At 71.2% G+C, this 48,901-nt stretch carries 52 protein-coding genes and 1 riboswitch (1 of these 53 only partly in view); of the genes, 36 read left to right on the top strand and 16 right to left on the bottom strand.

Annotation, left to right across the window (positions count from 1 at the left end):
- Positions 1–130 precede the first annotated feature (130 nt).
- The 10 genes from clsA (at position 131) to AC5WS8_RS27585 (ending at position 10,218) form a co-directional block, all read left to right on the top strand.
- Positions 131–748, top strand: a complete 618-nt coding sequence (gene clsA / locus AC5WS8_RS27630) for a cardiolipin synthase ClsA (RefSeq protein WP_496106192.1) — start codon at positions 131–133, stop codon at positions 746–748.
- 105 nt (positions 749–853) lie between these two features.
- Complete coding sequence (locus tag AC5WS8_RS27625) at positions 854–3,349, top strand: sugar phosphate nucleotidyltransferase (RefSeq protein WP_496106191.1); 2,496 nt, start codon at positions 854–856, stop codon at positions 3,347–3,349.
- 164 nt (positions 3,350–3,513) lie between these two features.
- Positions 3,514–4,350: a DUF881 domain-containing protein gene (locus AC5WS8_RS27620; protein WP_496106199.1), complete on the top strand. Its 837-nt coding sequence runs from the start codon at positions 3,514–3,516 to the stop codon at positions 4,348–4,350.
- Positions 4,347–4,679, top strand: a complete 333-nt coding sequence (locus AC5WS8_RS27615; protein WP_019708255.1) for a small basic family protein — start codon at positions 4,347–4,349, stop codon at positions 4,677–4,679. Before AC5WS8_RS27620 ends, AC5WS8_RS27615 begins: the two co-directional genes overlap by 4 nt.
- Before the next feature lie 5 nt (positions 4,680–4,684).
- The gene (locus AC5WS8_RS27610) at positions 4,685–5,536 is read left to right on the top strand and encodes a DUF881 domain-containing protein (RefSeq protein WP_496106190.1); all 852 of its coding nucleotides are present in this window, start codon (positions 4,685–4,687) and stop codon (positions 5,534–5,536) included.
- Positions 5,537–5,597: 61 nt separating this feature from the next.
- A complete protein-coding gene (locus tag AC5WS8_RS27605) occupies positions 5,598–6,470 on the top strand; it encodes a zinc-ribbon and FHA domain-containing protein (RefSeq protein ID WP_496106189.1) in 873 nt (290 codons plus the stop codon).
- Positions 6,471–6,487: 17 nt separating this feature from the next.
- Positions 6,488–7,243, top strand: a complete 756-nt coding sequence (gene ftsR / locus AC5WS8_RS27600; RefSeq protein WP_496106188.1) for a transcriptional regulator FtsR — start codon at positions 6,488–6,490, stop codon at positions 7,241–7,243.
- 83 nt (positions 7,244–7,326) lie between these two features.
- Positions 7,327–7,800: a bifunctional nuclease family protein gene (locus AC5WS8_RS27595; protein ID WP_004002801.1), complete on the top strand. Its 474-nt coding sequence runs from the start codon at positions 7,327–7,329 to the stop codon at positions 7,798–7,800.
- A gap of 315 nt (positions 7,801–8,115) precedes the next feature.
- Positions 8,116–8,751 (top strand): MerR family transcriptional regulator, encoded by a 636-nt coding sequence (locus tag AC5WS8_RS27590; protein ID WP_496106187.1) that lies wholly within the window; start codon positions 8,116–8,118, stop codon positions 8,749–8,751.
- Positions 8,752–8,823: 72 nt separating this feature from the next.
- Positions 8,824–10,218, top strand: a complete 1,395-nt coding sequence (locus AC5WS8_RS27585; protein ID WP_496106186.1) for a DNA polymerase IV — start codon at positions 8,824–8,826, stop codon at positions 10,216–10,218.
- 29 nt (positions 10,219–10,247) lie between these two features.
- On the opposite strand, the gene AC5WS8_RS27580 is transcribed toward AC5WS8_RS27585, so the two are convergent.
- Positions 10,248–10,616, bottom strand: a complete 369-nt coding sequence (locus tag AC5WS8_RS27580) for a PRC-barrel domain-containing protein (protein WP_496106185.1) — start codon at positions 10,614–10,616, stop codon at positions 10,248–10,250.
- A gap of 128 nt (positions 10,617–10,744) precedes the next feature.
- Positions 10,745–10,840, top strand: a riboswitch (glycine riboswitch).
- Positions 10,841–11,017: 177 nt separating this feature from the next.
- Between AC5WS8_RS27580 and gcvP the strand changes: the two genes are divergently transcribed.
- Positions 11,018–13,903, top strand: coding sequence for an aminomethyl-transferring glycine dehydrogenase (gcvP, locus tag AC5WS8_RS27575; RefSeq protein ID WP_496106184.1), 2,886 nt, complete (start codon positions 11,018–11,020; stop codon positions 13,901–13,903).
- 90 nt (positions 13,904–13,993) lie between these two features.
- Here the strand turns inward: gcvP and AC5WS8_RS27570 are convergent, their stop codons facing one another.
- Together AC5WS8_RS27570 and AC5WS8_RS27565 are read right to left on the bottom strand one after the other, a co-directional pair.
- Positions 13,994–14,200, bottom strand: a complete 207-nt coding sequence (locus tag AC5WS8_RS27570) for a DUF5999 family protein (protein WP_496106183.1) — start codon at positions 14,198–14,200, stop codon at positions 13,994–13,996.
- A gap of 400 nt (positions 14,201–14,600) precedes the next feature.
- The gene (locus tag AC5WS8_RS27565) at positions 14,601–15,188 is read right to left on the bottom strand and encodes a hypothetical protein (RefSeq protein WP_496106182.1); all 588 of its coding nucleotides are present in this window, start codon (positions 15,186–15,188) and stop codon (positions 14,601–14,603) included.
- A gap of 532 nt (positions 15,189–15,720) precedes the next feature.
- Between AC5WS8_RS27565 and AC5WS8_RS27560 the strand changes: the two genes are divergently transcribed.
- Together AC5WS8_RS27560 and AC5WS8_RS27555 are read left to right on the top strand one after the other, a co-directional pair.
- Positions 15,721–17,238 carry a glutamate-cysteine ligase family protein gene (locus AC5WS8_RS27560; protein ID WP_496106181.1) on the top strand — a complete coding sequence of 506 codons (1,518 nt, stop codon included), beginning with the start codon at positions 15,721–15,723 and terminating at the stop codon, positions 17,236–17,238.
- 141 nt (positions 17,239–17,379) lie between these two features.
- Positions 17,380–18,180 carry a CPBP family intramembrane glutamic endopeptidase gene (locus AC5WS8_RS27555; RefSeq protein ID WP_496106180.1) on the top strand — a complete coding sequence of 267 codons (801 nt, stop codon included), beginning with the start codon at positions 17,380–17,382 and terminating at the stop codon, positions 18,178–18,180.
- 49 nt (positions 18,181–18,229) lie between these two features.
- Here the strand turns inward: AC5WS8_RS27555 and AC5WS8_RS27550 are convergent, their stop codons facing one another.
- A complete protein-coding gene (locus tag AC5WS8_RS27550) occupies positions 18,230–19,039 on the bottom strand; it encodes a PhzF family phenazine biosynthesis protein (protein WP_496106179.1) in 810 nt (269 codons plus the stop codon).
- A 267-nt stretch (positions 19,040–19,306) separates the two neighbouring features.
- Here AC5WS8_RS27550 and AC5WS8_RS27545 point away from each other — a divergent pair, with 267 nt between their 5' ends.
- Both AC5WS8_RS27545 and AC5WS8_RS27540 read left to right on the top strand, forming a co-directional pair.
- The gene (locus AC5WS8_RS27545) at positions 19,307–19,849 is read left to right on the top strand and encodes a hypothetical protein (protein ID WP_496106178.1); all 543 of its coding nucleotides are present in this window, start codon (positions 19,307–19,309) and stop codon (positions 19,847–19,849) included.
- A gap of 344 nt (positions 19,850–20,193) precedes the next feature.
- A complete protein-coding gene (locus AC5WS8_RS27540) occupies positions 20,194–20,844 on the top strand; it encodes a PadR family transcriptional regulator (RefSeq protein ID WP_496106177.1) in 651 nt (216 codons plus the stop codon).
- 69 nt (positions 20,845–20,913) lie between these two features.
- Here AC5WS8_RS27540 and AC5WS8_RS27535 read toward each other — a convergent pair whose 3' ends face one another.
- The gene (locus AC5WS8_RS27535; RefSeq protein WP_496106176.1) at positions 20,914–21,342 is read right to left on the bottom strand and encodes a type II toxin-antitoxin system Rv0910 family toxin; all 429 of its coding nucleotides are present in this window, start codon (positions 21,340–21,342) and stop codon (positions 20,914–20,916) included.
- 88 nt (positions 21,343–21,430) lie between these two features.
- Between AC5WS8_RS27535 and AC5WS8_RS27530 the strand changes: the two genes are divergently transcribed.
- The 4 genes from AC5WS8_RS27530 to AC5WS8_RS27515 all read left to right on the top strand — a co-directional run bounded on the left by AC5WS8_RS27530 (position 21,431) and on the right by AC5WS8_RS27515 (position 24,352).
- Positions 21,431–21,610, top strand: coding sequence for a hypothetical protein (locus AC5WS8_RS27530; RefSeq protein ID WP_496106175.1), 180 nt, complete (start codon positions 21,431–21,433; stop codon positions 21,608–21,610).
- A gap of 4 nt (positions 21,611–21,614) precedes the next feature.
- Entirely contained in the window at positions 21,615–22,178 is a 564-nt protein-coding gene (locus AC5WS8_RS27525; protein WP_496106174.1) for a peptidase, read from the top strand.
- 25 nt (positions 22,179–22,203) lie between these two features.
- Entirely contained in the window at positions 22,204–23,217 is a 1,014-nt protein-coding gene (locus tag AC5WS8_RS27520) for an EamA family transporter (protein ID WP_496106173.1), read from the top strand.
- A gap of 181 nt (positions 23,218–23,398) precedes the next feature.
- The gene (locus AC5WS8_RS27515; protein ID WP_496106172.1) at positions 23,399–24,352 is read left to right on the top strand and encodes a DMT family transporter; all 954 of its coding nucleotides are present in this window, start codon (positions 23,399–23,401) and stop codon (positions 24,350–24,352) included.
- A gap of 67 nt (positions 24,353–24,419) precedes the next feature.
- On the opposite strand, the gene AC5WS8_RS27510 is transcribed toward AC5WS8_RS27515, so the two are convergent.
- Positions 24,420–25,103: a pyridoxamine 5'-phosphate oxidase family protein gene (locus AC5WS8_RS27510; RefSeq protein ID WP_496106171.1), complete on the bottom strand. Its 684-nt coding sequence runs from the start codon at positions 25,101–25,103 to the stop codon at positions 24,420–24,422.
- 36 nt (positions 25,104–25,139) lie between these two features.
- Between AC5WS8_RS27510 and AC5WS8_RS27505 the strand changes: the two genes are divergently transcribed.
- Positions 25,140–26,471, top strand: a complete 1,332-nt coding sequence (locus AC5WS8_RS27505) for an aminotransferase class I/II-fold pyridoxal phosphate-dependent enzyme (RefSeq protein WP_496106170.1) — start codon at positions 25,140–25,142, stop codon at positions 26,469–26,471.
- 494 nt (positions 26,472–26,965) lie between these two features.
- Here AC5WS8_RS27505 and AC5WS8_RS27500 read toward each other — a convergent pair whose 3' ends face one another.
- Positions 26,966–27,940, bottom strand: coding sequence for a DMT family transporter (locus tag AC5WS8_RS27500; protein WP_496106169.1), 975 nt, complete (start codon positions 27,938–27,940; stop codon positions 26,966–26,968).
- Between the two features lie 74 nt (positions 27,941–28,014).
- Here AC5WS8_RS27500 and AC5WS8_RS27495 point away from each other — a divergent pair, with 74 nt between their 5' ends.
- Positions 28,015–28,923 (top strand): LysR family transcriptional regulator, encoded by a 909-nt coding sequence (locus AC5WS8_RS27495; RefSeq protein ID WP_496106168.1) that lies wholly within the window; start codon positions 28,015–28,017, stop codon positions 28,921–28,923.
- 17 nt (positions 28,924–28,940) lie between these two features.
- On the opposite strand, the gene AC5WS8_RS27490 is transcribed toward AC5WS8_RS27495, so the two are convergent.
- Positions 28,941–29,408, bottom strand: coding sequence for a pyridoxamine 5'-phosphate oxidase family protein (locus AC5WS8_RS27490; RefSeq protein ID WP_496106167.1), 468 nt, complete (start codon positions 29,406–29,408; stop codon positions 28,941–28,943).
- A gap of 137 nt (positions 29,409–29,545) precedes the next feature.
- On the opposite strand from AC5WS8_RS27490, the gene AC5WS8_RS27485 reads away from it, so the two are divergent.
- Positions 29,546–30,199: a cysteine hydrolase family protein gene (locus tag AC5WS8_RS27485; protein WP_496106166.1), complete on the top strand. Its 654-nt coding sequence runs from the start codon at positions 29,546–29,548 to the stop codon at positions 30,197–30,199.
- A 6-nt stretch (positions 30,200–30,205) separates the two neighbouring features.
- On the opposite strand, the gene AC5WS8_RS27480 is transcribed toward AC5WS8_RS27485, so the two are convergent.
- Positions 30,206–30,706, bottom strand: a complete 501-nt coding sequence (locus tag AC5WS8_RS27480; RefSeq protein ID WP_496106165.1) for a Rieske (2Fe-2S) protein — start codon at positions 30,704–30,706, stop codon at positions 30,206–30,208.
- Positions 30,707–31,091: 385 nt separating this feature from the next.
- Here AC5WS8_RS27480 and AC5WS8_RS27475 point away from each other — a divergent pair, with 385 nt between their 5' ends.
- From AC5WS8_RS27475 to AC5WS8_RS27430, 10 genes are all read left to right on the top strand, one after another.
- Positions 31,092–31,325, top strand: a complete 234-nt coding sequence (locus AC5WS8_RS27475; protein ID WP_496106164.1) for a CBS domain-containing protein — start codon at positions 31,092–31,094, stop codon at positions 31,323–31,325.
- Positions 31,326–31,408: 83 nt separating this feature from the next.
- Entirely contained in the window at positions 31,409–31,879 is a 471-nt protein-coding gene (locus AC5WS8_RS27470; protein WP_496106163.1) for a MarR family winged helix-turn-helix transcriptional regulator, read from the top strand.
- A complete protein-coding gene (locus AC5WS8_RS27465; protein ID WP_496106162.1) occupies positions 31,879–33,717 on the top strand; it encodes an MFS transporter in 1,839 nt (612 codons plus the stop codon). Before AC5WS8_RS27470 ends, AC5WS8_RS27465 begins: the two co-directional genes overlap by 1 nt.
- Before the next feature lie 338 nt (positions 33,718–34,055).
- Complete coding sequence (locus AC5WS8_RS27460) at positions 34,056–34,829, top strand: HipA family kinase (protein ID WP_496106161.1); 774 nt, start codon at positions 34,056–34,058, stop codon at positions 34,827–34,829.
- A complete protein-coding gene (locus AC5WS8_RS27455; RefSeq protein WP_496106160.1) occupies positions 34,826–35,209 on the top strand; it encodes a DUF3037 domain-containing protein in 384 nt (127 codons plus the stop codon). Before AC5WS8_RS27460 ends, AC5WS8_RS27455 begins: the two co-directional genes overlap by 4 nt.
- Before the next feature lie 172 nt (positions 35,210–35,381).
- Positions 35,382–36,143 (top strand): 3-oxoacyl-ACP reductase FabG, encoded by a 762-nt coding sequence (gene fabG / locus AC5WS8_RS27450; RefSeq protein ID WP_496106159.1) that lies wholly within the window; start codon positions 35,382–35,384, stop codon positions 36,141–36,143.
- Positions 36,144–36,160: 17 nt separating this feature from the next.
- A complete protein-coding gene (locus AC5WS8_RS27445; protein WP_496106158.1) occupies positions 36,161–36,919 on the top strand; it encodes an SDR family oxidoreductase in 759 nt (252 codons plus the stop codon).
- Between the two features lie 207 nt (positions 36,920–37,126).
- Positions 37,127–38,704, top strand: a complete 1,578-nt coding sequence (locus AC5WS8_RS27440; protein WP_496106157.1) for an ABC transporter substrate-binding protein — start codon at positions 37,127–37,129, stop codon at positions 38,702–38,704.
- A 93-nt stretch (positions 38,705–38,797) separates the two neighbouring features.
- Entirely contained in the window at positions 38,798–39,481 is a 684-nt protein-coding gene (gene ung, locus AC5WS8_RS27435; protein WP_496106156.1) for a uracil-DNA glycosylase, read from the top strand.
- Between the two features lie 286 nt (positions 39,482–39,767).
- Positions 39,768–40,328 (top strand): hypothetical protein, encoded by a 561-nt coding sequence (locus tag AC5WS8_RS27430; RefSeq protein ID WP_496106155.1) that lies wholly within the window; start codon positions 39,768–39,770, stop codon positions 40,326–40,328.
- 3 nt (positions 40,329–40,331) lie between these two features.
- Here AC5WS8_RS27430 and AC5WS8_RS27425 read toward each other — a convergent pair whose 3' ends face one another.
- The 3 genes from AC5WS8_RS27425 to AC5WS8_RS27415 form a co-directional block, all read right to left on the bottom strand.
- Positions 40,332–40,781, bottom strand: a complete 450-nt coding sequence (locus AC5WS8_RS27425; RefSeq protein ID WP_496106154.1) for a hypothetical protein — start codon at positions 40,779–40,781, stop codon at positions 40,332–40,334.
- Positions 40,782–40,894: 113 nt separating this feature from the next.
- A complete protein-coding gene (locus tag AC5WS8_RS27420; RefSeq protein WP_496106153.1) occupies positions 40,895–41,407 on the bottom strand; it encodes a DinB family protein in 513 nt (170 codons plus the stop codon).
- Positions 41,408–41,470: 63 nt separating this feature from the next.
- Positions 41,471–42,061 (bottom strand): TetR/AcrR family transcriptional regulator, encoded by a 591-nt coding sequence (locus AC5WS8_RS27415; RefSeq protein ID WP_496106152.1) that lies wholly within the window; start codon positions 42,059–42,061, stop codon positions 41,471–41,473.
- A 103-nt stretch (positions 42,062–42,164) separates the two neighbouring features.
- Between AC5WS8_RS27415 and AC5WS8_RS27410 the strand changes: the two genes are divergently transcribed.
- Positions 42,165–43,349, top strand: coding sequence for an FAD-dependent monooxygenase (locus AC5WS8_RS27410; protein WP_496106151.1), 1,185 nt, complete (start codon positions 42,165–42,167; stop codon positions 43,347–43,349).
- 9 nt (positions 43,350–43,358) lie between these two features.
- Positions 43,359–44,270 carry a Gfo/Idh/MocA family protein gene (locus AC5WS8_RS27405; protein ID WP_496106150.1) on the top strand — a complete coding sequence of 304 codons (912 nt, stop codon included), beginning with the start codon at positions 43,359–43,361 and terminating at the stop codon, positions 44,268–44,270.
- Here AC5WS8_RS27405 and lnt read toward each other — a convergent pair.
- The 3 genes from lnt to AC5WS8_RS27390 form a co-directional block, all read right to left on the bottom strand.
- Positions 44,188–45,786: an apolipoprotein N-acyltransferase gene (gene lnt, locus AC5WS8_RS27400; protein WP_496106149.1), complete on the bottom strand. Its 1,599-nt coding sequence runs from the start codon at positions 45,784–45,786 to the stop codon at positions 44,188–44,190. The genes AC5WS8_RS27405 and lnt overlap by 83 nt on opposite strands.
- A gap of 75 nt (positions 45,787–45,861) precedes the next feature.
- A complete protein-coding gene (locus AC5WS8_RS27395) occupies positions 45,862–46,338 on the bottom strand; it encodes a nuclear transport factor 2 family protein (RefSeq protein WP_496106148.1) in 477 nt (158 codons plus the stop codon).
- A 94-nt stretch (positions 46,339–46,432) separates the two neighbouring features.
- Positions 46,433–47,119: a hypothetical protein gene (locus AC5WS8_RS27390; protein WP_496106147.1), complete on the bottom strand. Its 687-nt coding sequence runs from the start codon at positions 47,117–47,119 to the stop codon at positions 46,433–46,435.
- A 282-nt stretch (positions 47,120–47,401) separates the two neighbouring features.
- Between AC5WS8_RS27390 and AC5WS8_RS27385 the strand changes: the two genes are divergently transcribed.
- Positions 47,402–48,142: an SDR family oxidoreductase gene (locus AC5WS8_RS27385; RefSeq protein ID WP_496106146.1), complete on the top strand. Its 741-nt coding sequence runs from the start codon at positions 47,402–47,404 to the stop codon at positions 48,140–48,142.
- Positions 48,143–48,176: 34 nt separating this feature from the next.
- On the opposite strand, the gene AC5WS8_RS27380 is transcribed toward AC5WS8_RS27385, so the two are convergent.
- Entirely contained in the window at positions 48,177–48,356 is a 180-nt protein-coding gene (locus AC5WS8_RS27380; RefSeq protein ID WP_496106145.1) for a hypothetical protein, read from the bottom strand.
- 544 nt (positions 48,357–48,900) lie between these two features.
- Here AC5WS8_RS27380 and AC5WS8_RS27375 point away from each other — a divergent pair.
- On the top strand, position 48,901 holds a 1-nt sliver of the coding sequence (locus AC5WS8_RS27375) for a Gfo/Idh/MocA family protein (RefSeq protein ID WP_496106144.1). Its footprint extends 1,268 nt past the window's final position; just 1 of its 1,269 coding nucleotides falls inside the window; the start codon is cut by the window's right edge — 1 of its three bases falls inside, at position 48,901; its stop codon lies off the right edge, out of view.

Genomic DNA, 48,901 nt, shown 5'->3' with positions numbered 1-48,901 from the left:
TGCACGGGGGTTTTCTGCGTTCCAAGCTCGCTGAGCCGCGGCTGCAAGCGAACCCCCTCCGCACGCCGACCGGAACTCGCCCGGTAAGGTCAGGGAGCATCGTTGGTTCGTTCCCGCAGGAGGCCCCCGGGTGGAGGTCCAGGAGACCCGTGTCCAGACGGACCGCGTCCTCACCATCCCGAACATCCTCAGCATGGCGAGGCTCGTCGGCGTGCCCGTCTTCCTGTGGCTGATCCTCAGGCCCGAGTTCGGCGGGCCGAAGAGCGACGGCTGGGCCCTGCTGGTGCTGGTGCTGAGCGGCGTCAGTGACTACCTCGACGGCAAGCTCGCCCGGCGCTGGAACCAGATCAGCAGTCTTGGCCGGCTGCTCGACCCCGCCGCCGACCGGCTCTACATCGCCTCTACCCTGCTCGGTCTCACCTGGCGTGGGATTCTGCCTCTTTGGCTGACAGCTGCGCTCGTGGCGCGAGAGCTGATGCTGCTGGTGATGGTGGGCATCCTCAGACGTCACGGCTATCCGCCGCCTCAGGTGAACTTCCTCGGGAAGGCCGCCACCTTCAACCTGATGTACGCCTTCCCGCTGCTGCTCCTCAGTGACGGAACTGGATGGATCGCGTCACTCGCTGCTATTTTCGGATGGGCGTTCGCCGGATGGGGTACAACGCTCTATTGGTGGGCAGGAGTTCTCTACGTGGTCCAGGTCCGCCGACTCGTCAGGGCGGACGCCATGGCCGATTCAGCCCGCTGATTGGCGGCCGCACGCGGCTCGATGGCCCGCCCAGGGAATCTGCGGGACAATCAAGACGGGTGAAGTCGGCTGGACCGTCGTCTCTTGGAGGAGGACGCTTCCGACATGAAGGCCGTCGTGATGGCCGGAGGCGAAGGCACGCGCCTTCGCCCCATGACCTCGAGCATGCCCAAGCCGCTCCTGCCGGTGGCCAACCGGCCGATCATGGAGCACGTGCTGCGGCTGCTCAAAAGGCATGGGCTCAACGAGACCGTCGTAACCGTGCAGTTCCTGGCATCTCTCGTCAAGAACTACTTCGGTGACGGCGAAGAGCTCGGCATGGAGCTCACCTATGCCAACGAGGAGAAGCCACTCGGTACCGCCGGGAGCGTCAAGAACGCCGAGGAAGCACTCAAGGACGACGCCTTCCTCGTGATCTCCGGTGATGCCCTGACCGACTTCGACCTCACCGATCTGATCGATTTCCACAAGGAAAAAGGTGCCCTGGTCACCGTCTGTTTGACGCGTGTACCCAACCCGCTGGAATTCGGCATCACCATCGTCGACGACGAGGGAAAGGTCGAGCGCTTCCTGGAGAAGCCGACCTGGGGCCAGGTCTTCTCCGACACCGTGAACACGGGCATCTACGTCATGGAGCCCGAGGTCTTCGACTACGTCGAACCCGACGTTCCGGTCGACTGGTCCGGCGATGTCTTCCCGCAGCTCATGAAGGAGGGCAAGCCGATCTACGGCTATGTCGCCGAGGGCTACTGGGAGGACGTCGGCACCCACGAGAGCTATGTGAAGGCGCAGGCCGACGTCCTGGAGGGCAAGGTCGACGTCGAGATCGACGGCTTCGAGATCTCCCCGGGCGTCTGGGTCGCGGAGGGCGCGGAGGTACACCCAGACGCCGTGCTGCGGGGGCCGCTCTACATCGGCGACTACGCAAAGGTCGAGGCCGGTGCCGAAATACGGGAACACACCGTCGTCGGCTCGAACGTGGTGGTGAAGAGCGGGGCGTTTCTGCACAAGGCCGTCGTCCACGACAACGTCTACGTCGGTCAGCACAGCAATCTGCGGGGCTGTGTGGTCGGAAAGAACACCGACATCATGCGCGCGGCCCGGATCGAGGACGGCGCGGTGATCGGCGACGAGTGCCTCATCGGCGAGGAGTCGATCGTCCAGGGCAACGTACGGGTGTACCCGTTCAAGACCATCGAGGCCGGTGCCTTCGTCAATACCTCGGTCATCTGGGAGTCCCGCGGACAGGCCCATCTCTTCGGTGCCCGCGGTGTGTCCGGCATCCTGAACGTGGAGATCACGCCGGAGCTTGCCGTACGGCTCGCCGGCGCGTACGCCACCACCCTCAAGAAGGGTTCGACGGTCACCACCGCGCGTGACCACTCGCGGGGTGCGCGTGCGCTCAAGCGTGCGGTCATCTCGGCGCTCCAGGCCAGCGCCATCGACGTACGCGATCTGGAGAACGTCCCGCTGCCGGTCGCCCGGCAGCAGACCGCGCGAGGCAGTGCCGGCGGCATCATGATCCGGACGTCTCCCGGCGTGCCGGACTCCGTCGACATCATGTTCTTCGACGGGCAGGGCGCCGACCTGTCCCAGGCCGGCCAGCGCAAGCTGGACCGGGTGTTCGCGCGGCAGGAGTACCGGCGGGCCTTCCCGGGTGAGATCGGAGACCTGTACTTCCCGTCCAGCGTCTTCGATTCGTACACCGGTTCGCTGCTGCGGAGCGTCGACACCACGGGAATCGCCGAGTCGGGCCTCAAGGTCGTCGTGGACGCCTCGAACGGCAGTGCCGGACTGGTGCTCCCGAGCCTCCTCGGCAAGCTCGGTGTGGACTCGCTGACGATCAACCCGGGGCTGGACGAGTCCCGGCCCACCGAGTCCGCCGAGGCGCGGCGGGCCGGACTGGTGCGGCTCGGCGAGATCGTCGCGTCCTCGGGTGCCGCGTTCGGCGTCAGGTTCGACCCCGTCGGTGAGCGGCTGTCGCTCGTCGACGAGAAGGGCCGCATCGTGGAGGACGACCGGGCGCTGCTGGTGATGCTCGACCTCGTGGCCGCGGAGCGGCGCAGCGGCCGGGTGGCGCTGCCGGTGACGACGACGAGGATCGCCGAGCAGGTGGCGGCGTACCACGGGACGCAGGTCGAGTGGACGACCACCTCGCCCGACGACCTCACCCGCGTGGGCCGCGATGAGTCGACGATCTTCGGCGGCGACGGCCGTGGCGGGTTCATCGTGCCGGAGTTCAGCAGCGTCTTCGACGGCACCGCCGCGTTCGTACGACTGATCGGACTGGTGGCGCGGACACAGCTCACCCTCAGCCAGATCGACGCGCGGATTCCGCGGGCGCACGTCCTCAAGCGTGATCTCGCGACTCCGTGGGCCGTCAAGGGGCTCGTGATGCGCCGGGTCGTGGAGGCTGCCGGGGACCGGTTCGTGGACACGACCGACGGCGTACGGGTCGTGGAGACCGACGGGCGCTGGGTGCTGGTGCTGCCTGACCCGGCCGAGGCCGTCACCCACCTGTGGGCCGAAGGCCCCGACGACGCCTCCGCGCAGGCCCTGCTGGACGAGTGGTCGGCCGTCGTGGACAGCGCCGGACGGTAACACGCAGCACGCGCGCGTGCCGGACAGGTCCCCCGAGGGGGTCTGTCCGGCACACGGGTGGGGCCATTCGGAGGTAGCGCGCGCAACGTGCGACGATGTGCGGCATGCCGCAGCCGCCCCCCGTTCGGAGCACAACGGCGCGCCCCTCGCGCCCGGACGCCTCCATGTCGTTGCTCACCAACGTCATGGACCACAGCCTCGACGAGGGATACGCGGAGGCCGCCGCGCGGAAGAGGTCCGAGGGCACTGCCGGCCTGCCCCGGACGGTGCGGGCCAAGCTCGGCCTCGCGGCCGGCCTGGTGCTCGCCGCCCTGGTGGTGACCGTGGGCGCCGCGCAGGCGCGGATCGCCGCGCCGACGGTCGCCAAGGAGCGGCAGGAACTCATCGGCCGGATCCAGCGAGAGACCGCCGCCGCGGACAAGCTCGAGGGCACGGTCGACAAGCTGCGCGACGACGTGAACGCACGGCAGCGCGCGGCCCTGCGGCAGGACGGGAGCGGCGACCCGGTCGATCTGCTCGGACTCCTGTCGGGCGCGGTCGCGGTGCACGGCCCCGGGGTGAAGCTGGTCGTCGACGACGCCAAGGAAGCCACCACGGGGGGTGACGGCAACCCGCGCGAGACCTCGGGGTTCTCGGACATGGGGCGCGTCCGGGACCGGGACATGCAGCGCGTCGTCAACGGACTGTGGGAGTCGGGCGCCGAGGCGATCGCGATCAACGGGCAGCGGCTGACCGCCCTGTCAGCGATCAGGGCCGCGGGTGACGCGATACTGGTGGACAACAGGCCGCTGGTGCCGCCCTACACCGTGCTCGCGGTGGGGGACGGGGAGAGACTCGGCACGCGGTTCCAGAACAGCCCCGACGGCCTCTACCTGCACGCACTGCAGGAGAACTACGGAATCCGTGCCGGCCTGTCCACCGAGGGTGACCTCCGGCTGCCTGCCGCACCCAGTGTGATCGTACGAACAGCACAAGCAACCACAGAGAAGGGCACATCGTGATCGCGGTACTGGGCCTCGTCGTCGGAGTGGTGGTCGGCCTGTTGGTCCGGCCCGAGGTCCCGGCGGTCGTCGAACCCTACCTTCCGATCGCCGTCGTGGCAGCGCTCGACGCCGTGTTCGGTGGTCTGCGGGCCATGCTCGACGGCATCTTCGACGACAAGGTCTTCGTGGTGTCGTTCCTGTCCAACGTGGTGGTGGCGGCGCTGATCGTGTTCCTGGGCGACAAGCTGGGCGTCGGCGCGCAACTGTCCACCGGTGTGGTGGTCGTCCTCGGTATCCGCATCTTCTCCAACGCCGCGGCGATCCGGCGGCACGTGTTCCGGGCGTGAGGCCGATGAGCGACGAGAAAGAGACGACCGAGGCGCCGCAGGCCCCCGAGCACCGGCTGCGCAGGGAACTGCCCGAGGAGGTTCCGGCCGCGGCCCCCGAGACGCCGGCGGCGGACGAGGAGCAGGCCACGGGACTGACCGGCCGTCAGCGCCTGGTGCAGGGACTGTGGCCGCCGCGCGTCACGCGGGCCCAACTCATCGTGGCCGTGCTCCTGTTCGGCCTGGGCTTCGGCCTGGCCGTCCAGGTCGCCTCCAACAGCGACGGCAGCGGCGCCCTGCGCGGCGCGCGCCAAGAGGATCTTGTGCGCATCCTCGATGAACTCGACGACCGTACGCAGCGTCTTCAGGACGAGAAGCAGGGGCTCGAGGATCAGCGGGCCGAGTTGGAGAACAGCTCGGACCGGGCCGAGGAGGCCCGCAGGCAGACCGCCGAGAAGGAGAAGCAACTCGGCATCCTTGCGGGCACGGTGGCCGCCGAGGGACCCGGGATCACGATGACGGTCCAGGACGCGAAGGGGGCGGTCCAGGCGGACATGCTGCTCGACGCGATCCAGGAGTTGCGGGCGGCCGGCGCGGAGGCGATAGAGGTCAACGGCGTACGGGTCGTCGCCGGCACCTACCTGTCGGACTCCGGGAAAGACGTCAGCGTCGACGGGAACAAGATCACCCCACCTTATCGTTTCAAGGTCATCGGCAAACCGCAGGACCTGGAGCCGGCGCTCAACATCCCCGGAGGCGTGGTGCAGACCCTGGAGAAGGAGCAGGCCACGGTCACCGTGGAGCGTTCGACGAAGATCGTCGTGGACGCCTTGCGAGCGGCGAAGCGGCCTGACTACGCTCGGTCGTCCTCCCAGTGAACCGGGGGTGCATGGAGGCCGTCCGGCAGGGGCATGAGGTTGCGGGGGGTCGGCGCACCGAATGGGTGGTGCGTGGTGGAAACTGTCTGGTGGAAACGGACGTTGTGAGGATGTCCGGGTCGGCCGGTGTATGCAGTCAGGGTTCGTCCTGCCCCACGGGCGGGTCTGTTTCGGTCAAGGGGAATCGCCCGTGAAGTTGTTTGCGAAATTGTTCGGCAAGAGCGCGCGAGAGGGCAGCGACAACGCCACTGCCCGTCATCGCGCACAGCCGGGAGACGCGGAGGGCCAGCGGCCGCTGTTCCGCGATCAGGTCAATGGTCCGGGTGGTGACATTTCCGGAGGTCAGGGCGCGCCGTCTGTTGACCCTGCCGCGTCCGGAGGCATAGGTTTCGGGGGCATGTCGGCCCTGGTGTGTACGCGGTGCGGTCACCGCAACGCGGAGAACAGCCGCTTCTGCTCCAACTGCGGTGCGCCGCTGCGGGCGGGGGCGGTCCCGGAGCGTGCGTCGGAGACGACGTCCACGATCTCCATCTCGGGCCTTGAGGCCTACGACGCGGAGGCCACCGGCCAGACCCCGGTGCCGACGCTGTCGCCCGAGGCACAGGCGGCCGTGGAGGCGTTGCCGTTCGGTTCGGCGCTCCTCGTGGTGCGCCGGGGCCCGAACTCGGGCAGCCGCTTCCTGCTGGACAGCGACCTGACCACGGCGGGGCGCCATCCGCAGAGCGACATCTTCCTGGACGACGTGACGGTCTCGCGCCGCCACGTCGAGTTCCGCCGGGGCGCGGACGGGACGTTCACCGTCGCCGACGTCGGCAGCCTCAACGGCACCTACGTCAACCGCGAGCGCATCGACCAGGTCGCGCTTCACAACGGCGACGAAGTCCAGATCGGCAAGTACAGGCTGGTCTTCTACGCGAGCCAGCGGGGCATCTGACCCGCGGGGAAGGGTCCATGCTTCACACACCGAGCGGCGGTGCCGACAGCGGCACCGCCGCCGCGGACGGCCGGCTGATGAGCATCGGCACGGTGCTGAACGTGCTGCGCGAGGAGTTCCCCGAAGTCACCATCTCCAAGATCCGCTTCCTGGAGTCGGAGGGGCTCATCGAGCCCCAGCGGACCCCCTCGGGGTATCGCAAGTTCAGCGCGCGTGATGTCGAGCGGCTCGGCCAGGTGCTGAGAATGCAGCGGGACCACTATCTGCCGCTGAAGGTGATCCGCGAGTACCTGGACGCCCTGGAGCGGGGCGAGGAGGTGCGACTGCCGTCACTGGGCCGGCCGGGCGAGACCGGCGACGGCGAACTGCTCGGAGACCTTCTGGGCGACCCCGAGGCTCCGCCACCCGCCCGGCTCGGCCGGGAGGAGCTGCTGACGGCCGCCGGGATCGGTGCCGAGCAGCTTCAGGAGTGGGAGTCCTATGGGCTGCTCGCGCCCCTGCCGGACGGCATGTACGACGCCGAGTCGATCACCGTGGCCACTCTCGTGGTGGAACTGGGCCGCCATGGCATCGAGCCGCGCCATCTGCGTGCGATGAAGGCCGCCGCGGACCGCGAGGCCGGCCTGGTGGACCAGGTGGTGGCCCCCTTGCGACGCCACCGCAATCCGCAGACCAGGGCGCATGCCGAGGCCCGCACGAAGGAGCTGGCGGGGCTCGCGGTGAAGCTGCACGCGGCGCTGGTGCAGTCCGCGCTGGGCGTGCGGCTGCCCTGATCCGGGCGTTCGCCGTCGGCGGATCGGCCAGGCGTTCTGTGCCCGACTACCCAAACATCCCGAGCACGGCCTAGGGTTGCTGTGTGAACGAGCTCGATGTCGTAGGTGTCCGGGTCGAGATGCCCTCCAACCAACCGATCGTGCTCCTGCGCGAAGTGGGTGGCGACCGCTACCTCCCCATCTGGATCGGCCCCGGGGAGGCGACGGCGATCGCGTTCGCCCAGCAGGGCATGGCCCCCGCACGACCTCTGACCCACGACCTGTTCAAGGACGTGCTGGAGGCCGTCGGGCAGGAGCTCACGGAAGTACGCATCACGGATCTGCGTGAAGGCGTCTTCTACGCGGAGCTGGTCTTCGCCAGCGGCGTCGAGGTGAGCGCCCGCCCGTCCGACGCCATAGCGCTGGCGCTGCGCACCGGCACGCCGATCTACGGCAGCGACGGTGTGTTGGACGACGCGGGGATCGCCATTCCGGACGAGCAGGAGGACGAGGTCGAGAAGTTCCGCGAGTTCCTCGACCAGATCTCACCGGAGGACTTCGGGACCAGCAGCCAGTGACGGTCCCTCCGGGGGTGGGCCGGCGGGCGACGCGGCGCCCGCGGTCTCGCTGTGCCGTGCGTCTGCGGCACCGGGTGTCCCGGGCGCCAGGACCGGCCTCGCCGCCGTGTGCGGCCGCCGGATGCGACAGGGAGGCGGCAGCCGGGGCCGCTGTCCTCGAGGGCTCGTCAGGGCATTCGGCTAGCCTTTCCCCGCGGGGGGCGCGGGAAACCACTCCTAGGGTGATTATCACTCGGCGTGCCGAGTGTGGCGATCGTTGACGCACCCCTGGTGACTGCCTACCGTCGAGAAGGCAGGTCAAGGACGGAGGTCGGCGTGAGAAGCAGCGGCGGCGGTACGGCTGGGGGTGCCCCCGGACGCAGTCTGGGGGAGAGCGGTCCGTACCGGCTTCACGGCAACACGGCCGAATCCGCCCCGCAGCGGCCGACGCCCGTGCCGGGCGACGCGGGGGCGGCTTCCGACCACATCGGCTATCGCGGACCCACGGCGTGCGCCGCCGCGGGCATCACCTACCGGCAGCTGGACTACTGGGCCAGGACCGGTCTGGTCGAACCGAGCGTGCGCCCCGCCTACGGGTCGGGGACTCAGAGGCTGTACAGCTTCCGCGATGTCGTCGTCCTGAAGATCGTCAAGCGTTTCCTCGACACCGGGGTGTCACTGCAGAACATCCGTACCGCCGTCCAGCACCTCAGGGAGCGCGGTTTCCGCGACCTGGAGCGGATGACGCTGATGAGCGACGGCGCGACGGTCTACGAGTGCACCTCCCCCGACGAGGTCCACGCCCTGCTCCAGGGCGGGCAGGGCATCTTCGGCATCGCAGTGGGCGTCGTGTGGCGGGACGTGGAGAACGCGCTGTCCCAGTTGCACGGTGAGCGGGTCGACACGGGCGAGACCATCGTGGGCCCCAATCCGGCGGACGAGCTGGCGCGGCGGCGCAACCGGGCCGTCTGAGCTCCCGGGCCGCTGCGGGGCCGCACTGTCACCAGGCCCGCATTGTCAGTGGCGTGGGGCAGCATCGGAGATGTGAGAACCGCGCCGACCATCCTGCACCTCGACATGGATGCCTTCTACGCCTCGGTGGAGCAGGCGGCCAAGCCGAGCCTGCGCGGGAAGGCCGTCATCGTGGGCGGGCTGGGGCCGCGCGGAGTGGTGGCCACCGCGTCGTACGAGGCGCGGGTCTTCGGGGTGCACTCGGCGATGCCCATGGCCCAGGCACGCCGGCTCGCGCCCAACGCCGCGTATCTGGTGCCCCGCTTCGGGCTCTACCGCAGGGTCAGCGAGCAGGTCATGACCTTGCTGCGGGGCCTGTCGCCGCTGGTGGAACCGCTGAGCCTGGACGAGGCGTTCGTGGACCTGGAGGCCGGGGGAGCGGCCCGGGACGAGGAGTCGGCGCGGCTGGTGGGCGCGAAGCTGCGCGTGGACATCAGGGACGTCACCGGGCTGACCGGATCCGTGGGGCTCGCCGCGTCGAAGATGCTCGCCAAGATCGCCTCGGAGCAGGCCAAGCCGGACGGCCTGGTGCTGATACGGCCGGGTACCGAGCGCGCGCTGCTGGGGCCGATGCCGGTGCGCACGCTGCCGGGAGTGGGCCCGGCGACCGGTGACCACCTGCGGCGTGCCGGGATCACCACGATCGACGAGATCGCCGAGGCGGGCGAGGACGAGCTCGTACGGATGTTGGGCAAGGCGCACGGGCAGGCGCTGTACGCGATGGCGCTGGCGCACGACGAGCGGCCGGTGGTGGCCGAGCGGGAGGCCAAGTCGGTGTCCGTCGAGGACACGTACGACGTCGACATCCACGACCGGCTGCGGATCGGTCTGGAGGTGCAGCGGCTGGCGGACCGGTGTGTGCGCAGACTGCGGGACGCCGGGTTGTCGGGACGGACCATCGTGCTGAAGGTGCGGCGGTACGACTTCTCCACCCTGACCCGGTCCGAGACCCTGCGGGGGCCCACGGACGATCCCGCGGTGGTGCGGGAGGCGGCGGCGCGGCTGCTCGACTCCGTGGACACCACCGGCGGGGTGCGGCTGCTGGGGGTGGGGGTCGGCGGACTCGCCGACTACACACAGGAGGACCTGTTCGCGCAGGCCCACCTGGCGGCGGGGGAGCCCGCGGCGGAGGAGCGGCCGGACGCGGCGGACCCCCTCGCCGAAGAGCCGGCATCGTCACCCGAGCGGGTCTGGCTCGCGGGGCATGACGTCCGTCACGCCGAGTACGGGCCGGGGTGGGTCCAGGGCAGTGGGCTGGGCAGGGTGACCGTACGGTTCGAGACACCGCAGTCGGAGCCGGGCCGGGTCCGCACGTTCAGCGTCGACGACCCTCAGCTGGAGCCGGCCGACCCGCTGCCGCTCGTCCCCGAGGTCCCCGGTACCGCCGGGGCACCCGGCCCCGCAGACACCGGTGCCCGACACCGTTGAGCGGGCACGGACATCTGCCCGCGGGGCCGTCACGTCTCGTCCGACCCCGCCAGATGGCCGAAGTCGCGGTCCGGGGGCGGTGGTGCGGACACGTCCAGGCCGTAGTGGTGGTAGAGCTGCAGCTCCTGTTCGGGGGACAGGTGGCGGCCGACGCCGAAGTCGGGGGCCTCCTTGATCAGGGAGCGTTCGAAGGGGACGTACAGTGAACCCTCGACCAGCTCGCTGGGCTCCAGGGGGACGAACGCGTCCCTGCCGAACAAGCCCGTTCGTATGGCCGCCCACTCCGGTACACCCGTCGCGTCGTCGAGGTACACCTCGTCGATCGTGCCGATCTTGTGGCCGTTGCGGTCGAACGCCTTGCGGCCGATCAGATTCCGCGGATCGATGTCGGTCTGCACGGTCCCTCCAATTGGTCGCAACGCATCCGTAAGCACTACGAAAGAGCAGATTCAGGGAGGCGGCCACTTGAGGGTCTTCCCGCACCGGCTGTCGACTCGTCCTCGCTGGTAGTCTGGCAAGCGGCCGTTGACCCCGTGCGGGAGAGTCCTCCGGAGTGATCCGGAGGCGCCGAAGGAGCAAATCCTCCCCGGAATCTCTCAGGCCCAGGTACCGCACGGACGAGGTCACTCTGGAAAGCAGAGCGGGTGTCGACGGCTTCCGCTCTCACCGACGGTGAAAGCCGGCCCGCCTTCGGGCGGACCGGTGAAGCTCTCAGGTCGAGATGACAGAGGGGGAGGCCGTCGGGGTACCCGCGCCGTGGTGCCCCTCGAAGGTCGCGTCAGACCAGGAGGCCTCCGCAATGACCGCCCAGCGCATTCCGCTCTCCGAGCTCGAACAGGGCACTCCGTTCGAGTACCGCCACATCGGCCCCGATCAGGAGGCGCGGGCCAAGATGCTCGCGCAGGTCGGCTACGGCTCGCTCGACGAGCTCACCGCCGCCGCGGTGCCCGATGTGATCAAGAACGCCGATGCCCTGGACCTGCCGGGTGCGCGCACCGAGGCCGAGGTGCTGGCCGAGCTGCGCTCCCTCGCCGGCCGCAACAAGGTCCTGGACTCCATGATCGGTCTCGGGTACCACGGCACCTTCACGCCACCGGTCATCCTGCGCAACGTCATGGAGAACCCGGCCTGGTACACCGCCTACACGCCGTACCAGCCGGAGATCTCCCAGGGCCGGCTCGAGGCGCTGCTCAACTTCCAGACCATGGTCGCCGACCTCACGGGCCTGCCGACCTCGGGCGCGTCCCTGCTCGACGAGGGCACCGCCGCCGCCGAGGCCATGGCGCTGTCCCGGCGCATGGGCAAGAACAAGAGGGGCCTGTTCCTGGTCGACGCGGACGCGCTGCCCCAGACCATCGCCGTGATCCGGACCCGAGCCGAGCCCACCGGTGTCGAGGTCGTCGTCGCCGACCTCAGCGACGGCATCCCCGCCGAGGTCGCCGAGCGGGAGATCAACGGCGTACTGATCCAGTACCCGGGCGCCTCGGGTGCCGTACGCGACATCAAGCCCCTCATCGACCGGGCCCACCGGCTGGGCGCCCTGGTCACCGTCGCCGCCGATCTGCTCGCGCTCACGCTGCTGACGTCTCCCGGTGAGCTGGGCGCCGACATCGCCGTGGGCACCACGCAGCGCTTCGGCGTCCCGATGGGCTTCGGCGGCCCGCACGCGGGTTACATGGCGGTCCACGAGAAGTTCGCCCGCAGCCTGCCCGGCCGGCTCGTGGGAGTCTCCGTGGACGCCGACGGCCACAAGGCGTACCGGCTCGCCCTGCAGACGCGCGAGCAGCACATCCGCCGCGAGAAGGCGACCAGCAACATCTGCACCGCTCAGGTGCTGCTCGCCGTGATGGCCGGGATGTACGCCGTCTACCACGGGCCCGAGGGCCTGCGGAACATCGCCCGGCGCACCCACCGGTACGCCGCGGTCCTCGCAGCGGGCCTGACGGCCGGCGGGGTCGAGGTCGTCCACGGCGCCTACTTCGACACCGTCACCGTCCGTGTCCCGGGGCGGGCCGCGGACATCGTCGCCGCCGCCCGGGACCAGGGCGTCAACCTGCGCCTCGTCGACGCCGACCACGTCTCGGCCGCCTGCGACGAGACCACCGGCCGGGCCCAGCTGCGCGCGGTGTGGAACGCCTTCGGCGTCGGGGGCGACATCGACGCGCTGGACGCGACCGCCGAGGAGGCGCTCCCGCAGCACCTGCTGCGCACCGACGACTACCTCACCCACCCGGTCTTCCACCAGCACCGCTCCGAGACCGCGATGCTGCGCTACCTGCGCAGGCTGGCCGACCGCGACTACGCGCTCGACCGCGGCATGATCCCGCTGGGCTCCTGCACCATGAAGCTCAACGCGACCACCGAGATGGAGCCGGTGACCTGGCCGGAGTTCGGTCAGCTGCACCCCTTCGCGCCCGCCGAGCAGGCCCAGGGCTACCTCACGCTCATCCGCGAGCTGGAGGAACGTCTCGCCGAGGCCACCGGTTACGACAAGGTCTCCCTCCAGCCCAACGCCGGCTCCCAGGGCGAGCTGGCCGGTCTGCTGGCCGTGCGCGGCTACCACCGCGCCAACGGCGACGACCAGCGGACCGTCTGCCTCATCCCCTCCTCCGCGCACGGCACCAACGCCGCCAGCGCCGTCATGGCGGGGATGAAGGTCGTCGTCGTGAAGACCGCCGAGGACGGCGAGATCGACGTCGAGGACCTGCGGGCCAAGATCGAGCAGTACCGCGACGAGCTGTCGGTGCTGATGATCACGTACCCGTCCACGCACGGCGTGTTCGAGGAGCACGTGGCCGACATCTGCGCGGCGGTGCACGAGGCCGGCGGCCAGGTCTACGTCGACGGCGCCAACCTGAACGCGCTGGTCGGGCTCGCCAAGCCGGGCCACTTCGGCGGCGACGTCTCGCACCTGAACCTGCACAAGACGTTCTGCATCCCGCACGGCGGCGGCGGTCCGGGCGTCGGCCCGGTGGCGGTCCGCGAGCACCTGGCGCCCCACCTGCCGAACCACCCGCTGCAGCCAGCGGCCGGCCCGGAGACGGGCGTGGGCCCGATCTCGGCCGCGCCCTGGGGCTCCGCGGGCATCCTACCGATCTCGTGGGCGTACGTCCGGCTCATGGGCGGCGAGGGCCTCAAGCGCGCCACGCAGGTGGCCGTGCTGTCAGCCAACTACATCGCCAAGCGTCTGGAGCCCCACTACCCGGTCCTGTACACCGGCCCCGGCGGCCTGGTCGCGCACGAGTGCATCATCGACCTGCGACCGCTGACCAAGGCCACCGGTGTGACGGTGGACGACGTGGCCAAGCGGCTGATCGACTACGGCTTCCACGCGCCGACGATGTCCTTCCCGGTGGCCGGCACGCTGATGATCGAGCCCACCGAGTCGGAGGACCTGGTCGAACTGGACCGGTTCTGCGACGCGATGATCGCCATCCGCGCGGAGGTCGAGAAGGTCGGCTCGGGCGAGTGGCCGGCGGGCGACAACCCGCTGAGCAACGCGCCGCACACCGCCGCGGCGCTGGGCGGCCAGTGGAAGCACGCCTACACGCGTGAGGAGGCCGTCTTCCCGGCGGGGGTGTCGGCCGCGGACAAGTACTGGCCGCCGGTGCGCCGCATCGACCAGGCCTTCGGCGACCGGAACCTGGTCTGCTCCTGCCCGCCGCTGGACGCCTACGAGGACTGATCGCCCTCGGGCATGCGTCGGGGCCGGTGCGGAGCGTGTGTCTCCGGCCGGCCCCTCGTGTGTCAGGGCAGCCGATGCCCTGGTGTGCGCTCAGGCGGCCGTCATCACCCGGTCGATGCCCAGCGGGCGGTGCGGAGCGATGATCTGGCCGTCCGGCAGGAGCTCACCGGTGTCCTCGAACAGGAGCACGCCGTTGCACAGCAGGCTCCATCCCTGCTCCGGGTGGTGCGCCACGAGTCGGGCGGACTCCCGGTCGGCGGATTCGGCGGTCGGGCACGGTGGCTGGTGCTGGCACATGATGGTGGGGATCTTTCGCTCTGTCGGTATGTGTGGATTGGCTGTCGTGTCTGCCCTGCGGCTCGTCTCGCTCATGGCCGCCCCCCGTCGGTGGTACGTCGGTCAGGAACCCAGTGTTGCCCCACGGGCGTCGATCCGCAGGGATTTCGCAGCACCGCTTCTCACAGGTTCATGACGCATTCCCCGCCCGGACGGTTCAGCACAACCGCACGGTCCTTTCGGGGGGTTCACGGTGGCCGGAAGGGGCTAGTCCGCGCGGGTGGAAGTGCACGACCTTCCTCGTGCGAGCGGGGTCGGACACGAACGAGCGGCGGTGGCGGGATGTGTTCGACGACACGAACATGTGACGTGCCCCGCGGCCGTCTCCGGCGGCGGGGCACGGTGAGTGGGGACGTGGAACCTATGCGGGCTGGCCGAGCAGCGGGGTGCGGGTGATCCGGTGGGTCAGTACCGGCAGGAGGTCGGCGACTCGGTGCGGGCGGTGTGCCGCGATGCCGGGCGGCGCGGGGGCGAGCGGCACCAGCAGGTCGTTCGCGGCCGGGTGGCCCGACGTCCCGTCGGCGGCGCAGTCGCCGTGCAGCCACAGGGTGAGCATGTACAGCTCCGGCACTGACAGCAGCCGGGCCTGGCAGGGCTCGGTCAGCGAGGTCTCCGCCTGGAGCACGGCGCGCTCGGTGGCGGCGACGTAGGGGCCCTCGAAGAAGTGCGAGAAGGCCCAGCCGTCGGGCGTCAGCATGGTTTCGGCGGCGGCCACGGCGCGGCCCCCGGAGCGGATGAGGAATCGCCACCCGGCGAGCCGGGTGGCCGCTGTGCCGGCCGGGGTGATCCGGTCCAGGACATGGACGGGCAGCGGAAGTTCGGGGGTCGCGGGTCCCTGGGCCGTGCGCAGGGAGGGGGTGGGAGCCTCCCGGACCGCGGTGGGGGAACCGAGTGCCGTGAGGACGGAGCGGAGAGCGGGCGCGGGAGCCGGAGGGACATGCAACTGCATGGTGGGTCGCCTCTCATTCGACAGGCACAGGGGGCGCGAGGGCGTGGTGGGCGGGCGGACGGCGCTGTCAGCTCTCGGGGTCAGAGGGCGGAAAGGGGGTAACCGAGCCCGGACGAATGGCGGCGCTTGACGACAGGGCCCAGAACCGTGAGCGCCAACTCCCTGCCCCGTGCGCAAAGTTTATACGACGCGTGTTCATGCACTGTTTCATCGGAGCGGCGCACTTATGTCGGCAAGGTGATTTCCGGTCGGCGGCGGGCGGAGTTCTTCCTGGGCCCGTGCAGGCGTCAGGGCGGCGACCTCGGAATACTTGTCCGTAGCGGTCGGCCGATTCCCGTCGGTGTTTTTCACGAGACGGTTGCGCAGTGAAACTGCGCCCTGCTCCATGCCTCGTGAATGTGCCCGGCGACAGCGTAGCGGGTGACGGTCGCATCCGGGACGTTATCGATCGCGTTGCCTGGGCATTATCCCCCGTGACCCGGGACACCAGCGGCCGTAACGTCGGCCTGCCCATCTCAGGAGGGACGCTTCGATGGGAGAGAAGGTCGTCGCAGGGCCGTTCGACCTGTCCGATCGCCAGCACTACCGCGACAAGCTCAGGCAGTGCCTCCTGGGACTCGCGCGACTGCTGGAGGAGAAGCGGTTCGATCGCCCCAAGAACCTGATGGGCCTGGAGATCGAGTTGAATCTCGTCGGACACGACGGGACTCCGAGAATGATGAACGCGCAGGTTCTGGAAAGGATTGCCAGTCGGGATTTCCAAACAGAACTCGCCATGTTCAACCTGGAAGTCAACATAGCTCCACACAGGTTGGGCGACCGGGTTTTCGACCGGCTCGCCGAGGAGCTGCGGATCTCGCTCGCCTATGCCGACCGGAAAGCCAACGAGCTGGACGCCTCGATCCTGATGATCGGCATTCTGCCGACCTTGGACCGCGACGACCTGGTCTCGTCCAACCTGTCCGCGGTCGATCGCTACACCCTGCTCAACGACCAGATCGTGGCCGCGCGCGGCGAGGACTTCCGGCTCCACATCGAGGGCGTCGAACGGCTGGAGTGCAGCGCCCGGTCCATCACGCCCGAGGCCGCCTGCACCTCCGTCCAACTGCACCTCCAGGTCACCCCGAACCGCTTCGCCGACCTGTGGAACGCGGCCCAGGCGGTCACGGCGGCGCAGGTCGCCCTCGGCGCCAACTCCCCGTTCCTGTTCGGACGCGAGCTGTGGCGTGAGTCCCGGCCGCCGCTGTTCCAGCAGTCCACCGACACCCGGCCGCCGGAACTCCAGACGCAGGGTGTCCGGCCGCGCACCTGGTTCGGGGAGCGCTGGATCACCTCGGCGCAGGACCTTTTCGAGGAGAACCTGCGCTACTTCCCGGCACTGCTGCCGATCTGCGACGAAGAGGAACCCCTGCGCGTGCTGGACGAGGGAGGCGTCCCGAAGCTCTCCGAACTGGTCCTGCACAACGGCACCATCTACCGCTGGAACCGACCCGTCTACGGCGTCGCGGACGGCGTCCCGCACCTGCGGGTGGAGAACCGGGTGCTGCCCGCGGGTCCCACCGTCACCGATGTGATCGCCAACGCGGCCTTCTACTACGGTGTGGTCCGCGCCCTCGCCGAGGAGGCGCGGCCGGTGTGGACCAGGCTGCCGTTCGAGGTCGCCGCCGCCAACTTCGACGCGGCCTGCCGGTACGGCATCGAGGCACGCCTGCAGTGGCCGAAGCGCGGTCGTTACGGCGGGATCACCGAGGTGGCCGCCGTCGACCTGGTGCGTGAGGAACTGCTGCCGCTCGCCGAGGCGGGGCTGGCCGCGTGGGGAGTGGAACCCGCCGACCGGGACTTCTACCTGGGAGTGATCGAGGAGCGCTGCCGGCGGCGGGTCAACGGCGCGAGCTGGCAGGCCGCCATGTTCCACCGGGCCCTGGAGCGGGGGCTCGACCGGGACGCCGCGCTGGCCGCGACGACCGTGCGGTACCGGGAGCTGATGCACGCCGGAGAGCCGGTCCACACCTGGCCGGTCGGGTTACCGGAACCGGCGGGTGTGAGCTGAGGAGCCCGTTGTGGTCGTGGTGACCGGCCGCACGGTCGCCACGTCCGCCTCCTTCGACCGGGTCCCCCTGTTGAGCCCGTGCCCAGAGACAGCCGTATGGCAGAAGATGGGGACGAGGTGGATCGCTCAACTGGAGGCGCAGTGCGGGTGGAGGCAGGGTCGGTGGCCGATTCCTATACGGCGGAACGGCCGACGCGACGGATGTTCCGTGCCGAGACGCTGCTGGTGCTGGGGCTCTCGCTCGGTGCGAGCGGGGTCTCCGCGCTGATCAGCTTTGTCGGGTCGGTCACCAGACCGGGCGGGCTCAAGCACCAGGCGGCCACCATGAACGCCTCTGCCGCGCCCGGCCGCCCGTGGCTCGACCTCGCCTGGCAGCTCTTCGGAATCGCCACCGCGCTGGTCCCGGTCGCGCTGGTGGCGCACTTCCTGCTGCGGGAGGGCGCGTCGCTGCGCACGCTCGGCTTCGACCGGAGGAGGCCGTGGCCCGACCTCGGGCGCGGCGCGGCGATCGCCGCGGTGATCGGCTCCACGGGCATCGCCTTCTACCTGGCCGCCCGGGGGCTGGGCGCCAACCTCACGGTGGTGCCGGAGGCGCTGCCGAACGTGTGGTGGAAGTTCCCCGTCCTGATCCTCTCGGCGCTCCAGAACGCCGTCCTGGAGGAGGTCATCGTCGTGGGCTATCTGCTGCGCCGGCTGGGTCAGCTGGGCTGGACCCCCGGCACCACCCTGGTGGCGAGCTCGGTACTGCGCGGCTCCTACCACCTCTACCAGGGAATCGGCGGATTTCTGGGCAACATGGTCATGGGCGTGGTCTTCGTCCACCTGTACCGGCGCTGGGGGAGGGTCGGCCCCCTGGTGGTGGCCCACTCACTGCTCGACATCGGGGCGTTCGTCGGCTACGCGCTGCTGGCGGGCAAGGTGGGATGGCTTCCGACGGCGTGAATGGGCGGGCAGGGGTGTACGAAGGCGTTGTTTGCCCCCTGGTGTGCCGTCACGCGAGCAGTTCGCCCTCGATGACGGTGACCGCGTGGCCCGTGAGCAGGGTGCGGTCGCCGCGGAGTTCCGTGCGGACGCGGCCGGAGCGCGGGGACGCCTGCAGCCCGGTGAGCTCGGGGCGGCCGAGACGCTCGGACCAGTAGGGGGCCAGAGCGGTGTGGGCGCTGCCGGTGACCGGGTCCTCGTCGATGCCGACGTTCGGGAAGAAGCAGCGCGAGACGAAGTCGTACCCGCGGGAGGGATCCTCGGCGCGGGCGGTGGCGATGACGCCGCGCTGTGAGTGGCGGCCGAGCGCCCGGAGATCCGGGGTGAGGCCGAGGACCGTCTTCTCGTCGGCGAGCTCGAGGACCAGGTCGCCGACGCTCGGGCCGGTGTCGACGGCGGTTCGGGGCTCCGCGCCGAGAGCCTCGGCCACACCGTCGGGGATCTCTACGGGGGTGAGCGGCGCGGTGGGGAAGTCCAGCGTGACCGAGCCGTCGTCGTGTGGCGTGGCGCTGAGGACACCGGTGCGGGTGGCGAAGCGTACGGGGCCCTCGTGGGCGCCCGTGGTGTGCAGGACGTGGGCGGTGGCCAGGGTGGCGTGGCCGCACAGGGCGACCTCCGTGGCGGGGGTGAACCAGCGCAGCGCCCAGTCGGCCCCTCCTCCCCCCGGCAGACGGTGTGCGAAGGCGGTCTCGGCGTGGTTGACCTCGCGGGCCACCTTCTGGAGCCAGTCGTCGTCGGGGAAGGCGTCGAGCAGGAGGACCCCGGCCGGGTTGCCGGCGAAGGGGCGGTCGGTGAAGGCGTCGACGATACGAATCCGCATGGGCCGAGGCTAGGGGCCTGCGGCCGGGACGGCCAAGGCCAATTGCGGGCGGCTGGACTGGTGTCCCGTCTCGATTGACCTGGTCTGGGGCCAGGGCCGCGACCTGCGGTGACCAGAATCATCTGAGACGCGTGGCGGCCGGAAATCCCAGACGATGTGCTCCCTGGGGCGTGAATGGTGGCTGTTGTCTCAGACGATCTGGCCAGCACCGCTGCCGCGACATTCGAGTCCACCGGACGTGATCGCGCTCACCTATGCTCGGCCGATATGACAAGCACCAGCCCCGCGCCGAAGTCACGCTTTCTCGTCCTGCACGACTACGGCATGGGCGGTTCATGGTGGTGGGTCCACGCGCGATCGGCCCGAGAGGTCCTTGAGACCTTCGCGGAGGTCGAGGTGGTCGACAGGCCAGAGGCCATCGAGCGGGCTGACGGGGACCTCGACGAAGTCGACATCGACGAGCCGACCATGCCTCCGGGCCTGGACGAGCTGCGAGCCAAGCGCAACGCACAACGCGGCCGCCCTGGTTTCGGCGCGCTTGCGGAGCGGAGCATCGTGCACCTTCGGCGCCGCTGGGATGGCGACGGCGATGAACCCGCGACCTACTTCATCGAGGTCGGCTCCAATGGCCGCAGGTTGCGTCAGGTGGAGCTCGCCGACGACGGAACCGCGCTGAAGAGCGGCCCCGACGACTGGACGTTCAATCCGCCAGTTGTGGACCTCTTCGACCCTGAGTGGGCGGACAAGGAAATCGACCCGGATGAGTTCGAGGCAGCATGGCTTCGAGCATCGCACGTCGACAGCGCGTGACAAGGGGTCGTCTTCACCTGCGATGTGCACTCTGGCCCGACCTTTTCGACCGGGGGTCGGCGTCTCGGTGGGCGTGGTGGAGTGGTTGTGGCACATGTGCCGGATGGGATGACGGCTGGGGCGGGGGTATGCCTTGCGCCTGTCTCACCTGTCTCATCACAAGACGCCCGGTGGCAGCCGGTCCCGCTCCGGCCACGACTCGAACTCGACCTGCCTGAGTCGCGCGACCAGGTGCGCTGAGACGGGAGCCCGAACGACTGCTGCGGCAGAGGCTTGTCATGCGAACAGTCCCGATATATCGTTGAAGCATCGCGACAGATCAACGATGGAATGGAGTGGTTGTGTTGCGTACCCGTGGACAGGACTTCGGATACGAGCGACACGGACACCACGGCGGCCCCGGCCGTCAGATGGGGGGCGGTTTCGACGGTCGGCGCGAAGCCTTCGGGCCCTTCGGGCCGGGCGGACCCGGTGGCCCCGGCTTCGGCGGGGGGCCGGGCTTCTTCGGCCCGGGTGGCCCCTGGGGCGGACGCGGCCGGGGCGGCCCGCGGGGCAGGGCGCGACGCGGCGACGTGCGGGCGTCGATCCTGGCCCTCCTCAGGGACCGGCCCATGCACGGCTACGAGATGATCCAGGAGATCGCCGAGCGCAGCGGGGGGGCGTGGAAGCCCAGCCCTGGCTCGGTGTACCCGACCCTCCAACTGCTGGAGGACGAGGGCCTGATCACCAGTGAGAGCGAGGGGGGCAAGAAGCTCTTCTCGCTCACCGAACCGGGTCGCGCAGCGGCCGACGAGGGCCCCGACGCCCCCTGGGAGGAGGCCTCGCGCGGCGTCGACTGGGAGGCGCTGCACGAGATCCGGCAGGCCGGTGTCGGTCTGATGGAGGCGTTCGGCCAGGTCTGGAAGACCGGTGACAAGGACCAGCGCGACAAGGCCCTCGCCGTCATCAACGAGGCCCGCAAGAAGCTCTACCTGATCCTCGCCGACGAGCACTGACGGCACGGTGAGGTCCGGCGCCCCGCGGCACCGCGTCCGCGGGGCGCCTTCGTGTCGCCGTAGGTCCTCTCAGGAGAGCAGTGCGTCCAGCCTGCGCAGCGACTCGTTCAGCGCGGCCGTCGCCGAGTCCTTCAGCCTGCCCGCCATGAGGGAGACCGCCGCGCCGGTGAACTCCCCGTCGACACGCACCGAGGTGGCTCCGCCGTCCGGCGTCAGCGTGTAGCGGGTGGCGAGGTCCACCGCCATCGGTCCCTTGCCGCGGATGGACAGCACCCGCCCCGGGCGCAGTTCGTCGATGGTCCAGGTGACCTCGGCCGGGAAGCCCATGAGCTTCATGTTCTCCGCGAAGGTCCCGCCCACCTCGAGGGTTTCGGGACCGCCCCTCGGGAAGCCGGTGTGGGTCGCGTTCCACCGGCCGTACGCCGACCAGTCGGTGAGTGTGGCCCACACCTTCTCGGCGGGGGCCTCGATGCGAGCTTCCGCGCTGACTTCGGCCATGCGACCACCCCTTCGCGTCCGCTGCTGCGCCGGGCGCAGCTCGTGGTGTCGCGGAACGTAGCTGCAGGCTCCGCACTATTCAATACTGATGAGCAGTCAGATGTGGCGGCGCCGATCGCGCACCGGCGGCGGTCGGGACCGGCGCCCGGGCCCTGAGGGGAAACGGCGTGCTGTCATCCGTAAGGAGGAGAACCGGGTCGGCCATGCCCAACCTGTGTCGGACGCGCACATGCTGCTCGCCGAGGACGACTCCGAGCGCTGGGCCTGATGGGGTGGAGGATGTGCCACCCCATCATGTCCGGCAACCGGCTGCCGAAGGCGCCACGCACCAGCCCCCGTTCGATGCCAGGGTCACCGCGGAGCTGGCGGCGGTGCTCTCCGCCGCACGCAGGAGGGCGCTGCGCGACGGGGACCGACAGATCGACACCGCCCATCTGCTGCACACGCTGTTGGAGTCCGACCCCGAGGTGCGCGCCGTCTTCGACGGGCCGCAGGTGGCCCGGCTGCTCGGCTACCTCGTCCAGCGCGCCATCGGCTACGGCCTGCGCTGGCGGACCGGCGTGGAGGGCTCGGGCGTGGTGCCGGTGCCCAAGGACCCGGACGGCTGGTCGCCGGCCGCGGCCGCAGCCCTGGGCGCGGCGCACGGGCGTGCTGCAGGGCGCGGCGACACCCGCGCACGCGGGCTCGACCTGCTCGCGGCGATGGTCGCGGACCCGGAGTCACGGGCCGTCGAGGTCCTCGCCCGTGCGGGCGTCGGCGCGCGGGCGCCGGCCGACCGGATCGCGGCGGCGGGCGCGGTTGCGTCCAGCCGCCGAGACAGGAGCTACCAGAGGTGACGCTCATGTCGTCGCCTGTCATCATGTGCCGGTGCACAGGTCTCAGGGCAGTCAGCGCAAGAGGGGCAGAGGTGTCGGGCTGGGGCTCGCGCTCGCGTCCGCCGTCGCCTTCGGTGGATCGGGCGTGGCGGCCAAGCCGCTGATCCAGGCGGGGCTCGACCCCCTGCACGTGGTGTGGCTGCGGGTCACGGGGGCCGCTCTCGTGATGCTTCCGCTCGCCGTACGCCACCGGGCCCTGCTGCGCCGACGCCCCGCCCTGCTCGCCGGGTTCGGACTGCTCGCCGTGGCCGGTGTCCAGGCCTGCTACTTCGCCGCGCTCTCCCGCATACCCGTCGGTGTCGCGCTGCTCATCGAGTATCTGGCGCCCGCGCTCGTCCTGGGCTGGGTGCGCTTCGTGCAGCGGCGGCCGGTGACGCGCGCCGCGGCGGTCGGTGTGGTCCTCGCGGTCGGCGGACTGGCCTGCGTCGTCGAGGTGTGGTCCGGGCTCGACTTCGACCCCCTCGGACTGCTGCTCGCGCTCTGCGCCGCCTGCTGCCAGGTCGGCTACTTCGTCCTGTCCGACCAGGGCGGCGAAGCGGGTGACCGGGCCCCCGACCCGCTCGGCGTCATCGCGTACGGGCTGCTGGGCGGAGCCGCCGTGCTCACCGTGGTCGCCCGCCCCTGGACCATGGACTGGACGGTGCTCGCCGGCACCGCGGACATGGACGGCACGCCCGTTCCCGCCGCCGTCCTCCTGGCGTGGATCGTCCTGATCGCCACGGTCCTCGCCTATGTCACCGGCGTGCTGTCCGTGCGCCGGCTCTCGCCGCAGGTCGCGGGCGTCGTGGCCTGCCTCGAAGCGGTCATCGCCACCGTGCTGGCGTGGGTGCTGCTCGGCGAGCACCTCTCGACGCCGCAGATCATCGGCGGTGCCGTGGTCCTCGTGGGTGCCTTCATCGCCCAGTCGTCAGCGCCCGCGCAGGGCTCCGCGGAGCCGGTCCCGAGCGCCGGCGAGGAAGGCGAGGAAAGGGAGTTGCCGGCCTGCGAAGCCGCGGCCTAGGGTGTTGATCATGCATTCGGACGCGCTCGTTCTTCCGCCTCCGGCCGCCTGAGGCGGGCCCTCCGGAAACCGCGCCCGGCCCACCGCCGGGCGCAGCGGTGTGCTGCCCGCAGAAGAAGTCCACGGACCCGGCACATGACGGGTCCCCCGCCGAACTTCTGCACCTCTGCGGAGAAAACTCGTGTCGAATGCTGCTTCCGGCCTGCCCGTCGGGCGAGGCCTTCTCTATCTGATCGCCGCCGGTACGGCCTGGGGCACCGCGGGCGCGGCCGCCTCCCTGGTCTACCGGGCCAGTGACATGGGGCCCGTGGCCCTGTCCTTCTGGCGCTGCGCGGCCGGGCTCGTGCTGCTGGCCGCCGCCCGCCGGATGCGCCCGCGGGCCACCCCCACTGCCGTACCCGGGCCGCTCGGCCGCAGGGCGCTGCGGGCCTGCGCCACCGGCCTGGGGCTCGCCGTATTCCAGACCGCCTACTTTGCGGCCGTCTCCGCCACAGGGCTCGCGGTGGCGACCGTCGTCACCCTGGGCGCCGGCCCCGTCCTCATCGCCCTCGGCGCCCGCTTCGCCCTCGGGGAGCGGCTCGGGCGCGGCGGGGTGAGCGCCGTCGCCGGGGCGCTCTGCGGACTGGGGGTGCTCGTGCTCGGCGGCGGTGACGCGACCGCGCGCCCGTGGGGGGTGCTGCTCGCGGTCCTGTCGGCGGCCGGCTACAGCGCCATGACGCTGCTCACCCGGTGGTGGGGGCGTGACAGCGGGGTCGACGGGTCCGCCACGACCGTGTCGGCGTTCGCGGTCACCAGTGTGTGCCTGCTGCCGTTCGCACTGGGCGAGGGGCTGCTCCCGCACGCCGCCCACCCCGTCGCGCTGTTGGGGTTGCTGGCGTACATCGCGGCGGTCCCCACGGCACTGGCCTACGCCCTGTACTTCGCGGGCGCGGCCGTCGTGCGGTCCGCCACCGTGTCGGTGATCATGCTGCTCGAGCCCGTCGGTGCGGCGGTCCTGGCCGTCGCCCTGCTCGGGGAACGGCTCACGGCGGCGACGTTCGCCGGCACGGCACTGATGCTGGGCTCGGTCGCGGGGCTCGCACTCGCGGAGGCACGCGGGGCCCGGGCGCGGCGGGAGGAACCGGTTTTCGCGTGACGGGACAGGTGGGGAACCTTGCCGCCGTCCCCGGACTCCGGTGAGGTTCCGCACGCGTGAGACGTCGTCAGAGGGCCGCCAGGTAGTCCGGCACGCCGATGCCGGGCGCCAGGCCGGCGTCCGGGAGCGGGGTCCCGTACTCCCTGCGGACCGGAACCACCCCGGCCCAGTGGGGGAGCGCCAAGTCCTCGGGCTCGTCGTTCACGCCGCCGGTGCGCAGCTTGGCGGAGACCTCGTCCAGGTCGAGGCGGATCACGGCGGTGGCGGCCAGCTCCTTCCTGCTGGCGGGCCGGGAGTCGCGCGAGCGGCCCGGCACCACGTGGTCGACCAGTGCGTCCAGGGCCGTCCGCTTCTCCTCCGGATCCGTGACCTGGCGGGCGATGCCGTGCACCACCACGGAGCGGTAGTTGATCGAGTGGTGGAACGCCGAGCGGGCCAGGACCAGGCCGTCGACGTGCGTCACCGTCAGGCAGACCGGAAGCCCCGCATCGGCCTCGCCCGTCATCCGCAGCGGGCGCGAGCCCGTCGAACCGTGGACGTACAGCCGCTCGCCGACGCGTCCGTACAACGTGGGCAGTACGACCGGGGCGCCGTCGCGGACGAAGCCGAGATGGCAGACGTGACCCTCGTCGAGTATCGCGTGCACCAGCTCCTTGTCGTACGACGCACGGCCCGCGGAGCGCGTGGGGACGGTGCGGTCGGTCGGGGTGTAGGCGGCGGGCTGCGGTGTCGGCTGCGGGATCCCCTGCATGTGCGCTCTCCATTGCACTAGTGCATAATTGTCTTTGTGCTAGGAGGATATCGGTTCACAGGGCGGCGCGCAGCGGAGATTGCCGCCGGCGTCGAGCGCGCGGTGGCTTCCGGGGAACTGGTGCCCGGTCAGCTGCTGCCGCCCCAACGGGATCTGGCCGTCGAGCTGGGCGTCAACCCGAACACCGTCGCGGCCGCGTACCGCATCCTGCGTGAGCGCGGCGTCATCGAGACCGCCGGACGCCGGGGCAGCCGGGTGCGGCCGACGCCGGCCACGACGGGCCGGGACCACATCCGCGTGGACGTGCCCGAGGGCGTACGCGACCTGTCGAGCGGCAACCCGGATCCGGCGTTGCTGCCCCCGCTGGCGGAGGTGTTCGCGGCAGCCGCCGCCGAGGGCGACCGCGCACCGGTGTTGTACGGCGACGTCGCCGTGGAGCCGGAGCTGGCGCGCCTCGCGCGGGCCGCCCTGGACGCCGACGGGGTGCCGGACGGCCCGCTCGCCGTCGTCTCCGGCTCGCTGGACGCCGTCGAACGGGTGCTCGCCGCCCATCTGAAGACCGGGGACACCGTCGCCGTAGAGGACCCCGGCTGGGGCAGGACCCTCGACCTCGTGCCCGCGCTCGGGCTGCGCACGGTACCCGTCGGCGTCGACGACGAGGGGCCGCTGCCCGAGGCGGTACGCGCCGCCCTGGAGGCCGGGACGCGCGCCCTCATCGTCACGGACCGGGCACAGAATCCGACCGGGGCAGCGGTGAGCACCGCCCGCGCGCGGGCCCTGCGCTCCGTGCTCAGGGAGCATCCCGGGACGCTCGTGATCGAGGACGACCACGGCCACGGGATCGTCGACGTGCCCCTCCGTCCCCTGGCCGGAGTCACCCGCCACTGGGCCCTCATCCGCTCGGTCGCCAAGGCGTACGGCCCCGACCTGCGCCTGGCGGTACTCACCGGGGACACCGACACCGTGGACCGGGTGCGCGGGCGGCAGCGGCTCGGGCCCGGGTGGGTGAGCCTGCTCGTGCAACGGGCGGTGGTCCGTCTGTGGACGGACGGCCTGGTGGACGCGCGGGCGGTCGCGGCGGAGTACGGCTCGCGCCGCGGCGCGCTGATCGACGCGCTCGCCGCGCGCGGTGTCCCCGCCCACGGCGTCACCGGGATGAACGTGTGGGTGCCGGTGCCCGACGAGACCGGCGCGGTCGCGCGGCTGCTGCACGCCGGCTGGGCCGTCGCACCCGGTGCCCGTTTCCGGCTGAACGCGCCGCCGGGTATGCGGATCACCGTCTCGACCCTGTCCGCGGACGACATCGGGCCCCTGGCGGACGCGGTCGCCTCCGCCCTGGGACCGGCCCCTGCCCGCAGCTACGTCTAGTGCTGTGGCCGGAGAGGTTCACCGGCTCGCGACGCCCGGCACGGCACCTCGCCGCGTTGTCGCATCACCCGCGTACATCCGGTACGCGGGCGATGCTCCGCCTTGCGATGCACCGCACCGGACGCCGCGAGCCTTCCGGCAAACCCTTCCGGCCACAGCACTGGGGATCGTCATCGGCACAAGGCTGCCGTCGCTCTTTCGGGCGACCTCCTCGCCGCCGGCCCTGTGCCGGGCGATACGTCCGTCCACCCTCTTGTCGTACTGGAGCCGTCCAAGGGCCTTGTAACCGCCCTTCCGAGGATGACCACTCGAAGGTTCAACATGGTGCGGCACGGGCCGGTCGCGGCGGTTCGATGCGCGCCGCCCGCGTCGGCCGGCTGCGTGAGATCAGGCCAGGGGCGAAGGGAAAGGCCGCCTCCGTGTGCTTCAGGGGGCGCCTGTCGGCGGTGCGGCGCGGTGATGCGTGGCACGGCACCCCCTCGGCGGGGACTTCCTCACCGCCGGCCTGATCCGAAGGACGGGCCCCGGTCCCGCTCCGCCTTCGGGCGGGACTGGGTCAGGGCCGCGCCCGCCAGGACGATCAGCGCACCGACCGGTGTCGACCAGGTCGGCGACTCGCCCAGGAGCGTCACGCCCGCCGCGATGGCGACGACCGGGACGAAGTACGTGACCATCTGTGCCGTCGTCGGGCCGACCTCGGCGACGACGCCGTACTGGAGCAGCATCGCCACACCCGTGCCGAGCGCGCCCAGCGCGGCGATCGCCAACAGGGGCAGGACCGCGACGTGCGTGGGCAGGGTGGTGAACAGCGGGGTGACGACGGCCAGTTGCAGCGTGGCCAGCAGCAACTGGCCGCCCGTGAGCGACAGATGCGAATGGCCGCCACCGGCCAGGGTGCGGCGGACGTAGATCCAGCCCACCGGGTAGCTCAGTGAGGCCAGCAGGGCCAGCGCCGTGCCCGTCAGGTCCAGGCCGTGGAAGCCCTGCCAGGCGCCGAGCACCGTCAGCACACCGAGAAAGCCGATGCCGAGTCCCGCCACGCGGCGCCGCGTCGGCCGGTCCTCCGACAGTGCCACCAGGGACAGGAGCATGCCCCACAGCGGCGAGGTCGCGTTGCAGATCCCGGCGAGCGTCGAGGGGATCGTCAGTTCCGCGTAGGCGAAGAGGGAGAACGGCAGGGCGTTGAGGAGGAGACCCGCGACCGCCAGGTGCCCCCAGGTGCGGGCGGAGCGGGGCAGACGCTCGCGCTTGACCGCCATGGCCACGGCGAGCACCGCCGTGCCGAAGACCAGCCGGCCGAGCGTGACCTGGAACGGAGCGTACGCCCCGGTGCCGACCTTGATGAACAGGAAGCTGAAACCCCAGATCAGTGAGAGGAGGGCGAAGCGGATCCGCCAGTCGAGGGCGGCCCGGCGGCGGGAGGCGGTGGTGGGGGTGGTGACGGTTCGCGGAGTGGTGACGGTGCTCATGGCCTCCACGATGTCCCCGACGATCTCGTAGCACAATCGAGACTTCGCACCTGGTACCTCGTAGCATTCCTTACATGTTGAACCTGGAGCGCCTGCGCACCCTTGACGCCCTCGCCCGGCACGGCTCGGTCAGCGGTGCCGCCGAGGGACTGCACGTGACCACCTCGGCCGTCTCCCAGCAGATGGCCAAGCTCGAGCGCGAGGTGGGGCAGCGACTCCTGGCCAGGAACGGGCGCGGGGTGCGGCTCACGGACGCCGGCCGACTGCTCGCCGAGCACGCGGCGCGGATCCTGTCGCAGGTCGCACTCGCCGAGGCCGACCTGGAGGCACAGCGCGGGCAGGTGGCGGGCGAACTGCGCCTGTCGGCCTTTCCCACGGCGGCCCGCGGACTGTTCCCCACCGCGCTGGCAGCCCTGCACGCCGACCATCCGGCGCTGCGACTGCGCTCGAGCGAGCTGGAACCGGAGGAAGGAGTGGCCGGTGTGGTGCGCGGTGACCTCGACCTCGCGGTCGTCCTCGACTGGTACAACAAGCCGATGCCGCTGCCGGACGGCCTGGTGAAGGCGGCGATCCTGGATGATCCGGCGGATGTGGCGGTGCCGGCCGGGCACCGGCTCGCCGGCCGGGCGGAGGTGGGCCTGGAGGAGTTCGCCGACGACGAGTGGATCACCTGGGGCGACGGCGAGTTCTGCCATGAGTGGCTCATGTTCACCCTGCGCTCCAAGGGAATCGAGCCGTGTGTCGGTCACCGCGCGGGGGAGACGCACACCCAGCTCGGGCTGGTCGCCGCCGGGCTCGGGGTGTGCATCGCGCCGCGCCTCGGGCGCGACCCGGTGCCGCTCGGGGTGGTGACCGTGCCCGTGCGGCAGCAGGTGCGACGGCACGTCTACGTGATCTGGCGCGCCGACGCCGACCGCCGCCCGTCGATCCGGGCGGCGGTGCAGGCGTTGCGGGCGGCCGGGGAGGCCGTGACGGCCGGGTGAGCGAGCAGGGGGGCGCGCTACGCGCCCAGCTTGCGGAAGTCCCAGGAGACGATCTTCGTCGGGGTCAGCCGGATCCACGCGTGCCGGCCGTCGTGCGGCATCTCCTCCAGGGCGAAGTTCTTGCGGGCGAACAGCATCTCCGGCACGTCGAGTTCCGCGCACAGCTCGCCGGTGCGCGGTATCTCGCCCACGAACTCCGCCGTGCCGGACAGCTCGGCACCTCGCAACTGCTCGTACTCCTCACCCGTGTCCACCACGACGGCGATCCGCCGATCGCGGCCCAGATCCGCCCAGCGCTTGCTCCGTACGACCGAGTAGAGCCATAGCGAGGTGCCGTCCCAGACGTACCACAGGGCGCTGACGTGCGGGGCGCCGTCGGCGGAGACGGTCGCCACCCGGCAGGTGCGCTGGGTGGCGAGGAACTCGTCCAGCTCCCCCGGTGTCATCATGATCTTCCGGCCCCGGCGCTGCGTGGTGACGGTCATGCGGCCCCCTCTTCTTCTCCCACGTCGTGTCAGAGAAATCCTCTGACATCACGTCAGAAAAAAGAACGGGGCGTCTTCCGTCCGTCCGCAACGGTCGTTAGCCTCGCCGCCCCGGACCGTCGACGACAGGGGGAGCCATGCCACCGCGCGAACACCTCGGGGACCTCCTGGACCTTCCGGCCACGGTGCTGCTCACCGTCGAGTGCCAGCAGGGTGTCCTGGGCCCGGACAGCGCGCTGCCCGAGCTGGCCCGTCAGGCCGGTTCCTCGGGGGCGCTCGCCAATGTCGCCCGGCTGGTCGCCGCTGCGCACGAGGGCGGGGTCCAGGTGATCCACGCGATCGCCGAACGCCGCCCGGACGGCCGCGGCGCCAGCCGCAACGCCCGCCTCTTCCGCGCGGCCGAACGGCTGCCGGTCCAGCAGCTGACCGGCACCGCGGCGGTACGGGTCGCGGCGCCCGTCGAGGTGCGGGAGGAGGACTTGGTCGTACGCCGGCTGCACGGGCTGTCCCCCCTTACGGGCACCGAGGTCGACGCCCTGCTGCGCAACCTCGGCTGCCGCACCCTGATCGTCACCGGTGTCTCGGCCAACGTGGCGATCCCCAACACGGTGTTCGACGCCGTCAACCGCGGCTACACCGCCGTGGTGCCCGCGGACGCCATCGCGGGGGTGCCCTCCGACTACACCCCGGCGATGATCCGCCACACCCTCTCCCTGGTCGCCACCGTCACGACCACCGAGGAGCTGCTGACCTGCCTGGCACCACCGCGCCGGGCGGCCCGAGCCGGTTGACGGATGTCAGGCCAGCTTGATCTCGTCGCCGGAGACGGCGATCTTCGCGGCGGGCAGGGGCTGGGTCGCCGGTCCCTTCTTCACGCTGCCGTCGGTCGCGGAGAACTGGCTGCCGTGGCACGGGCAGCTGATCACGCCGTTCGAGATGTCCTTCACCGCGCAGCCCGCGTGGGTGCACTTGGAGGAGAACGCCTTGAACGTGCCCGCCGACGGCTGGGTCACCACCACGCCGTGGTCGGCGAAGACCTTTCCGCCGCCTTCGGGGATGTCCGCGGTCTTCGCCAGGGCCGTGCCGCCGGAACCGGCCGCGGCGCCGCCGCCCCCGCCCGTGGTGGCGGCGCTCGCGTTGCCGTTGCTGTTGTCCTGTGAACCGGACGAACTCGACGACGACATGTCGTTCGAGCCTCCGCACGCGGTCAGCGCGACGGCGAGCCCCGTCACGCCGACCGCCGCCACGACACTGCGGCGGGCAGGCGCCGAAACGGGCTGGAGCGATTCGCTGGTCATGCTGACGTTCCCTTCCACGGACGTTTCCTGAATCTGTACGGAGGTACGGTCTGCGGGCACCGACCGTTCAGACCCCGTCGAGATCCTGACCTGTCCGGGATGAGGTAGGCGTAAAACACGCCTGTCGTTCCGCTGTCGGAGGGACACGCGGGTCGAAGGGACGCACGTCTTGGGACGGACGCACGGCCTGCGGCAGCCGCTCGGGACCGGGTGCGGCGTCCGGGCTGTCCCACGGGGTGGGGGTTGGCGGGTCGTCGACGAGGCCAGGTCACCGCGCTGCTGTGGGCGGCGCGCGACGGCGGCGATCCCGGTCGGCTGCTCGCCCGGCGCCTCTGCCCGTGCTCGACGCCCGCGGCGACGTCGTGGCGTCGTGACCCGGGGCCGGATGATCCACGCCGATCCCTGCGGCCGTACACCGCTCGGCGTCCTCCCCGTCCCGGCGGTCACCGCCCACCCCGACGGGACCGTGCGCGCCCTGGCCAACCGCATGGCCCGGTACGACGTCACACGGCTGCTCGTGGTCATCCGCGACGAGCGGTCACGGGTGGAGGGCATCGTCGGCCTGCGCCACCTGCTCCTCTTGCGGTCCCGGAGCGCCGCGGCTTTGGCCGCAAGCTGATCCGGACAGGAACCCGACGGGGAGTGCGTCATTACCCGCCATTGGTTGATCAGGTCAGACTGATAAACCTATTGTTAGTACCTGTGAAGGTGGATGGAGAAGCAGGTCGTGAGCGCATCCCCCGCGGGCCGAGCGACACCGCCCGACTCGCCTCCGGCCTTCGGCTCGCCGTGGGCCGTATCACCCGGCGACTGCGCCAGGCGCACGCCGTCGGGGACGTGACGCTCTCCGGTGTATCGGTGCTCGCGCGGCTCGCCGCCGACGGTCCCGACTCCCCGGGATCCCTGGCCGATCTGGAGCGCGTTCGGCCGCAGGCGATGGCGAGCACGCTCGCCGTCCTCGAACAGCGCGGGCTCGTCAGCCGTAGGCCTGATGCGGAGGACGGGCGGCGGGCCGTCGTGGCCGTCACCGACGAGGGGCGCGCCATGCTCGCGGAGCGGCGTTCGGAGTCCGTCCGGCGTCTGACGGCCGTCCTGGACGAGTTCACCGCGGAGGAACGCCAGACACTCGGAGCGGCGCTGCCGCTCCTCGACCGGCTCGCGGAGAAACTGTGATGGCACGCACCCCTCGTACCGGCGACCGCAGCGCGGACCAGGCGCGCGGGCACGGCACGTCCGCGCTGGGCGCTCTGCGATCCGCGCGCCGGAAGGACACCCCGGCGGGCCCCGGCTACAAGTGGGTCGCGCTGTCCAACACCACACTCGGGGTGCTGATCGCGACGATGGATGCCTCCATCGTGATCATCTCACTGCCCGCGATCTTCCGCGGGATCGGACTCGACCCGCTGGCGCCCGGCAACATCGGCTATCTGCTCTGGATGATCCTGGGCTATCTGCTGGTGTCGGCCGTACTCGTCGTGGTCCTCGGCCGGCTCGGCGACATGTACGGCCGGGTGAGGATCTACAACCTGGGCTTCCTCGTCTTCGCCTGCGCGTCCATCGCGCTGTCCCTCGATCCGTTCCGGGCCGGCGCCGGCGCCCTGTGGCTGATCCTGTGGCGCATCGTGCAGGCCTTCGGCGGTTCCATGCTCACCGCCAACTCGGCCGCCATCCTCACCGACGCCTTTCCCGCCCGGCAACGCGGAACGGCCCTCGGTATCAACCAGATCACCGCGCTCGCCGGCCAGTTCCTCGGGCTTCTCGCCGGCGGCCTGCTCGCCGCCGTCGACTGGCGTGCGGTGTTCTGGGTGAGCGTGCCGGTCAGCGTGGCCGGGACGGTCTGGTCGTACCTGAGCCTGCGCGAGACGGCGACGGGCCGTCGCGGGCGCATCGACTGGCTGGGCAACATCACTTTCGCGGGAGGCGCCGGGATCCTGCTCGTCGGCATCACGTACGGCATCCAGCCCTACGGCTCCAGCGCGACGGGCTGGGGCAACCCGTGGGTGCTGGCCGGGCTGATCGGCGGCGGCGCCCTGCTGCTGCTCTTCTGCTACGTCGAGACACAGGTCGGCGAACCCATGTTCCAGCTGGCCCTGTTCAAGGTGCGGGCGTTCGCGGCGGGCAACCTCGCCGCCCTGCTGACCGCGATCGCGCGCGGCGGGCTGCAGTTCATGCTCATCATCTGGTTGCAGGGCATCTGGCTGCCCCTGCACGGCTACGCGTTCGAGGACACCCCGCTGTGGGCGGGCATCTTCATGCTGCCGCTGACGCTGGGCTTCCTGATCGCGGGTCCGGTGTCCGGTTTCCTGTCGGACAAGTTCGGCGCCCGCGTGTTCTCCACGGTCGGCCTGGTCGTCGTCGCGGCCTCCTTCCTCGGACTGCTCACCCTGCCGGTCGACTTCGACTACGGGCTGTTCGCGGCGCTGCTGCTGCTCAACGGCCTGGGCCAGGGCATGTTCTCCTCGCCGAACACGTCGTCGATCATGGGCAGCGTGCCGCCGGAGTACCGTGGCGTCGCCTCGGGCATGCGCTCCACCTTCCAGAACTCGGGGACCGCCCTGTCCATCGGCGTGTTCTTCTCCCTGATGATCTCCGGCCTGGCCTCATCACTGCCCGCAGCGCTCCGAAGCGGTCTGACGGCCCACGGCGTGCCCACCGGTGCGGCAGCGCATGCGGCATCGCTGCCGCCGGTGAGCACCCTGTTCGCCACTTTCCTGGGCAACAACCCCGTCGAGCACCTGCTTTCCTCCAGTGGCACCCTCGACCACCTCTCCACGCCCCAGCGCGCCACCCTGACCGGCCACACCTTCTTCCCGCAACTGGTCTCCGGGCCGTTCCACCACGGTCTGACCATCGTCTTCGGCGTCGCTGCGGGCATGGCCCTGGTCTCGGCCGTCGCCTCGGCCCTGCGCGGCGGCGTCCGTCCCACCCACGACACCCCTCCACAGGGCTGGCCCGCCGCCACGGCCGAACCCAGGCAGACAGCACAGCGGCGGCCGGACGCGTCCTCGTAACGGCACGGAACGCCCAGGTTCGCGGGCGCCGTGCCGGGGTCTCACCGGGCGCACCGAACCCCGGATCACGCGCTGTGCGCTCGTCACGACGTGGTCGTCGGACGCCGGACCCGCCTCGCGTGCCAGAGAGAGGCGTGCGGCGGTGCGGCGCGGTCCGACGGGTGGACGCCAGTCCCGTGCCGGCGCAGGAGAGGCCGCTCCGCCTTCGGGCGGGCGGCGGTTATCATGCCCACTTCCTGCCGGAGGCCGGGGCGGGAGGCGCACGGCCGGCTCCTCGGCTGCGTCCGGCCGGAAGCAGGCGGCGATTGCAAGGCTGAGAAGTTGGATAGCCTGGCGAAATGCTGACAGAAGTCACCGTGACCCGCTACATCACGCCGCTGCGTGAGGGCGGTTCGCTGCCGGGGCTCGTCGAGGCCGACGATCTCGGGACCTACGTCATGAAGTTCGCCGGCGCCGGACAGGGCCGCAAGACGCTTGTCGCCGAGGTCGTCAGCGGCGAACTCGCCCGTCGGCTCGGCCTGCGCGTACCCGGTCTGGTGACCCTCGGCCTCGACCCGGTGCTGGGCCTCGGTGAACCCGACCAGGAGGTGCAGGACCTGCTCAAGGGCAGCGGCGGACTCAACCTCGGCATGGACTTCCTGAGCGGCGCGCTCGGCTTCGACCCGCTCGCGTTCGGGGTCGGGCCGAAGGAGGCCGGGCGGATCGTCTGGTTCGACGCGCTGGTGGGCAACGTCGACCGCTCCTGGCGCAACCCCAACCTTCTGATGCGGCATGGCGAGCTGTGGCTCATCGACCACGGAGCCACCATGATCTGGCACCACAACTGGCCCGGCGCCGAGGCCTCCGCCGCGCGCCCCTACGACGCCTCGGACCACGCCCTCGCCCCCTTCGCGCCGGACGTCGCGGCTGCCGCCGCCGAACTCGCGCCCCTCGTCACCGAGGAACTGCTGGCCGAGGTGACCGCCCAGATCCCGGACGCATGGCTGACCGGCGAGCCCGGCTTCGACTCCCCGGAGGAACTGCGCCGGGCCTACGCACGGCCGCTGCTCGCCCGCGCCGCCGGCATCCACGAACGCATCCAGGGCCTCGAGGCCCGTCAGGGGGGCGAGTGAGCGAGCGGGACGTCTTCGAGTACGCGCTGCTGCGGGTCGTACCGCGGGTCGAGCGCGGCGAGTGCATCAACGCGGGCGTGCTGGTGTACTGCCGCGCCAAGTCGTTCGTCGTCGCCCGCACGCACCTCGACGAGCGGAAACTGCTGGCCCTCGACCCGGACGCGGACGTGGTGGGCGTGCGGGCCGCGCTCAGTGCCGTCGAGGGCGTGTGCGCGGGCGGCGCCGCGGCCGGGCAGGCGGCGCTCGACGACGCCGGACGGCGCTTCCGCTGGCTGATCGCGCCCCGTTCCACGGTCGTGCAGCCCGGACCCGTGCACACCGGACTGACCGCCGACCCGGCGGCCGAGGCGGAGCGGTTGCTGGACCTCCTGGTGAGGTAATGGATCACACGCACCGGGTGTGCCGTTGACACCGGGTGCCAGGGCTTCTAGCGTCACGTCTGCTGAAGGTACTAAGCGGTCGCTCACCGAAGGGCGACCGTGAGCCGCAGACGCGGTGCAGCAGACGTTCCCAAGGTGTTCCAGGCTTTCCAAGGGCGAGGAGAACCAAGCAATGTCCACCACCGATCAGCGGGTCGCCGTAGTCACCGGCGCCGCGCGCGGCATCGGCGCCGCCACCGCCGTACGACTGGCCGCCGAGGGCCGTGCCGTAGCGGTGATCGACCTCGACGAGGCCGCGTGCAAGGACACCGTCGAGAAGATCACCGCCGCCGGTGGCAAGGCCGTCGCCGTCGGCTGCGACGTCTCGGACGAGGCCCAGGTCGAGGCGGCCGTCACGCGGATCGCCGAGGAGCTCGGCGCGCCGACCGTCCTCGTCAACAACGCCGGCGTGCTGCGCGACAACCTGCTGTTCAAGATGAGCGTCTCCGACTGGGACACCGTCATGAACGTCCACCTGCGCGGCGCCTTCCTGATGTCCCGGGCCTGCCAGAAGTACATGGTCGACGCGAACTTCGGGCGTATCGTCAACCTCTCCTCGTCCTCCGCGCTCGGCAACCGCGGCCAGGTGAACTACTCCGCCGCCAAGGCCGGTCTGCAGGGCTTCACCAAGACCCTGGCCAAGGAGCTCGGCAAGTTCGGCATCACCGCCAACGCCGTCGCCCCGGGGTTCATCGCCACCGAGATGACCAAGACCACCGCCGAGCGCGTCGGCATGGGCTTCGAGGACTTCAAGGCCGCGGCCGCCACTCAGATCCCCGTGGCGCGCGTGGGTGAGCCCGAGGACATCGCCAACGCGATCGCCTTCTTCACGGGCGACGCCGCCGGATTCGTCTCCGGCCAGGTGCTGTACGTCGCCGGCGGACCGCTCGACTAGGGCCGGGGGACACACACATGACTGAGCTGCCCGCACTCTCCGGCAGGGTCGCCCTCGTCACGGGCGCCAGCCGCGGTATCGGATACGGCATCGCCGAGGCGTTCGTCGCCCGCGGCGACCGCGTCTGCATCACCGGACGCACCGAGGAGGCGCTGAAGGAGGCCGCCGAGAGGCTCGGCGCCGACCGCGTCATCGCCGTCGCCGGCAAGGCGCACGACGAGGACCACCAGGCCATCGCCGTGGAGCGGACGATGGAGGCCTTCGGCCGGGTCGACTTCCTGGTCAACAACGCCGGGACCAACCCCGTGTTCGGCCCCATCGCCGACCTCGACCTGGACGTGGCCCGCAAGGTGTTCGAGACCAATGTCGTCTCGGCGCTCGGCTTCGCCCAGAAGACCTGGCACGCCTGGCAGAAGGACAACGGCGGTGCCATCGTCAACATCGCGTCCGTGGCCGGCCTGAACGCCTCGCCGTTCATCGGGGCGTACGGCATGAGCAAGGCCGCGATGATCAACCTGACGCTGCAGCTCGCGCACGAGTTCGCGCCCAAGGTACGGGTCAACGCGATCGCACCGGCCGTGGTGAAGACCAAGTTCGCCCAGGCCCTGTACGAGGGCCGAGAGGAGGAGGCCGCCGCGTCCTACCCGCTGGGCCGGCTCGGCCTGCCCTCCGACATCGGTGGCGCCAGCGCGTTCCTGACCTCGGACCAGTCCGACTGGATCACCGGCCAGACGCTCGTCATCGACGGCGGTCACTACCTGAACGCCGCGGTCTGACGGATCGGGCCTTTTCGGACGAGTCCGCGACACGGGCGGCCCTTGACAGAGGGGGCGCCCGTGTCGAAATACACGAGACACTCGGTCTGATGACAACGTCGTCATGAAACGCGCTGGTCACAGCCCTCGACAACCATGTCCGGTCGGCGGGGTGCTGCGGTATGGTCTGCCGCCGACCCCTGGTGCGGCAGATCGAGGAGTGTGCGCGTGTTCAACCGGAACCGTCTGCGTCGGCTGGCGGCGATCACGTCCCTGTCCCTGGTGGCCGGCTGCGGTGCGCTCTCCTCGGAGTCCTCGGGCGACAAGGGGCCGATCGTCGTGGGCACCACCAGCTCGCCGAGCACGCTCGATCCCGCGGCGTCCTGGGACAGCTCCTGGGAACTGTTCCGCAACGTCTACCAGACCCTGCTGAACTACCCCGACGGCGCGGTTCTGCCGGGACCCGACGCCGCCCAGAGCTGCGGATTCACCGACCGGACGAACCTCGCCTACCGCTGCGTCCTGCGCGAGGGCCTGACGTTCTCCAACGGGGACAAGCTCGACGCCCGGGCAGTGAAGTACTCGATCGACCGGATCAAGCGCATCAACGTGTCCGGCGGTCCTGCGGGCCTGCTCGGCAGCCTCGACCGGGTCGAGGTGAGAGGCGACCGCGAGGTCGTCTTCCACCTCAACGAACCGGACGCCACCTTCCCGTTCGTCCTCACCACCCCGGCCATGTCGATCGTCGACCCGGCCGACTACCCCGCCACGCAGGTGCGCAAGGACGGCGGCATCACCGGGTCGGGGCCGTACACACTGCAGTCCTACGAGGAGGGCAAGGAGGCCCGGCTCGTCCGGAACGCCCGCTACAAGGGCTACGCCGTCGACCGCAAGAACGACGCCGTCACCATCCGGTACTTCCAGGACTCCGCCGGCATGGTCGACGCCCTGAAGAACCACAAGATCGACATCACCTACCGCGGTCTCGCCTCCTCCGACATCGTGGCCCTCCTGCGCCACGAGTCGACGGGCGGCATCCAGCTCGTCGAGAACCCCGGCATCGAGATCAGCTACCTGGTGTTCAACCCGAAGGACCCGTGGGCCGGCAAGCTCGCCGTCCGCAAGGCCGTCGCCCAGGTGGTGGACCGGGCCGCGATCGCCCACAACGTCTACAAGGACACCGTCGAACCCCTCTACTCCATGGTCCCGGCGGGTCTGACCGGGCACACCACGCCCTTCTTCGACGACTACGGGGACCCCAGCACCGCCAAGGCCCGCAAGATCCTCTCCGCGGCGGGCATCACCGGGCGGGTCCCGCTGACCCTGTGGTACACCACCGACCGGTACGGGTCCGAGACGGGCCCGGAGTTCCAGGCGATCAAGCGGCAGCTCGAGGATTCCGGCCTGTTCCGGGTCACCCTGGAAGGACGCCCCTGGAAGGCGTACGTGGACGGCTACCAGAAGGGCGAGTACCCGGTGTTCGGACGGGGGTGGTTCCCCGACTTCCCGGACCCCGACAACTACATCGCGCCCTTCGTCGGCGAGCAGAACGCGCTGGGCACGCCCTACCCGTCGCCGGAGATCACCAAGGTGCTGCTGCCGCAGTCGCGGCGCGAGAGCGACCGTGCCCAGGTGGTCAAGGAGTTCGAGCAGGCCCAGCAGATCCTGGTGAACGACGCCCGGCTGCTGCCGCTGTGGCAGGGCAAGCAGTTCCTGGCGGCGAGCGAGGACATCTCCGGCGGGGAGCGGGCGCTGGACCCGTCGACGATCATGATGATGTGGGAGCTGTCCCGGAAGACCAGCTAGTAGCGCGTCCCGGGGAGGGGGCCGGAAGCCGGTTGTCAGTGGTCGCCTGTAGGTTCCGTACCTGGAAGTGACCGCACATCGGAGGAAGTTGACGTGACCGACATCGCCATGCTGCCGGAGTCCTGGCGGGGCGTTCTGGGCGACGAGCTGCAGCAGCCCTACTTCAAGGAGCTCATGGAGTTCGTCGAGGACGAGCGTGCCAAGGGTCCCGTCCACCCTCCGCGCGAGGAGGTCTTCGCCGCGCTCGACGCCACGCCGTACGAGAAGGTGAAGGTGCTCATCCTCGGCCAGGACCCGTATCACGGCGTGGGCCAGGGCCACGGCCTGTGCTTCTCCGTGCGGCCCGGCGTGAAGATTCCGCCCTCGCTGCGCAACATCTACAAGGAGATGCACGAGGAGCTGGGCACGCCGATCCCGGACAACGGCTATCTGATGCCGTGGGCCGAGCAGGGCGTGCTGCTGCTGAACGCGGTGCTGACGGTGCGCGGCGGCGAGGCGAACTCGCACAAGGGCAGGGGCTGGGAGAAGTTCACCGACGCCGTCATCCGTGCCGTGGCCGGACGCCCGGACCCGGCGGTGTTCGTGCTGTGGGGCAACTACGCGCAGAAGAAGCTGCCGCTGATCGACGAGACGCGGCACGTGGTGGTCAGGGGCGCGCACCCCTCGCCGCTGTCGGCGAAGAAGTTCCTCGGCTCCCGCCCGTTCACGCAGATCAACGAGGCGGTGGCCCGGCAGGGGCACGAGCCGATCGACTGGACGATCCCGAACCTGGGCTGACACCCCGCAGAGGCGGGGTCGGTGGTGGCGCGCAGGCGGAGAGTGCCGGGGGACTCCGTCTGCGGGTGGTGCGGAACAGGAGCGCCGATCGTGCCGCCACCGTCCCGCCCGGTGCGCTGCGACCGCTGCTTCCGCCTGGGACGCGTCCGGGCCCTTTCCGGCCGGGTCTCCGACGGCCCCCGGCGGGCGTCACCGGCTTGGCCCAGTGGCGTACGGAGCTGCCTGAGCCTCAATGCCAGTGGCGGCGGTTAGCGTCGTGATGACGGTGACGAGCGTGGAGGGCGCAGTGGCGAAGGGACAGGAACAGGCGGCGCCGGACGCCGTCATGACCCGCATCGGACAGGTCGTCATGCTCCACCACGCCGGCGACCGTGAGGAGGCCCGGGACCGCTTCCTGGGGTTGTGGGCGGAGATCGGCGAGGACGGCGACCCGCTGCACCGCTGCACCCTGGCGCACTACATGGCCGACACCCAGGACGACCCGGCCGACGAGCTCGCCTGGGACCTCAGAGCGCTGTCCGCCGCCGAGGAGCTCACCGAGGAGCGCCTCGCCGACCACGAGGGCGCTCTCGCGGCACACGCGCTGTACCCCTCACTCCAGCTGAACCTGGCCGCCGACTACGTCAAGCTCGGCCGCCGCGAGGCTGCCCGCGCCCATCTGCGCCTGGCCCGTGGCGCGGCCGGCGCGCTCGACGACGACGGCTATGGCGACGGCATCAGAGCGGCGATCGGCCGCCTGGAGCGACGGCTCGCGGCGGAGGAGACAGAGCAACCGCCGCTCGGCGGACCCGGCCCCAGGGACGACCCCCGACCACGGCCTCCGGAGCCGCCGCGACCGCGGCCGTAGGGTTCAACGCCCGTAGGTGTCCCGGCAGATGGTCGCCTCGGGGCTGTCCGGCTTCCATCCCCCGTACGTGCGGCCGAGCCCGCACACGCCCGTGTTCTTGGGGAACGCGTCGGAGACGGCCGGCGGCACCTCGACGCGGGGGGCCGGGCGGGCCTGCTTCGGGGACGGGGGAGCCGCGGTGCGGGGCGGCGCGGCCGGGGCCGGACGATCCGCGCGGTGCGGGGTGGCCGAGGGCGGTGACGGTCGGGGGGAGGGGCCGACCAGCTCCAGCGCCTCCCGGGCCGGCGCCTGGACGACGCGTGGCTCCCCGCTGCCGTCGGGGCGCGGCGATGAGGGCCGCGAGGAGGCGGGCGGCGGGTCGGGATTCGATGGTCGCTGGACGGTCACACAGCCGGTGAGGGCCGAGACGGCCACGGAGACCAGGAGCGTTGCGGTCGTCGTCGTACGGTGCACCCGCGCAACTCTGCTGCGTCCGCGCCGCTTCGGGGGAGCGTACGGGCGCAGGATGCCCCGCACGGGTGATCCGAGTCCCCGTAGGGAGGGCTTCGCGCCCGCCGGGGATGACGTCAGTCGCCGGTGGCGCCGTCGATCCGCTCGCGGATCAGGTCGGCGTGGCCGTTGTGGCGGGCGTACTCCTCGATCATGTGGGTGTAGATCCAGCGCAGGCTGAAGCGTTCCTCGGTGAACCTGCTCCTGCCCCGCGAGAGCTCGTCCAGGCCGAAGCCGGCCGCGTTGCGCCGGCCGATCTCGATCTCGGCCTGCCAGGCCGTGAACGCCTCCTGCCGGGTGTCGGCCTCGGTGAGGTGGAACTCGCCGTCGCGGTCCTCGTCGCTGTAATAGACCGGCCCCGGGTCGTCCCCCACGAGGACCTTGCGGAACCAGCCCCGCTCGACCTCCGTCATGTGCCGTACCAGCCCCATGAGGGAGAGCTCGGACGGCTCGACCGAGGCGGTCCTGAGCTGTGCGTCGGTGAGGCCCTCGCACTTCCACGCCAGCGTCCGGCGGTGGTAGTCGAGCCAGCCTTCCAGCATGGTGCGTTCGTCGGCGTTCTGGGCGGGTTCACGGCGCTCGGCAGTCATGGCGCCCATCCTCGGCCAAGTGAGGCGCCCGTCGCCATCGCATTTCCCTGCGGTCGGCCCGGGTCAGCCGTCGAGCATCCCGTCGAGCAGTTCCCGCAGCCCGGCGCGCACCTCCGCCAGGCTGGGAACCTCCGCGGTGAAGGTACCGGCCACGCACGAGAACACCAGCCCGTCCAGCCAGGCCACCAGCGAGAGCATGTGCCGGGCCGGGTCGGCCGAGCCCAGGGCCGTCAGGAGCGCGGCGAGCTGGTCGCGGAAGCGGGCCCCGGCCGCGTCGAAGTAGCGCCGCAACTCGGGTCGCCGGTTGGCCTCCAGGGCCAACTCGTAGCGCGCCAGCGTCAGATCACGGTTCCGGGTCAGGGAGCGGTGGACCGCCAGGGCCAGGCCGTCCACCACTGCGCCGAACTCGTCCTCGGGGTCGGGCATCTCGTCCGGGGCCACCACCCGCGCCTCTCGCTCCGCGAGGCGGTGCACCGCGAGTTCCAGGAGGGCCACACGGGTGCGCGCCAGGTTCGAGGTCGAGCCCTCGGGCAGCTCCGCCGCCTCGTCGACGGCCCGGTGGGTCAGTCCCCGCATCCCGCGCTCGGCGAGCAGCGCGAGCGCGGTGTCGGCGATGAGTTCGGCGCGAGGGGCGCCCGTGGCGCGTGCGGACATGAAGGTCAACCTACCGGACGTACTACTTCTGTAGTACGGTCGACACGCTGGACACTACAAGTGTAGTGCCGCAGTGGAGCATCATGAAGCATGAGGAGGAGTCATGGCACAGCGGTCGCGTGCGATCGTGATCGGCGGCGGCATCGGCGGCCTCACGGCAGCCGCGGCCCTGCACCGGCGCGGGCTACGGGTCACCGTGCTGGAACGCGCTCCTTGCCTCGAACCGGTCGGCGCGGCCCTCTCGCTCGCCCCGAACGCCCTGCGCGCCCTGGACGTCGTCGGCATCGGCGACGCGCTCCGCGACCTCGCCGCCTGGCAGGGCGACGGCGGGTTGCGCACCCCCGGTGGCCGCTGGCTCACCCGGACCAGCGCCGCTGCCGCGGCCGAGCGGTTCGGCGGCCCGCTCGTCCTGCTGCCCCGGGCCACCCTCATCGACAGCCTGACCGCCCTGCTTCCACCGGACGCCATCCGCACGGCCACCGCGGCGAGCGTCGCCGACCCCGGCGGCACCGACCGCCCGGCCCGGGTCACCACCTCCGACGGAGACCTGGAGGCGGACCTGGTCGCGGCCGCCGACGGCATCCACTCCTGCGTGCGCCGGACCCTGTTCCCGCACCACCCGGGACCCGTCTACTCCGGATTCACCACCTGGCGCCTCATGATCCCGCTGCCCGGACCCGCGTTCGCCCCCCACGAGACCTGGGGCCGAGGCCGCATCTGGGGCACGCACCCCCTCAAGGACGGCCGGATCTACGCCTATGCGGCGGCCGTCGTTCCCGCCGGGCGGTCCGCGTCCGACGACGAGAGGGCCGAACTCCTGCGGCGGTTCGGCGACTGGCACGAGCCGATCCCCGCCGTGCTCGCCGCCGCCCGCCCCGAGGACGTCCTGCGCCACGACGTCCACCACCTCGCCGAGCCGCTGCCCGCTCATCACCGCGGCAGGGTCGCCCTCCTCGGCGACGCCGCGCACGCCATGCCCCCCACGCTGGGCCAGGGGGGCAACCAGGCCATCGAGGACGCGATCGTGCTCGCCCACCACTGCGACGACCTGGCCGCGTACACTGCCGCCCGGCTTCCGCGGACGACCGCCCTCACCCGCCAGGCCGTCCGGACCGCCCGCCTGAACATGATGAGCGGCCGCGCGGGGACCGCCGTACGCAACGTCGCGATCGCCGCGCTGTCGCGGGCCGCCCCCGGGCTGCTGCTGCGCGGCCTCGCGGGCATCGCCGACTGGCGGCCGCCGCAGCCGCCGTATGCTTCGGACCAGGCACCCGTCGGCAATCCCTAGGAGCCCGTCGTGAAGGTCGGCTGCATCGGACTCGGTGACATCGCGCAGAAGGCCTATCTGCCGGTGCTCGCACTGCAGCCGGGGATCGAACTGCACCTCCAGACACGCACCCCCGCCACCCTCCACCGCGTCGGCGACAGCCTGCACCTACCGCACGAGCGGAGGCACGCCGATCTGGAACTGCTGCTCGCACAGGACCTGGACGCGGCGTTCGTCCACGCTCCCACCACCACCCACCCCGAGATCGTCACCCGGCTCCTCCAGGCGGGCATACCGACGTACGTCGACAAGCCGCTCGCCTACGAACTCGCCGACTCCGAGCGGCTGGTACGGCTCGCGGAGGAGCGGAACGTCAGCCTCGCGGTCGGCTTCAACCGGCGTCACGCACCCGGATACGTCCAGTGCGCCGACCACCCGCGTGACCTCATCCTGATGCAGAAGAACCGCGTCGGACTGCCCGAGGAGCCGCGCAGGATGATCCTCGACGACTTCGTCCACGTCGTCGACACCCTGCGGTTCCTGGTGCCCGGCACGGTGGACGACGTGACCGTGCGGGGGCGTGTCGAGGGCGGGTTGCTGCACCACGTGGTGCTCCAGCTGTCCGGCGACGGATTCACCGCGCTCGGCGTGATGAACCGGCTGAGCGGTTCCGCCGAGGAGATCCTGGAGGTCTCCGGGCAGGACTCCAAGCGGCAGGTGCTCAATCTCGCCGAGATCGTCGACCACAAGGGCCAGCCGACCGTGCGCCGGCGCGGCGACTGGGTGCCGGTGGCCCGGCAGCGCGGCATCGAACAGGCGACACTCGGCTTCCTCGACGCCGTCCGCGCAGGCAAGGTGCTCAGCGCCAGGGACGCACTGGCGACACACGAGCTGTGCGAGCGGGTCGTGACCGCGCTGCGGGAGCGCGCCGTCGAAGCCTGAGCGCCCGAAGCCCCTCGGTCGCACCGACCCCGGCGATCACCAGCAGCGCGCCGTGCAACGGCCAGTCGCCGAAGCGGACGTACGGGGTGACGCCGTGGGCGGTCGGCACCTCGTACAGCGACCATGTGCTCCGGTCGGTGCCGAGCCAGGAGCCGACCCGTTCGCCGCTCGGACCATAGACGGCGGAAACCCCGGTCAGCGTGGCGTGCACCATCGGACGACCGGTCTCCGCAGCGCGCAGCGCGGCCAGCGAGGCGTGCTGCTCCGGCGCCCAGCTGTGCTGGAAGGTGGACGTCGACGACTGCGCGAGCAGCACGTCGGCACCGTCCTCGGCGAGATGGCGGCTCATGTCCGGGAACGCGGACTCGAAGCAGACCATCGGGCCGACGCGCAGCCCCTTCCCCACGTTCATCAGCACCTGCTCGGTGCCGCGCCTGCGGTCCTCACCGGCCGCCTTGCCGACCGAGGTGGCCCAGCCGAGCACGGACCGCGCCGGTATGTACTCGCCGAACGGGACGAGCCGCATCTTGTCGTAGCGGTCGCCGGTCGGACCGTCCGGGCCGATGAGCACCGAACTCTTGTAGATGCCCGGACGGTCGGAGCGGCGGGCGTCGACATTGACGAGGACGTCGGCCCTCACCTGCCGGGACAGCGCCGCGATCCGGCGGGCCAGATCGGGCCGCTGCCCCAGGTCGAAGCCGACGCTGCTCTCACCCCAGACGACCAGATCCACCTGATGACCGGCCAGTTCGCGGGTCAGCCGCTCCTCCAGGTCGAAGCGTTTGATGCCGCTTTCGGTGCCGGCCACGATCCCGGGCTGCACGACCGCGATGCGCACCCGTCCGTCGACATCGGGCCTCGGCGACCAGACCCAGGCCGCCGAGGCCACGGCGGCCGCCGCGACCAGCCCGGCCAGGGCCGGCACGCGTGAAGCGGGCACGGACACCAGCAGCGCCAGGGCGATGTTCACGGCCACGACCAGGAAGCTCAGCAGCCACACCCCGCCGACCGAGGCGAGTCGCAGCGCGGGCTCCACCTGCCACTGGCTCGACCCCAGCAGCCCCCACGGTCCGCCGAGCCCCTGCCAGGAACGGACCAGCTCCACCATCAGCCAGCCCGACGGCAGGACGACCAGGGCCGCGCCGCTCCGCCCCGGTGAGGGCAGTCCGGCCAGGAACCGCCGCACCAGCCAACCCCACGGCGCCCACAGCGCTCCGAGCAGCGCCGCGATGACGAACGTGAACACGTTCAGGCTCGGTATCAGCCAGTGGTGCACGGCCGTCATGAAGCCGAAGCCGCCGAGCCAGCCGTCGTACGCGGCCCGCTTACCGGTCGGTGCCGTACGGACGAGCAGGATCCACGGGACCAGGCAGACGTACGCGAACCACCACCACGACGGCGCCGGGAAGGCGAGCATCGGCAGCGCACCGGCGACCACGGCCGCGACACCGCGCCACCACCGGGAGGCGAGCCAGTCGCTGAGCCTTCGGATGCGGCGGTTCCCTCCCCAGAACATGTCTCCAGTGTGCGCGCCCCGCAGGAATCCCCGACAGGGGGCCTCTGCCTGCGGCGAGGGGCTGCCCGTTGCTGCTCAGGCGGACGGACGCGGCGCGCGGCGCCACTTCTCCCGCACGACCACCGCGCGCAGCCGCCAGCCGTCGTCCGTGCGCAGGAACGTGAACGCGTAGCGCCCTCCGCAGACGAAGTCCGGCTCGGGCGTCCCGCCGTCCTCGTCCCCGCTCACGAAGCCCATCGGATTGACGTAGTCGGCCCGCACCCGGGCCGTGTCGCCGATGTCCCGCTCGAGCACGCCGAACCGGATGCGCCGGTTGACGATCAGGTGCTGGCGCAGGGGAAACAGCCGCATGGTCTCCTCGAGCCACCCGGCGACCTGCCCGGCATCGCCCTCGATCCCGCCGGCCGAGCGGTAGTCGGCGCGCCCGTCCTCCGTGAACAGATCCCGGTACGCCTCCCAGTCCCCGTCGTCCACGGCCGCCGCGTACTCGGTGACGAGTCCGTCGACGGCCAGCCGGTCCATCACGGTCGCGAGCTCCACGCGCTGGGTCATCGGCTCAGTGTCGGGGACGGGGGAGGCAGGGCCAAGGGGTGTGCGGGGGCGGGTTCGGAGGCGGGCCCCGAGGGAAGTGTTCCGGGCTGTGCCGTCACCACTCGTCGTCGTGCCCGATCACCCGGAAGCTGCCCACGACACCGTCGTCCGGGAACAGGCCCCTGAAACCGCCGTAGCCCCCAGCGCCGCCGAAGCCCTCGTGGTCCTCCTGGTCGCCGTAGCCCTCGTGAGCGGTGCGGGGCACCACCCCGAAGGTGTCGCCGTGGGGGCCGACGACGGCGACCGGGGGCCCGTTGTCACAGGTGAACCCGCGGAAGACCTCGACGGTCTTGTCGCTGTCGTTGAAGATGCTGAAGCTGCTGGAGCCGAGCCCGCTGGCGGCGACGATGCAGCCGTCCTCGACAGCGGGGTACGTCCGCTCGTTGAACTCGATCCTGCCCTCGTGCCTGCGTTCGTGGCCGTGACGCTCCCCGCCGCCGTGGTTCTCCCCGCCGCCGTGGTTCTCCCCGCGGCCGCGGTCCTCCCCGCTTTTGTGGCCGCCGTCGCGGCCCTCGTCCCGCTTCACGTCCGTCTTGCCCTTGCCGGCGGGCGCCGGTGCGGCGGGAGCGGGGTGCCGGACAGGCGGGGCCGCCCGGTGGACTGCGACCGCCGGTCCGGCGGCCGGCTTGTCGGCCGGGGCGGGCTTGTCGGGTCCGGCGGCCGATGCATAGGTGAGGCCGGAGGTGGCGAGGGCGGTCGCGCCTACTAGGGCGGCGGCCACGGCGAAGGTACGCGTGGGCATGTCATTTCCTTCTGTCGCAGAGACGCCGGCCGGGCAGCCGAACTGCGACGAACGTATAGAGCCCGCACATAACTGTCATATCGGACAAGTGCAAGGTGTGATCCGACGGGGCCGGTCGGGTGTAAACGCGGCACCGGGCGCATACCCGGTGGCCCTGTGTCTGTCTCGTCGTCAAAGGGCGGGCGCCTGCGCAGAACTGACCGCCAGGCAGGTGAGGCTCCGGGCGCAGGGTTGCGCGCGTATGGTGATCCACTCCGGTACGGCTAGACAGGGGGACGACAGATGACACGTCCGGTGACGGTGGTCACGGGCGGCAGCCGCGGGATCGGTGCCGCCACCTGCGTGCGGCTCGCGACGGACAGGCACGATGTGGCGCTCGGGTATGTGCGCGACGCCGAGGCCGCGGAGCGGACCGCGCGGGCCGTACGGGAAGCGGGGGCGCGATGTGTCACCATGCGCGGGGACACGTCCGACGAGGCCGACGTCGACCGGCTCTTCGGGACGGCCGCCGACGTCCTCGGGCCGGTGACGGGTCTGGTGAACAATGCCGGGCTGACAGGGCCGTTGGGTCGGCTGGCGGACGCGGACGCCGCCGTGCTGCGCCGGGTGGTGGAGGTCAACCTGCTGGGAACGCTGCTGTGTTCGCGCCGGGCCGCGCGGGAGATGGCGGCACGCGGGAGCGGCGTCATCGTCAACGTGTCCTCGGGGGCGGCGACGCTGGGCAGCCCCGGTGAGTACGTCCACTACGCGGCGTCCAAGGCCGCGGTGGACGCCCTGACGGTGGGCCTCTCCAAGGAGCTGGGGCCGGACGGCATCCGCGTCAACGCGGTGGCACCCGGGCTGATCGACACCGAGATCCATGCGGCGATGGGCGACCCGGACCGGCCCCGGCGGATGGCGGTGACGATCCCGCTGGGCCGGGCCGGCCGTGCCGAGGAGATCGCTGCGGCGATCGCCTGGCTGATGTCCCCGGAGTCCTCGTACACGACGGGCGCCGTGCTGAGGGTGGCCGGCGGGCGGTGACGTCACGGCCCGCCGGCGTGTGGGGCGGGGCGTGTCAGGCCGCCTCTATGACCCTGCCGCGTATCGCCGCCGCCCACTCGACGACCAACAGCTCGTACTCCGCGCGCTCCTCGGCCGACAGAGAGCCGCCCGCACGCATCCACAGCGCGCGGATCCGCTCGTTCAGGTCCTCGGCAGAGCGCGTGGAACCAGGGCTCATGGATTCGGGGGACATGCGGACAAGCCTAGGGGCAGGGACTGACAGCGCGCTACCACTCGGCTACGCGTGCGGTATGTGGTTGGTCACGGTCCTTTGTGTGCTGGGGAATTGGGGAATTCTGGTCGCGTCGGCACCGTGTCCGTGGCTCTTCGGGACGCCGCCTCGTTGAGCTCTGGGCCGGCCCGAGGGTGAGGGATTCAAGCCAAGGTGTGACGTGGCGGATTCCAAGAGCCGATCGTGGAGGCGGCGCTAGGCGCACCGGAACGCGGCCTGCCCGGGCGCGGCCGGTGATCGAACGTGAGGGGTGGCAGCGCGGCGTCCCGGCACGACGGTCCCGTCACGCGGGGCTTTGCCTGCGCTTGGTGCGCACGGCCCGGCCGCCCGCGCCCGACCCCCGCCTTCCGGTCTCGAACCTCACGCATCCGTGGTGTTGACCGGCTGCCGGCGCGCCGCTTACGTTCGAGCGTAGGGAAAGCGCTTGCTGTCCCCCGGGTCCTCGGGAGTCAACACGCGTTGGCCAACGTCAGACGTCACGTCCGATGGAGCGCTGATCACGTCCA

The sequence above is a fragment of the Streptomyces sp. PTL18 genome (assembly GCF_059510295.1).
The sequence above is the reverse complement of the archived record's forward strand: the minus strand, read 5'-3'. Positions and strand labels throughout refer to the sequence as shown.

What these genes read in the sequence shown, in the direction of transcription:
- AC5WS8_RS27500 (WP_496106169.1), bottom strand. Translation starts at nt 27,940, where the DNA reads ATGAGCACCGTCACCACTCCGCGAACCGTCACCACCCCCACCACCGCC.
- AC5WS8_RS27390 (WP_496106147.1), bottom strand. Translation starts at nt 47,119, where the DNA reads ATGCCCACGCGTACCTTCGCCGTGGCCGCCGCCCTAGTAGGCGCGACC.
- AC5WS8_RS27605 (WP_496106189.1), top strand. Translation starts at nt 5,598, where the DNA reads ATGGGTGGTGCGTGGTGGAAACTGTCTGGTGGAAACGGACGTTGTGAG.
- ftsR (WP_496106188.1), top strand. Translation starts at nt 6,488, where the DNA reads ATGCTTCACACACCGAGCGGCGGTGCCGACAGCGGCACCGCCGCCGCG.
- AC5WS8_RS27395 (WP_496106148.1), bottom strand. Translation starts at nt 46,338, where the DNA reads ATGACCCAGCGCGTGGAGCTCGCGACCGTGATGGACCGGCTGGCCGTC.
- AC5WS8_RS27550 (WP_496106179.1), bottom strand. Translation starts at nt 19,039, where the DNA reads ATGCGGATTCGTATCGTCGACGCCTTCACCGACCGCCCCTTCGCCGGC.
- gcvP (WP_496106184.1), top strand. Translation starts at nt 11,018, where the DNA reads ATGACCGCCCAGCGCATTCCGCTCTCCGAGCTCGAACAGGGCACTCCG.
- AC5WS8_RS27535 (WP_496106176.1), bottom strand. Translation starts at nt 21,342, where the DNA reads ATGGCCGAAGTCAGCGCGGAAGCTCGCATCGAGGCCCCCGCCGAGAAG.
- AC5WS8_RS27620 (WP_496106199.1), top strand. Translation starts at nt 3,514, where the DNA reads ATGTCGTTGCTCACCAACGTCATGGACCACAGCCTCGACGAGGGATAC.
- AC5WS8_RS27420 (WP_496106153.1), bottom strand. Translation starts at nt 41,407, where the DNA reads ATGACTGCCGAGCGCCGTGAACCCGCCCAGAACGCCGACGAACGCACC.
- AC5WS8_RS27460 (WP_496106161.1), top strand. Translation starts at nt 34,056, where the DNA reads ATGCTGACAGAAGTCACCGTGACCCGCTACATCACGCCGCTGCGTGAG.
- AC5WS8_RS27490 (WP_496106167.1), bottom strand. Translation starts at nt 29,408, where the DNA reads ATGACCGTCACCACGCAGCGCCGGGGCCGGAAGATCATGATGACACCG.
- AC5WS8_RS27485 (WP_496106166.1), top strand. Translation starts at nt 29,546, where the DNA reads ATGCCACCGCGCGAACACCTCGGGGACCTCCTGGACCTTCCGGCCACG.
- AC5WS8_RS27385 (WP_496106146.1), top strand. Translation starts at nt 47,402, where the DNA reads ATGACACGTCCGGTGACGGTGGTCACGGGCGGCAGCCGCGGGATCGGT.
- AC5WS8_RS27380 (WP_496106145.1), bottom strand. Translation starts at nt 48,356, where the DNA reads ATGTCCCCCGAATCCATGAGCCCTGGTTCCACGCGCTCTGCCGAGGAC.
- fabG (WP_496106159.1), top strand. Translation starts at nt 35,382, where the DNA reads ATGTCCACCACCGATCAGCGGGTCGCCGTAGTCACCGGCGCCGCGCGC.
- lnt (WP_496106149.1), bottom strand. Translation starts at nt 45,786, where the DNA reads ATGTTCTGGGGAGGGAACCGCCGCATCCGAAGGCTCAGCGACTGGCTC.
- AC5WS8_RS27625 (WP_496106191.1), top strand. Translation starts at nt 854, where the DNA reads ATGAAGGCCGTCGTGATGGCCGGAGGCGAAGGCACGCGCCTTCGCCCC.
- AC5WS8_RS27445 (WP_496106158.1), top strand. Translation starts at nt 36,161, where the DNA reads ATGACTGAGCTGCCCGCACTCTCCGGCAGGGTCGCCCTCGTCACGGGC.
- AC5WS8_RS27565 (WP_496106182.1), bottom strand. Translation starts at nt 15,188, where the DNA reads ATGCAGTTGCATGTCCCTCCGGCTCCCGCGCCCGCTCTCCGCTCCGTC.
- AC5WS8_RS27610 (WP_496106190.1), top strand. Translation starts at nt 4,685, where the DNA reads ATGAGCGACGAGAAAGAGACGACCGAGGCGCCGCAGGCCCCCGAGCAC.
- AC5WS8_RS27415 (WP_496106152.1), bottom strand. Translation starts at nt 42,061, where the DNA reads ATGTCCGCACGCGCCACGGGCGCCCCTCGCGCCGAACTCATCGCCGAC.
- AC5WS8_RS27530 (WP_496106175.1), top strand. Translation starts at nt 21,431, where the DNA reads ATGAGCAGTCAGATGTGGCGGCGCCGATCGCGCACCGGCGGCGGTCGG.
- AC5WS8_RS27570 (WP_496106183.1), bottom strand. Translation starts at nt 14,200, where the DNA reads ATGTGCCAGCACCAGCCACCGTGCCCGACCGCCGAATCCGCCGACCGG.
- AC5WS8_RS27495 (WP_496106168.1), top strand. Translation starts at nt 28,015, where the DNA reads ATGTTGAACCTGGAGCGCCTGCGCACCCTTGACGCCCTCGCCCGGCAC.
- AC5WS8_RS27475 (WP_496106164.1), top strand. Translation starts at nt 31,092, where the DNA reads ATGATCCACGCCGATCCCTGCGGCCGTACACCGCTCGGCGTCCTCCCC.
- AC5WS8_RS27480 (WP_496106165.1), bottom strand. Translation starts at nt 30,706, where the DNA reads ATGACCAGCGAATCGCTCCAGCCCGTTTCGGCGCCTGCCCGCCGCAGT.
- AC5WS8_RS27510 (WP_496106171.1), bottom strand. Translation starts at nt 25,103, where the DNA reads ATGCAGGGGATCCCGCAGCCGACACCGCAGCCCGCCGCCTACACCCCG.
- AC5WS8_RS27545 (WP_496106178.1), top strand. Translation starts at nt 19,307, where the DNA reads ATGACAAGCACCAGCCCCGCGCCGAAGTCACGCTTTCTCGTCCTGCAC.
- AC5WS8_RS27560 (WP_496106181.1), top strand. Translation starts at nt 15,721, where the DNA reads ATGGGAGAGAAGGTCGTCGCAGGGCCGTTCGACCTGTCCGATCGCCAG.
- AC5WS8_RS27465 (WP_496106162.1), top strand. Translation starts at nt 31,879, where the DNA reads ATGGCACGCACCCCTCGTACCGGCGACCGCAGCGCGGACCAGGCGCGC.
- AC5WS8_RS27410 (WP_496106151.1), top strand. Translation starts at nt 42,165, where the DNA reads ATGGCACAGCGGTCGCGTGCGATCGTGATCGGCGGCGGCATCGGCGGC.